Origin of the sequence: Proteiniphilum propionicum (genome assembly GCF_022267555.1) — a bacterium.
In the GTDB taxonomy this organism is placed as follows: Bacteria; Bacteroidota; Bacteroidia; order Bacteroidales; family Dysgonomonadaceae; genus Proteiniphilum; species Proteiniphilum propionicum.
Genome location: NZ_CP073586.1, coordinates 980,414 through 1,038,084 on the forward strand (window position 1 = coordinate 980,414; position 57,671 = coordinate 1,038,084).

The 57,671-nt window shown below is 36.0% G+C and carries 58 protein-coding genes and 1 pseudogene (2 of these 59 running past the window's edge); 40 read left to right on the forward strand and 19 right to left on the reverse strand.

Features of this window, described 5'->3' with window-relative positions:
* The 10 genes from KDN43_RS03680 to KDN43_RS03725 form a co-directional block, all read left to right on the forward strand.
* On the forward strand, window positions 1–72 hold the end of the coding sequence (locus tag KDN43_RS03680; RefSeq protein ID WP_238868338.1) for a helix-turn-helix domain-containing protein. Its footprint begins 201 nt before the window's first position; the window shows 72 of its 273 coding nt (coding positions 202–273); its start codon lies beyond the left edge, outside the window; it ends in the stop codon at window positions 70–72.
* Window positions 56–1,603, forward strand: a complete 1,548-nt coding sequence (locus KDN43_RS03685; RefSeq protein WP_238868339.1) for a DNA primase family protein — start codon at window positions 56–58, stop codon at window positions 1,601–1,603. The genes KDN43_RS03680 and KDN43_RS03685 overlap by 17 nt, the downstream gene beginning before the upstream one ends.
* Before the next feature lie 107 nt (window positions 1,604–1,710).
* Window positions 1,711–2,754 (forward strand): DUF6371 domain-containing protein, encoded by a 1,044-nt coding sequence (locus KDN43_RS03690; protein ID WP_238868340.1) that lies wholly within the window; start codon window positions 1,711–1,713, stop codon window positions 2,752–2,754.
* Window positions 2,755–2,826: 72 nt separating this feature from the next.
* Entirely contained in the window at window positions 2,827–3,621 is a 795-nt protein-coding gene (locus KDN43_RS03695; RefSeq protein ID WP_238868341.1) for a hypothetical protein, read from the forward strand.
* Window positions 3,622–3,727: 106 nt separating this feature from the next.
* Window positions 3,728–6,307: a type I restriction-modification system subunit M gene (locus KDN43_RS03700; RefSeq protein WP_238868342.1), complete on the forward strand. Its 2,580-nt coding sequence runs from the start codon at window positions 3,728–3,730 to the stop codon at window positions 6,305–6,307.
* A complete protein-coding gene (locus KDN43_RS03705) occupies window positions 6,300–7,490 on the forward strand; it encodes a restriction endonuclease subunit S (protein ID WP_238868343.1) in 1,191 nt (396 codons plus the stop codon). The genes KDN43_RS03700 and KDN43_RS03705 overlap by 8 nt, the downstream gene beginning before the upstream one ends.
* A gap of 33 nt (window positions 7,491–7,523) precedes the next feature.
* A complete protein-coding gene (locus tag KDN43_RS03710) occupies window positions 7,524–10,661 on the forward strand; it encodes a type I restriction endonuclease subunit R, EcoR124 family (protein ID WP_238868344.1) in 3,138 nt (1,045 codons plus the stop codon).
* Window positions 10,662–10,672: 11 nt separating this feature from the next.
* Complete coding sequence (locus KDN43_RS03715; RefSeq protein ID WP_238868345.1) at window positions 10,673–11,176, forward strand: hypothetical protein; 504 nt, start codon at window positions 10,673–10,675, stop codon at window positions 11,174–11,176.
* A 183-nt stretch (window positions 11,177–11,359) separates the two neighbouring features.
* Window positions 11,360–11,794: a LexA family protein gene (locus tag KDN43_RS03720; RefSeq protein ID WP_238868346.1), complete on the forward strand. Its 435-nt coding sequence runs from the start codon at window positions 11,360–11,362 to the stop codon at window positions 11,792–11,794.
* Window positions 11,795–11,815: 21 nt separating this feature from the next.
* The gene (locus KDN43_RS03725) at window positions 11,816–13,069 is read left to right on the forward strand and encodes a Y-family DNA polymerase (protein WP_238868347.1); all 1,254 of its coding nucleotides are present in this window, start codon (window positions 11,816–11,818) and stop codon (window positions 13,067–13,069) included.
* Window positions 13,070–13,073: 4 nt separating this feature from the next.
* Here KDN43_RS03725 and KDN43_RS03730 read toward each other — a convergent pair whose 3' ends face one another.
* Window positions 13,074–13,274, reverse strand: a complete 201-nt coding sequence (locus KDN43_RS03730; RefSeq protein WP_238868348.1) for a hypothetical protein — start codon at window positions 13,272–13,274, stop codon at window positions 13,074–13,076.
* 2,048 nt (window positions 13,275–15,322) lie between these two features.
* Here KDN43_RS03730 and KDN43_RS03735 point away from each other — a divergent pair.
* From KDN43_RS03735 to KDN43_RS03765, 7 genes are all read left to right on the forward strand, one after another.
* Entirely contained in the window at window positions 15,323–15,850 is a 528-nt protein-coding gene (locus KDN43_RS03735) for a hypothetical protein (protein WP_238868349.1), read from the forward strand.
* A 430-nt stretch (window positions 15,851–16,280) separates the two neighbouring features.
* Window positions 16,281–16,922 carry a DUF6266 family protein gene (locus tag KDN43_RS03740; protein WP_238868350.1) on the forward strand — a complete coding sequence of 214 codons (642 nt, stop codon included), beginning with the start codon at window positions 16,281–16,283 and terminating at the stop codon, window positions 16,920–16,922.
* 85 nt (window positions 16,923–17,007) lie between these two features.
* On the forward strand, window positions 17,008–17,499 hold the full coding sequence (locus KDN43_RS03745) for a hypothetical protein (RefSeq protein ID WP_238868351.1): 492 nt from the start codon (window positions 17,008–17,010) through the stop codon (window positions 17,497–17,499).
* 5 nt (window positions 17,500–17,504) lie between these two features.
* A complete protein-coding gene (locus tag KDN43_RS03750) occupies window positions 17,505–18,095 on the forward strand; it encodes a lysozyme family protein (protein ID WP_238868352.1) in 591 nt (196 codons plus the stop codon).
* A gap of 3 nt (window positions 18,096–18,098) precedes the next feature.
* Window positions 18,099–18,632, forward strand: a complete 534-nt coding sequence (locus KDN43_RS03755) for a hypothetical protein (protein WP_238868353.1) — start codon at window positions 18,099–18,101, stop codon at window positions 18,630–18,632.
* Between the two features lie 184 nt (window positions 18,633–18,816).
* Complete coding sequence (locus KDN43_RS03760) at window positions 18,817–19,293, forward strand: hypothetical protein (protein WP_238868354.1); 477 nt, start codon at window positions 18,817–18,819, stop codon at window positions 19,291–19,293.
* A gap of 4 nt (window positions 19,294–19,297) precedes the next feature.
* The gene (locus KDN43_RS03765; protein WP_238868355.1) at window positions 19,298–19,483 is read left to right on the forward strand and encodes a hypothetical protein; all 186 of its coding nucleotides are present in this window, start codon (window positions 19,298–19,300) and stop codon (window positions 19,481–19,483) included.
* 13 nt (window positions 19,484–19,496) lie between these two features.
* On the opposite strand, the gene KDN43_RS03770 is transcribed toward KDN43_RS03765, so the two are convergent.
* From KDN43_RS03770 to KDN43_RS03830, 13 genes are all read right to left on the reverse strand, one after another.
* Window positions 19,497–20,924 (reverse strand): phage integrase SAM-like domain-containing protein, encoded by a 1,428-nt coding sequence (locus tag KDN43_RS03770; protein WP_238868356.1) that lies wholly within the window; start codon window positions 20,922–20,924, stop codon window positions 19,497–19,499.
* 429 nt (window positions 20,925–21,353) lie between these two features.
* Complete coding sequence (locus tag KDN43_RS03775; RefSeq protein WP_238868357.1) at window positions 21,354–21,833, reverse strand: DUF4468 domain-containing protein; 480 nt, start codon at window positions 21,831–21,833, stop codon at window positions 21,354–21,356.
* Between the two features lie 163 nt (window positions 21,834–21,996).
* Entirely contained in the window at window positions 21,997–22,410 is a 414-nt protein-coding gene (locus KDN43_RS03780; protein WP_238868358.1) for a hypothetical protein, read from the reverse strand.
* Window positions 22,411–22,950: 540 nt separating this feature from the next.
* Window positions 22,951–23,265: a hypothetical protein gene (locus KDN43_RS03785; protein ID WP_238868359.1), complete on the reverse strand. Its 315-nt coding sequence runs from the start codon at window positions 23,263–23,265 to the stop codon at window positions 22,951–22,953.
* Between the two features lie 46 nt (window positions 23,266–23,311).
* A complete protein-coding gene (locus KDN43_RS03790; RefSeq protein ID WP_238868360.1) occupies window positions 23,312–24,556 on the reverse strand; it encodes a DUF6965 family protein in 1,245 nt (414 codons plus the stop codon).
* A gap of 151 nt (window positions 24,557–24,707) precedes the next feature.
* Window positions 24,708–25,868 (reverse strand): AAA family ATPase, encoded by a 1,161-nt coding sequence (locus KDN43_RS03795; RefSeq protein ID WP_238868361.1) that lies wholly within the window; start codon window positions 25,866–25,868, stop codon window positions 24,708–24,710.
* Window positions 25,858–26,250 (reverse strand): hypothetical protein, encoded by a 393-nt coding sequence (locus tag KDN43_RS03800; RefSeq protein WP_238868362.1) that lies wholly within the window; start codon window positions 26,248–26,250, stop codon window positions 25,858–25,860. The genes KDN43_RS03795 and KDN43_RS03800 overlap by 11 nt, the downstream gene beginning before the upstream one ends.
* Before the next feature lie 4 nt (window positions 26,251–26,254).
* Window positions 26,255–26,602 carry a helix-turn-helix transcriptional regulator gene (locus KDN43_RS03805; protein ID WP_238868363.1) on the reverse strand — a complete coding sequence of 116 codons (348 nt, stop codon included), beginning with the start codon at window positions 26,600–26,602 and terminating at the stop codon, window positions 26,255–26,257.
* A gap of 147 nt (window positions 26,603–26,749) precedes the next feature.
* Complete coding sequence (locus KDN43_RS03810; RefSeq protein ID WP_238868364.1) at window positions 26,750–27,703, reverse strand: hypothetical protein; 954 nt, start codon at window positions 27,701–27,703, stop codon at window positions 26,750–26,752.
* An 11-nt stretch (window positions 27,704–27,714) separates the two neighbouring features.
* Complete coding sequence (locus KDN43_RS03815; RefSeq protein ID WP_238868365.1) at window positions 27,715–29,028, reverse strand: tyrosine-type recombinase/integrase; 1,314 nt, start codon at window positions 29,026–29,028, stop codon at window positions 27,715–27,717.
* Between the two features lie 672 nt (window positions 29,029–29,700).
* A complete protein-coding gene (locus KDN43_RS03820) occupies window positions 29,701–30,207 on the reverse strand; it encodes an integrase core domain-containing protein (RefSeq protein WP_238868366.1) in 507 nt (168 codons plus the stop codon).
* Window positions 30,200–30,490, reverse strand: a complete 291-nt coding sequence (locus KDN43_RS03825) for a hypothetical protein (RefSeq protein ID WP_238868367.1) — start codon at window positions 30,488–30,490, stop codon at window positions 30,200–30,202. The genes KDN43_RS03820 and KDN43_RS03825 overlap by 8 nt, the downstream gene beginning before the upstream one ends.
* Before the next feature lie 35 nt (window positions 30,491–30,525).
* Entirely contained in the window at window positions 30,526–30,792 is a 267-nt protein-coding gene (locus tag KDN43_RS03830) for a transposase (protein WP_238865972.1), read from the reverse strand.
* A gap of 54 nt (window positions 30,793–30,846) precedes the next feature.
* On the opposite strand from KDN43_RS03830, the gene KDN43_RS03835 reads away from it, so the two are divergent.
* The 7 genes from KDN43_RS03835 to tnpC (KDN43_RS03865) all read left to right on the forward strand — a co-directional run bounded on the left by KDN43_RS03835 (window position 30,847) and on the right by tnpC (KDN43_RS03865) (window position 36,370).
* Window positions 30,847–31,173, forward strand: coding sequence for a restriction endonuclease subunit S (locus KDN43_RS03835; protein WP_256448728.1), 327 nt, complete (start codon window positions 30,847–30,849; stop codon window positions 31,171–31,173).
* 265 nt (window positions 31,174–31,438) lie between these two features.
* Window positions 31,439–31,714, forward strand: coding sequence for a transposase (locus KDN43_RS03840; RefSeq protein ID WP_238866086.1), 276 nt, complete (start codon window positions 31,439–31,441; stop codon window positions 31,712–31,714).
* Window positions 31,715–31,847: 133 nt separating this feature from the next.
* The gene (locus KDN43_RS03845) at window positions 31,848–32,552 is read left to right on the forward strand and encodes an IS3 family transposase (RefSeq protein ID WP_238868369.1); all 705 of its coding nucleotides are present in this window, start codon (window positions 31,848–31,850) and stop codon (window positions 32,550–32,552) included.
* A gap of 245 nt (window positions 32,553–32,797) precedes the next feature.
* Window positions 32,798–33,172 (forward strand): IS66 family insertion sequence element accessory protein TnpA, encoded by a 375-nt coding sequence (tnpA, locus tag KDN43_RS03850; protein ID WP_238865819.1) that lies wholly within the window; start codon window positions 32,798–32,800, stop codon window positions 33,170–33,172.
* A 4-nt stretch (window positions 33,173–33,176) separates the two neighbouring features.
* Entirely contained in the window at window positions 33,177–33,485 is a 309-nt protein-coding gene (gene tnpB / locus KDN43_RS03855; RefSeq protein WP_238868370.1) for an IS66 family insertion sequence element accessory protein TnpB, read from the forward strand.
* 233 nt (window positions 33,486–33,718) lie between these two features.
* On the forward strand, window positions 33,719–34,669 hold the full coding sequence (locus KDN43_RS03860; protein WP_238866016.1) for an IS30 family transposase: 951 nt from the start codon (window positions 33,719–33,721) through the stop codon (window positions 34,667–34,669).
* Window positions 34,670–34,771: 102 nt separating this feature from the next.
* Window positions 34,772–36,370 (forward strand): IS66 family transposase, encoded by a 1,599-nt coding sequence (tnpC, locus tag KDN43_RS03865; RefSeq protein ID WP_238868371.1) that lies wholly within the window; start codon window positions 34,772–34,774, stop codon window positions 36,368–36,370.
* Window positions 36,371–36,468: 98 nt separating this feature from the next.
* On the opposite strand, the gene KDN43_RS03870 is transcribed toward tnpC (KDN43_RS03865), so the two are convergent.
* A complete protein-coding gene (locus tag KDN43_RS03870; protein ID WP_238868372.1) occupies window positions 36,469–36,657 on the reverse strand; it encodes a hypothetical protein in 189 nt (62 codons plus the stop codon).
* Window positions 36,658–36,893: 236 nt separating this feature from the next.
* Between KDN43_RS03870 and KDN43_RS03875 the strand changes: the two genes are divergently transcribed.
* The 4 genes from KDN43_RS03875 to KDN43_RS03890 all read left to right on the forward strand — a co-directional run bounded on the left by KDN43_RS03875 (window position 36,894) and on the right by KDN43_RS03890 (window position 41,719).
* Window positions 36,894–40,079 (forward strand): DEAD/DEAH box helicase, encoded by a 3,186-nt coding sequence (locus KDN43_RS03875; RefSeq protein ID WP_238868373.1) that lies wholly within the window; start codon window positions 36,894–36,896, stop codon window positions 40,077–40,079.
* Window positions 40,080–40,279: 200 nt separating this feature from the next.
* Window positions 40,280–40,576: a hypothetical protein gene (locus KDN43_RS03880; protein ID WP_238868374.1), complete on the forward strand. Its 297-nt coding sequence runs from the start codon at window positions 40,280–40,282 to the stop codon at window positions 40,574–40,576.
* A 52-nt stretch (window positions 40,577–40,628) separates the two neighbouring features.
* Window positions 40,629–40,895 carry a transposase gene (locus tag KDN43_RS03885; protein WP_238841705.1) on the forward strand — a complete coding sequence of 89 codons (267 nt, stop codon included), beginning with the start codon at window positions 40,629–40,631 and terminating at the stop codon, window positions 40,893–40,895.
* Between the two features lie 20 nt (window positions 40,896–40,915).
* Complete coding sequence (locus tag KDN43_RS03890; protein WP_238868375.1) at window positions 40,916–41,719, forward strand: IS3 family transposase; 804 nt, start codon at window positions 40,916–40,918, stop codon at window positions 41,717–41,719.
* A 561-nt stretch (window positions 41,720–42,280) separates the two neighbouring features.
* Here the strand turns inward: KDN43_RS03890 and KDN43_RS03895 are convergent.
* From KDN43_RS03895 to KDN43_RS03910, 4 genes are read right to left on the reverse strand one after another with little or no spacing between them, the layout of a single operon-like run.
* Entirely contained in the window at window positions 42,281–42,871 is a 591-nt protein-coding gene (locus tag KDN43_RS03895) for an IS3 family transposase (protein WP_327065906.1), read from the reverse strand.
* Window positions 42,796–43,104 (reverse strand): IS3 family transposase, encoded by a 309-nt coding sequence (locus KDN43_RS03900; RefSeq protein ID WP_238868376.1) that lies wholly within the window; start codon window positions 43,102–43,104, stop codon window positions 42,796–42,798. The genes KDN43_RS03895 and KDN43_RS03900 overlap by 76 nt, the downstream gene beginning before the upstream one ends.
* Window positions 43,105–43,118: 14 nt before the next feature.
* Window positions 43,119–43,394 carry a transposase gene (locus KDN43_RS03905; protein ID WP_238866086.1) on the reverse strand — a complete coding sequence of 92 codons (276 nt, stop codon included), beginning with the start codon at window positions 43,392–43,394 and terminating at the stop codon, window positions 43,119–43,121.
* A gap of 40 nt (window positions 43,395–43,434) precedes the next feature.
* Window positions 43,435–43,800 (reverse strand): cell division protein ZapB, encoded by a 366-nt coding sequence (locus tag KDN43_RS03910; RefSeq protein WP_238868377.1) that lies wholly within the window; start codon window positions 43,798–43,800, stop codon window positions 43,435–43,437.
* Between the two features lie 82 nt (window positions 43,801–43,882).
* Between KDN43_RS03910 and tnpA (KDN43_RS03915) the strand changes: the two genes are divergently transcribed.
* From tnpA (KDN43_RS03915) to KDN43_RS03970, 12 genes and pseudogenes are all read left to right on the forward strand, one after another.
* Window positions 43,883–44,257: an IS66 family insertion sequence element accessory protein TnpA gene (gene tnpA, locus KDN43_RS03915; protein ID WP_238865819.1), complete on the forward strand. Its 375-nt coding sequence runs from the start codon at window positions 43,883–43,885 to the stop codon at window positions 44,255–44,257.
* Between the two features lie 4 nt (window positions 44,258–44,261).
* Window positions 44,262–44,603, forward strand: a complete 342-nt coding sequence (gene tnpB / locus KDN43_RS03920) for an IS66 family insertion sequence element accessory protein TnpB (RefSeq protein WP_238866539.1) — start codon at window positions 44,262–44,264, stop codon at window positions 44,601–44,603.
* A 91-nt stretch (window positions 44,604–44,694) separates the two neighbouring features.
* Window positions 44,695–46,294: pseudogene (gene tnpC / locus KDN43_RS03925) on the forward strand (IS66 family transposase).
* A gap of 141 nt (window positions 46,295–46,435) precedes the next feature.
* Entirely contained in the window at window positions 46,436–46,702 is a 267-nt protein-coding gene (locus KDN43_RS03930) for a transposase (protein ID WP_238865972.1), read from the forward strand.
* A gap of 35 nt (window positions 46,703–46,737) precedes the next feature.
* Window positions 46,738–47,526: an IS3 family transposase gene (locus tag KDN43_RS03935; protein WP_238868378.1), complete on the forward strand. Its 789-nt coding sequence runs from the start codon at window positions 46,738–46,740 to the stop codon at window positions 47,524–47,526.
* Between the two features lie 279 nt (window positions 47,527–47,805).
* Window positions 47,806–48,921 (forward strand): hypothetical protein, encoded by a 1,116-nt coding sequence (locus KDN43_RS03940; protein WP_238868379.1) that lies wholly within the window; start codon window positions 47,806–47,808, stop codon window positions 48,919–48,921.
* A 126-nt stretch (window positions 48,922–49,047) separates the two neighbouring features.
* On the forward strand, window positions 49,048–50,850 hold the full coding sequence (locus tag KDN43_RS03945) for a type I restriction-modification system subunit M (protein WP_238868380.1): 1,803 nt from the start codon (window positions 49,048–49,050) through the stop codon (window positions 50,848–50,850).
* A gap of 105 nt (window positions 50,851–50,955) precedes the next feature.
* The gene (locus tag KDN43_RS03950) at window positions 50,956–51,960 is read left to right on the forward strand and encodes a virulence RhuM family protein (RefSeq protein WP_238868381.1); all 1,005 of its coding nucleotides are present in this window, start codon (window positions 50,956–50,958) and stop codon (window positions 51,958–51,960) included.
* Window positions 51,957–53,255 carry a restriction endonuclease subunit S gene (locus KDN43_RS03955; RefSeq protein ID WP_238868382.1) on the forward strand — a complete coding sequence of 433 codons (1,299 nt, stop codon included), beginning with the start codon at window positions 51,957–51,959 and terminating at the stop codon, window positions 53,253–53,255. Before KDN43_RS03950 ends, KDN43_RS03955 begins: the two co-directional genes overlap by 4 nt.
* Before the next feature lie 12 nt (window positions 53,256–53,267).
* Window positions 53,268–56,255, forward strand: coding sequence for a type I restriction endonuclease subunit R (locus tag KDN43_RS03960; protein WP_238868383.1), 2,988 nt, complete (start codon window positions 53,268–53,270; stop codon window positions 56,253–56,255).
* Between the two features lie 6 nt (window positions 56,256–56,261).
* Window positions 56,262–56,462, forward strand: coding sequence for a hypothetical protein (locus tag KDN43_RS03965; protein ID WP_238868384.1), 201 nt, complete (start codon window positions 56,262–56,264; stop codon window positions 56,460–56,462).
* 309 nt (window positions 56,463–56,771) lie between these two features.
* Window positions 56,772–57,671: the 5' portion of an FKBP-type peptidyl-prolyl cis-trans isomerase gene (locus KDN43_RS03970; protein WP_238868385.1), read on the forward strand. 264 nt of this gene lie beyond the right edge of the window; only the first 900 of its 1,164 coding nucleotides appear in the window; it begins with the start codon at window positions 56,772–56,774; the stop codon falls past the right edge of the window.

Here is a 57,671-nt window from a genome sequence, read left to right on the forward strand (position 1 = left end):
GGTGACTTAAGAAGAGGTGATTACGAGAGTGAAGATGATGGGAAAGGAGGTATGAATGCTAGTGAAATGTGAAGTTAATGGAAGAGTAACTGAAGTAAATAATGTAGTTAGTGTTTCTGATAAACAAAATTTTATTGATTTACTCGATCTTGATTTAAGTGAATTTGAAAAACAGTTCGATATAATTGAAAGTGAATCGGTTAAAGATCATTCTCAAATTCTGTTTTCTCTTTATGAGCAAATCGATGAGGTGGATTTCAGAAATGAGGCTGGTTTCCAAAATGATGATCAGAAATTACTGCAGAAGCATTTCCTTGTTACGTGTGTTGAGAAAATTCTTGAAACGGCCGATAAGAATAATTGGGGGGTTTGCAGGAATCATAATTTCATTTATTTGTACAATGGTGAGTATTGGAGTTGTGTGGAGTCTCAGGATTTCCAAATATTCCTTGGTAAGGCTGCCGAAAAAATGGGTGTTTATAAATTCGATGCCAGGCTTTATACTTTTCGCCGACAATTGTTGCAACAATTTCTGTCTGTTTCCAGACTTCCAAAGCCTCAACAAACTGATAATTCTGTTTTGATAAATCTTAAGAACGGTACCTTTGAGATCGATGGTAGTAAAATGCATCTGAGAAAGCCTGACAGGAATGATTTTCTTACTTATCAGCTTCCTTTTCCTTATGATGAAAAGGCTGTGTGTCCTATCTTTGATGATTACCTAAACACTGTTTTGCCTGATGTGAACAGACAAAAAATACTGGCTGAGTACCTCGGTTATCTTTTTATTAAGACTTCTGTTTTAAAACTCGAGAAGTCTCTTGTTTTATATGGGACTGGTGCCAACGGTAAGTCTGTGTTCTTCGAGATCGTTAATGCTCTCCTGGGTGGTACTGAAAACGTGAGTAATTTTTCTCTTCAGAACCTTACAAATGAAAATGGTTATTTTCGTTCTATGTTGGCCAATAAGCTTGTTAACTATGCAAGTGAGATTAATGGTAAGCTTGAAACATCTATTTTCAAACAGTTGGTGTCTGGTGAGCCTGTTGAGGCGCGGTTGCCTTATGGTGAGCCTTTCACGCTTACCAATTACGCTAAATTGATATTTAACTGCAATGAGCTTCCAAAGGATGTTGAGGTGAATAATGCATTCTTTCGCAGGTTTCTTATTATTCCTTTTGATGTTACAATTCCGGAGAATAAACAGGATAAACAGTTAGCACATAAAATAATTAATAATGAATTATCAGGAGTTTTCAACTGGGTCCTGGACGGACTGAAAAGATTACTACAACAGAAGAACTTCACTCAGTGTGATGCGGTGGATAATATTCTAAATAAATATAAAAGGGAATCTAATACAGTTGCTCTCTTCATTGAAGAGAGGTACAGCACTAATACTGATAAGTTTATTCCATTGAGTAAATTGTACAGTGATTTTAAATCTTTCTGTAAGGATGATAATTATATCCCTGTAACTAAGAGAAATTTTAGTGATCGAATCCGGAACCTGGGAATTCTTATTGAACGGAAAAATTATGGTATGGCTGTAAATGTTGAGAGAATAATATTCTCAACCTCGGACAATAATACAGTAAGTTAAGGGTAAATTAAATAACTGTTCTATATTCTGCACTTATTTCACTTTCTACACTATTTCAAGATATTTAGACTGAAAAAGGCGCATTCTACACATAAAAAGTGTAGAATGTGCAGAAAGTGAACTTCCTACAACACATTAATAATCTCATGTCTTTGTATAAACAACCGTTTCTCGAACCTTATAAGGGTAGGGGAACACGTCATACTTGCCCAAATTGTAAAGTAAAGCAAACCTTTACTTTATATTTGGATGGTAACACCTGCCAGCCAATTCACCCTACCGTCGGGAAGTGTAACAGAGAGATTAAATGTGGATACCACTATCCTCCCAGGGAGTATTTTGCAGATCATCCGGAATTGTGGAAGAATGGATCCAGAGAGTATAAACCTCAATCTAATAATATTCCAATAAGACGGCAGAGCGCAAATAGACGTCCTGGTAAGCATTATAATACAAAGCTTCATTCCTCTTTAGCTGTTCCTCCCAAAATGGATTTAATCCCCCGTAAATACGTTAAAGAGTCCGTTTCAGCTAATTCTAACTTTGTCCGCTTTCTGTGTAAACATTTCCCTCGTGAGAACGTGAAAAAGGCAATAGAAAACTATGCTCTTGGAGCAACCAAAAATGGTAGTGTGATATTCTGGCAAATAGATATAAAAGGTAACGTGCGTACTGGTAAAATAATGCAATACAATCCCGATACCGGAAAGCGAATCAAACACAAATCAGGTGCTATAAACTGGGTACATAATATTTTAAAAAGAAGGGTCCCCAATTACACCAACTACAACCTCAACCAATGCTATTTCGGTGAACACCTCCTCAAATTCTACCCTAACAAACCAATCGCAATTGTTGAAGCTGAAAAAACAGCAGTAATCGCAAGTATGATCTACTCCAACTACAACTGGCTTGCAGCCGGAAACCTCAACGGCCTCAACACTGAGAAATCCAAAGTCCTCCGCGATAAACATGTAATCTTATTCCCTGATGCCGGCTGTTATGAAAAATGGAGTAGAAAGGCAGTCCAACTCAAAAGCGTAATGAAGCAACAAATTAAGGTTTCAGATCTGGTAGAAAAGCACGCAATTTTTGAACAGAGAGAAAATGGTTATGATATTGCTGATTATATAATTGAAGAAATTCGTTGATGAATTAACTAATGATTTTTATTGTTATCTTTGGTTGTTAGTTGTATAAAATGATTAATGTATGTATTTGTCATGTTTAAAATAAAAGATTGTCATAAAAATATTTATATAGATGGTAATTTGGTTGTTGAAAGTAACAAACCAGTTTCTTATGTAGATATGGTTCCATACTCAGAGGACAAAAAAGGATTATATGAATATATAGATCTAAAAAAAAATTATAATGAAAAAGGGGAGTCCATTTTTTACATTGATAATGATTTTGTTTGGGAGGACAATGCAATTTACCACGCAAAAAAAGAGATTTCTTTTAATAATATAAATGTCCATGTAAGGAATCCCTATAATTGTATTTATTCATACAAAAATAATCTTGCTCAAGTATACGATATATTTGAACTTCATGTCGATGGACTAAAAAGAAGGACATTAAACAGAATGTTATATTTGACAATAATGTCAATTTATGAATTGTTTATGGCCGATCTGGCTGTTACTTGTTATCTGAGATTTGATGAGTTAAAAAATTATCATATAAAAAATATACAACATTTAGGGAAGGATTTGGAAGAAAAAGATATTCCAGAAAAAATTAAAAAAAAGCATTTTAGTAAGTTTACAAGCAAAAATAATGAATGGTCTGTTCAAAAACACTTTAAGGAGTATTTTAATATAGATATTCCTGTTTTCGATTTATTAAATGATGCTTTTAGTAAAAGAGATGATATAGCACATCGATTTCATCAAACAATAGATAATGATTACATAATTGTAGAGGATAAGGAGATTTATGAGCTGGTTGATATAATTAATACTTTTGTATATGAACTTTTCGTAAAAGTAAAAAATTCAGTTTATAAATATTAGCTAATTACTCCATTTTAATTGTTTCTTTATTATTGACCTTTTAAGGCTATTTTTAGTAATTAGCTATAATGCCAATATCTATACATAAAACGATAAATATTAAAATATGAACAAACAACAACTAGCTGCTAAGATATGGCAGTCTGCAAATCAGATGCGCTCTAAAATTGAGGCTAATGAATACAAGGATTATATATTAGGATTTATATTTTATAAATATCTGTCTGATAGTCAAATACAGTATGCAAAAAAGAATTATTTTACTGATGAGGGTATCAAAAATCTTTCCGAAGATGATGTTGAAACAGTAGAGTTTTTCAGAAGTACAACAGGTTATTTCATATCACATAAAAACCTGTTTTCAACATGGATTGAAAAGGGGTTAGATTTTGATATTTCTAATGTTAGAGATGCTTTGTCAGCTTTTAATAGTTTAATAAGCCCAAATTATAAAAAGCTGTTTGATGGAATATTTGATACATTACAAACAGGATTAAGCAAACTAGGTGATACTGCTGCTTCTCAAACAAAAGCAGTTAGAGACCTGATACATTTAATAAAAGATATCCCAATGAACGGCAGGCAGAATTATGATATGCTTGGATTCATTTATGAATATCTTATTGGTATGTTTGCAGCTAATGCAGGTAAAAAAGCAGGTGAGTTCTACACACCTCATGAAGTATCACTATTAATGTCTGAGATTATTGCGAATCACCTTAAAGATAAAAGAGAAATACAGATATATGACCCCACAAGTGGCTCTGGTTCACTGTTAATAAATATTGGTAAATCAGTAGCAAAGCATATTGATAACGTTGACAATATAAAATATTATGCACAGGAGCTAAAACAAAACACTTATAATCTTACACGTATGAATCTAATCATGCGTGGAATTATACCTAGTAATATAGAAGTGAGAAATGCCGATACTTTAGAAGATGACTGGCCGTTATTTGATGAAAGTGATCCTATTGGAACATACAAACATCTAAGTGTAGATGCAGTTGTATCAAACCCACCATACTCTCAAAAATGGGATCCCACAAATAAAGAATATGACCCTCGCTATTCTGGTTACGGACTTGCTCCAAAAGGTAAAGCGGATTATGCTTTCTTGCTACATGATTTATATCACGTTTTAGATGATGGTATAATGACGATAGTATTGCCCCATGGTGTATTATTTAGAGGTGGTGAAGAGGGAACAATAAGGAAGAATTTAATTGAAAAAAACAATATTGATGCAATTATTGGCTTGCCTCCTAACATCTTTTTTGGTACAGGTATACCAACCATTATTATGGTTCTTAGAAAGAAAAGAGACAGGGACAATGTTTTAATTATTGATGCATCGAAAGGATTTGTAAAGGAGGGTAAGAATAATAAACTTCGTGCATGTGATATAAAGCGTATTGCCGATACAGTTATCAATAGAGAATCAATTCCAAATTATTCTAGGGTTGTTGAGAAAGATGAGATAAGAGAAAATGAATATAATCTTAATATTCCACGCTATGTAGACTCGTCAGATAAAACTGAAAGCTGGGATATCTACTCCACCATGTTTGGAGGTATTCCGGTAAATGAAATAGATGAACTCAATAAATATTGGGATGCATTGCCAGGCTTAAAAGAAGAAATATTTGCTAAGACCTCAGGTAATTATGCTGAACTTAAATCGGAAGACATAAAACAAATAATATCTCAGAGCAAAACAGTAAAAGAGTTTGAAGAAAGCTTTAAAGAGTCGTTTGCAGATTTCGGCGATTTTATGAAAGATAAACTATTGACAGATCCATCTGCAATTAATATTACTATGCAAGAACCTGTTTTTAGTGGAGAAATATTCGATAGGCTTAAGACAATTCCATTAATAGATAAATATGATGCTTACCAACTTTTAAGTAATCAGTGGGAAGTTATTTCTGTGGATTTAGAAGTTATACAGACCGAAGGATTTAATGCAACCAAAAAGGTTGAACCTAATATGGTATTTAAAAAGGTAAAAGGAAAAGATCAGGAAGTGCAGGAAGGATGGATGGGCAGAGTGATACCTTTTGAGCTAGTGCAGGAAACCCTGCTAAATGAAGAATTGCAGGAGTTGAAGCAAAAAGAGAGTCGTCTTGCCCAGATTACTGCTGAAACTGAAGAACTGTTTGATACCCTTTCTGAAGAAGATAAAGAGGGCGATACTGTAAACGAAGCAAAAGATAGCTTTGTTAACGCTGCAGTAACCAAAGAAGCCAAACAACTAAATGCTGAAGCAAAGAAAGTTGGCATTTATGATGAAGATTCTTATGAAGCAATAATAATTAAAGTTGACAAGCTTATTACCGAGCAGAAACAACTCAATAAAGAGATTAAAGCACAATCGGCTGCACTTCACATGAAAACCAAGTCGACTATTGAACAACTTACAGACGAGCAAGTAAATAAATTACTTGAGCTTAAATGGATAACCCCATTAGTCGACTCACTACACAAACTTCCAAAAACTACTTTGCAACAGTTGACAGACAAAGTGCAGGCACTAGCAGAAAAGTACTCAACTACATTTGCCGATATAACTAATGAAATAAAAGAAGTTAGTAGTTTATTGTCACAACAAATTGATGAACTCACCGGCAATGATTTTGATATGAAAGGTTTGGAGGAGTTTAAAACTATTTTGAATGGGTGATATTATGGAAGAGAAAAAGAATATCCCTGAGATTAGATTTGAGGGGTTTGTGGGGGAGTGGGAAGAAAGTTTTTTGGATAGAGTTGCGGATGTAAGAGACGGCACACATGCCTCACCTAAATATCTTTTACAAGGACATCCTTTTATCACATCAAAAAACTTAAAAAATGGTGACATCAGTTATGAAGATATTAATTATATAAGTGATATAGATTTTAATGAAATTAATAAACGATCTAAAGTAGATATAAATGACATATTAATGGGAATGATAGGGACAATTGGAAACATTGCTCTTATAAAGAAAAGTCCAGATTTTGCAATTAAAAATGTTGCACTAATTAAAGATACAGGGAAAGTTTATTATTTATATTTATATTATTATTTCCATATTAATTTTTTAACGAAACAGTTAATAAATGGCATGGATGGAGGAACGCAAAAGTTTATAGCATTGAATAAAATTAGAAAGTTATCTGTTCTATTACCTTCCAAAACAGAACAATCCCAAATCGGCACCTTCTTCCAAAACCTCGACAAGCAAATCACCCTTGAACAACAAAAGCACGATAAGTTAGTAACACTCAAAAAAGCAATGCTTGAAAAGATGTTCCCAAAAGAGGGTGCAAGTGTTCCGGAAATTAGGTTTGATGGGTTTGAGGGGGAGTGGATAGCAATAATATTAAAAGAGATTTCTAATATTACGATTGGTGAGTTTGTAATTAGAACAAAACAAAATCCCAACTCCTTATATCCTGTGTACAACGGTGGAAAATCCTATACAGGTTTTTATGACGAATATAATAACGAAGGTGACAAGGTACTTATAAGTGCAAGAGGAGCTAATGCCGGTTTTGTTAATATTGTAACAAGCCGATATTGGGCAGGAAATAGTTGCTACTCCGTGGATTTGATTGATAAGAACTTATTTAATACTGACTTTATTTATCAGTTTATGAAAAATAATCAAAATAGGCTGATTGACAATCAACAAGCTGCTAATATTCCTTCGGTGTCTAAATCTGAAGTAGAAAAATTTGTTATTTTATCTCCTATATTTGAAGAGCAAAATCAAATAGCTACTTATTTCCAGAATCTCGATAAGCTTATCTCCCTTCAACAACAAAAAATAGATAAACTCAAAAATATAAAGAAGGCTTGTTTGGATAAGATGTTTGTATAGTTTCTTTGAAATTAATTTTAAATAGATAGTATCATGATCTTTACATCAGAAGCGGAATTTGAAAATGCCTTAATAAGGGAGTTGACAAAAAAAGGGTGGGAAGACAATATATTAAAAAGACCATCTGAAAAAGACTTGCTTGATAACTGGGCAAATATTCTTTTTAATAATAACCAAGAAAGGGATAAACTGAATGGTTGTCCGTTGACTGATGGGGAGATGCAACAGATTATTGAGCAAATAGTAAATTTGAAAACTCCCCTAAAGCTTAATGGATTTATTAACGGTAAAACTGTTTCAATTAAACGAGACAATGAGGATGATAAATTGCATTTTGGGCAGGAGATTAGTTTAAAGATTTATGATCGTCTTGAGATAGCTTCAGGAACTAGTAGGTATCAAATTGTACAACAACCACAGTATAAGTCTGCATCGAGAATAATGCACGATAGGAGAGGCGATTTAATGCTTCTTATTAATGGTATGCCGGTTATTCATATTGAGCTTAAAAAAACTGGTGTGTCTGTTAGCCAGGCATATCATCAAATAGAAAAGTATTCAAAAGAAGGGATTTTTAGCGGAATATTCTCATTGATTCAGATCTTTGTGGCTATGGAGCCCAACGAAACGAAGTATTTTGCTAATCCGGGTCCTGATGGTAGATTTAACAAAGACTATTATTTTAATTGGGCTGATTTTGATAATGAACCTATTAATAATTGGAAAGAGATTGCTTCGACCTTACTTTCCATACCTATGGCGCATCAATTAATTGGCTTCTACACTGTTGCAGACACATCTGATGGTGTATTGAAAGTAATGAGAAGTTATCAATATTATGCTGCAAATGCTATTTCTGATAAAGTTACAAAAACTGATTGGAGTAATAAGAATCTTTTAGGTGGTCATATTTGGCATACAACCGGTTCAGGAAAAACAATGACTAGCTTCAAGTCTGCTCAGTTAATTGCTAATTCTAAAGATGCGGATAAGGTTATATTTATGATGGATAGAATTGAGCTTGGTACTCAATCTCTTACAGAATATCAAGGTTTTGCAGATGACAATGAGGAGGTTCAAGCTACTGAAAATACTGGAGTGTTAGTTACCAAACTAAAAAGTAATGATCCTTCTAATACATTGATTGTAACTTCAATTCAAAAGATGTCGAGGATAAAATTGGAGGAAGGAGGACTTAATGCTCATGATATTGAAATAATGAATTCAAAAAGAATTGTTTTCATTATTGATGAGGTACATAGGTCCACTTTTGGTGATATGCTTATTACTATTAAAGAGACGTTCCCTTCCGCACTGTTCTTTGGCTTTACAGGCACTCCCATTTTATCTGATAACGCAGAAGATACATATTCAACTGCAAATGTGATTGGAGATGAGCTGCACAGGTATAGCATTGCAGATGGTATAAGGGATAAAAATGTTTTAGGTTTCGACCCTTATAAAGTACTAACTTATAAAGATAGAGATTTAAGAAGAGAAGTTGCTTTAAATGAAGCAAAAGCAACTGATGAGGAAGAAGCTATATCTAACCCTGTTAAAAAAGAGGTGTACTATAATTTTATGAATACCTCTAAAGTTAAGATGGCAGGCTATTTAAATAGTGCCGGTAAATATATAAAAGGGATTGAGGATTATCTTCCAAAATCACAATATCTTACGTCTGAGCATAGGAGTAAAGTGGTTAAAGATATAAAAGATAGTTGGCTGACTTTAAGCCAGAACAGTAAATTTCATGCTCTTTTTGCTACAAATAGTATACCGGAGGCAATTGAATATTATAAGTTGATAAAGAATGAGATCCCGGGCTTGAAAGTTAGTGCATTATTTGATTCTTCAATTGATAATGAAGAAGGTGTTATTTATAAAGAACAGGGTTTAATTGAAATTATTGAAGACTATAATAAGTTATTTAGTATGGATTTTACTCTTGCAACTCATGGTAAGTTCAAGAAGGATATTTCTGTACGTTTGTCGCACAAAGAACCTTATTTAAGAATAGAGCATACTCCAGAAAAACAGTTGGACTTGTTAATTGTAGTTAATCAAATGCTTACAGGATTCGACTCTAAATGGGTTAATACATTGTATCTGGACAAGATTTTAGAGAAAGCAAACTTAATACAAGCATTTTCAAGGACAAACAGACTGTTTGGTCCTGATAAGCCGTTTGGAACAATTAAGTATTATAGAAAGCCTCATACTATGGAGCAAAATATTGAGAAGGCTTTTAAACTTTACTCAGGTGATATACCTTATACATTGTTTGTTCAAAAACTAGATTATAATCTGGAGATGATGAACTCTGTATTTGCTCAAATTGAATATTTATTTATAAATGCAGAAGTAGCAGATTTCCATAATTTACCCGATGATCTCACTGAGAGAGGAAAATTTGCAAGCCTATTTAAAAATTTAGATAGTTATTTGCAAGCTGCCAGAATACAGGGATTTAATTGGGGTGAGCTGACTTATAAATTCGGTAAAGGAGCAGGTAGTAAAACTATAACATTAGATTTTGATGAAAACACTTACCTTATTTTAGCATTAAGATATAAAGAACTTGCAAATGGTGGGGGGAGCGTTAGAACAACAGATGTTCCGTTTGAAATTGTAGGCCATTTAACTGAGATAAATACAGATGTAATAGATACCGAGTATATGAATTCGCGGTTTACCAAGTATTTAAATATTCTCAGAAATGAAGGGGCAGATCAAGCTCAAATACAACACAGTTTAGATGAATTGCACAGATCATTTGCTTCTCTGTCCAAGGAGGAACAGAAGTATGCTAACCTGTTCTTAAATGATGTTCATAGAGGTGCTGTAAAGGTAGATCCGGAAAAGAACTTTAGAGTTTATATAACAGAATATATGTCTAAAGGAAAAGATGACCAGATAAAGAGTATTGTTGATGCTCTTGGAGTTGATGAAGTGTTATTACGTGAAATGATGAATACCAGAATCACAAAGGATAATATAAATGAGTACGGTAGGTTAGATCATCTCAAAAACACTTTAAATATGGACAAGGCTAAATCTTATTTTGAAAAAATTGAGAAGACGTCCTTACCTATTTTCAGAGTGAATATAAAAGCTCATCATTTATTAGAAAAGTTTATAACTGAGGGTGGTTTTGAATTAAATGATTAATATTATTTTATATGTCAGACATTTTTTATAATAGTTCATCTCCTTTTATAAGTGTTTTAGCGTCGTTACTTGGGGTTCTATTAGGATTTTTTTTGAATAATTTATCTAGAAGAGGGAGGATTAAAATTTTCCAAAATGATATTAGCATTTATTTTTTAGAAAGTGATGAATATGGTGGATATATTCCCAAGAAAGAAATCACAGATAAGACTGTGTCTGTGTCAGTAAAAATGAATTTAGATCTTTATAATACATCAAGCTACTCACGAAAAATAGCTAGAGACATTAAAATGAAATTCAAAGGGGAGCACGGAACCTCCTTTTCTAATTTAAATAATTTAAATAACATAAACTTACTCCCGAACGAACTAATGAATTTAAGCATATCATTTGGGGTGAATGTGAATTTAGATGAAATTAAAAATTCACCTTGGGAATTTGTATATTACAATGAGAAAAACAAATTAGTAAAAGTGAAAATAAACAAGGAGCAATTATTTGCAGAAAACAAATAATAGTGTTTTGGGAATAAATTTTTTTTAAAAACATAATATCGATTGTTGTATTAAATTAAATGTCTTTATATTTTTTCAGTTGAAATACCCACTTAAAAAGCAATATACAATACTTCCTTTCATTAAATCTTAAATTACCCATATTTGTAACCTTTGAATCGAAAATAGACTAATTTTGTTCTTATGAAAAAGGAGCTAAACACCCAAAAAATAGAACTTATTCAACCTGAGAGTTCTGAACAGAAGTACCCGTACATAGGTAATGTACAGGCTGGCTTCCCTTCTCCTGCGGATGACTTCTTTCATGACTATATAAGTCTGGATGAACTCCTGGTAGATCATAAGGAAACTACATTCTTTGCAAGGGTATCTGGCAGTTCTATGGGAAATGATTTTAGTGATGGGGATCTTCTGATTATTGATAAAAGCCTTGAGTGGGAAGAAAATAAAATCGCTCTCTGTTTTATCGATGGTGAATTTACATTGAAGCGTATTAAAATGAATGATGGTAAATGTTACCTGGTACCTTCTAATAAGGACTTCCCATTATTCGAGGTGAACTATGAACAGGGTGTGACTATATGGGGAGTGGTAAAGTATTCCATACGAAAACACTGAAATATTAAACAGTAAATTTAAATGTACGCACTTATAGACTGTAATAACTTTTACGCTTCCTGTGAAAGAGTATTCAATCCTACTCTAATCGGAATACCAGTTGTTGTTCTTAGTAACAATGATGGTTGTGTTATTGCACGGTCTAATGAAGCTAAAGCAATTGGCATACCTATGGGAGCACCTGCGTTCGAGTATGAGCATCGATTCCGAAGATACAAGGTTAAAGTGTTCTCGGCCAACTTCCCTCTCTATGGTGATATGAGCAGACGTGTTATGAGTCTGTTATCAAATTACAGTCCTCATCAGGAGATCTATTCTATTGATGAATGTTTCCTGAATCTGGAGGGAATTAATGTGGACCTGCAGAAGTATGGACTTGAAATGAAAGCAAGGATTGAAAAAGGTACCGGTATACCAATAAGTATTGGAACTGCTCCTACTAAAGCCCTGGCTAAACTGGCCAACAGGATTGCAAAGAAGTTTCCAAATGAGACTGGTGGTAGTTATGTCATTGATACGGAAGAGAAGCGCATTAAAGCTCTGAAATGGCTTAAGGTTGAGGATATATGGGGTGTAGGCAGAAAAAATGCTAAGAAGCTTTATGCTATTGGTGCTTATAAAGCTATTGACTTTGTGAATCTCTCTGAAGCCTGGGTAAGAAAGAATATGACCATTACCGGGTTGAACTTGCAAAAGGATCTGAAAGGTATTCCGACTATCGAAATGTTGGAGCCTGAAAAAAAGAAATCTATTGGTACTTCTAGAACATTCGAAACTGATCTTCGTTCTTTTGACGAAGTACGTGAACGTATAACCACTTTTACTTCTATGAGTGCCGAGAAATTACGAGAACAGAATTCTTTCTGTAAACGATTGATTGTTTTCATTGGTACCAATCCTTTTAAGGAGCATGAAACGCAGTATTACCCCTCTATACAGATTAAATTGCCTTTCCCGACTAACTCTACCCTTGAACTGGTGAAGTTTGCTCATGAAGGCTTAAAACAGATATTCAAAAATAACCTGTATTATAAACGGGGTGGGGTATTGCTGACTGATTTTGTTGATGCGAGTGTTTACCAGCCCTCACTTTTCTTTAATTCTGATCCAAAACACAAAAAACTGATGGAGGTAATCGATAAACTTAATGACAAGTATCATCGTGATGTTGTAAGGCTGGCTTCACAGGACGAGCGGAAGCATAAGATGAAACAGGCTCATCTCTCTCAACATTATACTACTGATATCAACGAAATACTTACAGTTGAGGTGTAGTTGATTAATAACTAATCTTAAGCTTAGAAATTGGTGTAAGATTTATTGTAGTTGTATCATTGTCTTCTTCCCAATCTTGGTATTCAATTCCAATGCCGTTTTCCTTCTCATCTTCGGTTGATTCTGGTTCTAATATTTCCGATGATCCACATGATGGGATAATAAATAGAATTATTGATAATAATATTGCTCTTGAGTTTTTCATATTATTACAAAATTAAACATTTATCCTTAATTGTCAATTTATACAGGCTAATTTTTAATTTATCCTTTAACCGTTGTGTCACACTTTTTGTAGATATACCATCCCGGATATTAAGTGTAGTCCATCTTTTCCAACCTCGCTTTGCAGTGTTCTTTCCGCTCATTCGCTGGACACCTTGCGGTGTCCGGCGTCAATCACTCCTCTCACACCGCATCGCTATTCCCAATAGTCACCTCCGCTCCATTGCAGTGTGCATTTGGTCGCTGTCGCTTACGCTAACGCTTCCGTCATCCACACCGCACCGCTACCGACCTGTTCCTACCACCGCTCTTGCCCTGTGAGTTCTGGTCGCAAGCTCCCTCCACCCACACCGCAATCGCTCCATTCCGCTCATTCCATAATCCCTTAGAGCGACGCTTCGCGTCACTACTCCCGGGATTATTCCATTCGCTACCGTAGCATTTGCTGTGTGAATTAAACGCTTCAGTGCATTTTTGTCCGCTTCGCTTCCAAAACAGCCCTTACGCTATCACACAGCCTTGGGGTGTTTAGACCTATCGTGGTAAACAAAAAATCCGCCACAACTAACATTGTAGGATAGTTAACAGTCTATGTGTTTAATCTATTTACAGGTATGATTGCTTTCAACATTCATAATGTTGAAATATAGATTATCATTAACGTTTCTATATATAGTAAGCCATAATTTGTACCTGTATGTTTCTATCTATTAATTTATTGTCTTACACAATTATCAAGTTTAGTTTAGCATTCTTTCGTGCGGTTTCTATATTTACCCGGATGTTAATCAATGTAATTCAATAATTTGTAGCAAAACATTCAGGCTTTCAAGTTACTTTTCCTGGATATTGTAAAGGTGTACCAATTAAACAAAAACAGGTTATAAGGTGTTCCTCCGTCGTTCACTTAATGCAATAAAACATATGTGCAAGGGCAAGCCCTGGCGGGTGTTAGAGAAAATCTCCACCCTTCGGGTAGTATTTTCTCTAACACCCTTGCACATACCACATCCACAGTCACTCTTGCGCTCCAGTAGGTGCTCATCGTGTCGCGTCTGTTTGTTTTATTGCATGACGCTCACTCGGTCGTCACTCGTGGCTCTCTCTGCCCCCCTTGAATCCCCTTTAAGGTATTCGCTTCGCTCATACATTTTTTATAAAGGGGTGCAGACGCCACTCAGTGTTTGTGCTCGCCTGCGGGTCGCTCGGGCTGCCCGGCTTGTCACACTTTTTGTAGATACACCATCCCTTATTTATTACCTTTCTGGTAGTTTGTTATTATCATATATTTCGTCTCTCTCTGCCAATCTTGATTCTTGCCTTTTGTACCTTAGTCGCTTTCTGTGATTATTCCATTCTCTCCGTCATAATTTGGCTCATGCTTCGCTTCAAATTACTCCTTCGTTCATTTCATAGTCACAGCCTGGTAATTTAACGTCAAAGGTTTCATTCAGAGAGTCAGTCGTTCCTCCTTTCTCTCTGAATGTCCTTTTCCTCCCTGCAGGATTAAACAAAAAGTCCGCCAAGCCTGCTGATCACAGTAGTAGTCAGGCGCGCTCGTATCCTCGCGCTTCTTCCTGCCCACACCCTCGCTCCACTCGCGTCGGCTCGCGCCTCTCACTACGCAAAAGAATAAATTCTTTCGCTTCGTTCGGATAACCTGTTTTTTTCCATTGCAGTTAAGCATTCTTGGAATAAATTTTTTGTGTCCGATAGTTATAGTTTTTTTATTGCAGTTTTAAATCCTTTTTGTTTAATATTCAGCACCTGTTTTGTTCGTTTGGCCGTATCAGTATTTTACGTCTCTGCGCTTCGCTTGCGAGGCTTATGTGTGTCTTTGTATTCTTAAATTTCTTTGTTGTTTTTTCTTTTCTTTTGATTTAACTTGTCTATCTCAATTATTAGTTTTGCTTCGCAAATCTAATGCACCTTAACAGGTGCTTGATTTATTTAAGTCTGTATACATACCCTTATTCCTTCTATTATTGTTGAGGAAATTGTAACTTTGAGGAAGTAATTACAACTATTATGTTAAATAAATCATGCCATTTCAATAAAGTCACTTTATCACGTGATATAATGATTCAACGATTTGCTAAAGGTTTGTTGAGGTTTTCTTTTAATCTCTACTCTCTAAAGAATCCTTTGTGGATTCATATCGGTACTTCTTTTGAAGCAGGTGATTATTTAAAACATTTGCTCAGCACTACAGATTTGACTGTTCCTATTTATTCTTTAATGAATATGGTACTTGAAGCGGGTTTCAAATTCCCATTGGATAGAGTGATAAATATTGAGGATTCAGATTGTAGTGAATCCTTCTTTGAGTGTATTGATAGTTATCTTTGGAACCGAAAACCTGATTTTAATGAAGAGGATCTGTATTTAACTTACCAGATTACGTATGATGTTAAAGAGAGGTATGATAAATATATTAAGGAAAACCCCAGCCCGGATCTATATGATGAAATGTTCACTATTCTTACAGATTCAGACATCACTTATTATAACGTTGTAAATGGTTCTTTTTCAGAAGAAAGAATTAACAATTGCTAGTCCTGTATATGTTTTAAAAAATACATTCAAGTTACTACCTTCCGGATAAATGAAATCATAGCAAAGGTAGGTTGTCTTTTATATTACGTCAAGGTCAGGCACTTCGTGTTTTCAAGAAAATCTCCAATTATGCTGGCGCATAAATAGTATTTTCCTGAAAAACCTTGCCTAATATAACGACGCCATAATGCTATACGCTATGATTGCAATTTATCCTTTCCCTTTCATTGACCTTACACCTGTTAAGGCAAATTGACGCAAATCGAAGTAAAATTGAACAAATCAAAGCAAAATTAACCGATATTTTTAGCTCTCATATTTAATCATTTTAATTGCTTGAAGGAGTTGGTACTTATCCATATAAGTCCGTACCATGGCCGTACCATGTTCGTACCAAGTCCAATTAGTTTAACATTTTAAAAGTTTAATTATGGGTACTATTAAAAAAGGTATTCTCGGAGGGTTCTCCGGAAAAGTGGGCACCGTAGTTGGTGCAAGTTGGAAAGGAATTGACTATATCAGAAGTCTTCCTGCAAGTGTAAGAAATCCAAGAACACCGGGTCAGGTGAATCAACGGAACAAGTTTGCAACAGTTATTAAATTCTTATCAAAAATCAATCCTGTGATAAAGGTTGGGTTTAAGGATTATACCGCAAAACAAACGGCTACCAATGCTGCAATGTCTTACAACATGCTGAACGCTGTAACAGGTGATGCCGGTGTTTATCAGTTGGATTTTCCGAAGGTGATGGTTTCAAGAGGTACGCTTTACAATCCATCCACAGCTGATGTGATGGTTTCTGACGGTGATGTAACTGCAGCATGGAACGTGGATATTGCCGGTAACGGGGCGATGGACGACATGTCTAATGTACTGGTTTACAACAGCACAAAAGATGAGGCTGCTATTTCTGCTGAAGCAAGTGACAGAGCCGAAGGATTTGCTGCAGTGCCATATCTTGATCACTGGAAAGGCGATCAGGTGGAAGTGTTCCTGGCATTTACTTCTGCAGACGGGAAACTTGTTTCTGACAGTATGTATCTGGGACAGCATGAAATTCCTGTGATATGATCTGACAAACATTAATTCCATTTTTTAATGCTCAGAACCGCTCCCTTTTAAATCCGGGGGGCGGTTCGTTTTAAACTTAAATGCGATGATTGACTTGCTTAAAATTAATTACGAGCTGCTTGGAACATTAAGCACTATTGCCGGTGGCGGAGCGTTGGGTGGATTTATCTCTACTATGATCAACAGGAAAGAGATAAGGCGAATAAAGAAAAGCGAGGCCATACAATCTGAAGCAACTGCCAAAAGAGAAGATGCTTCGGCTGCAACCGAGATGATGAATCTGCTTGATCGAACCGTTGCTCACATGGAGAGGATGAATTCTTATAACGAGACTAATTCCGAAAGCTTGCTCAAGATGGTTAGAGAAAAGGATAGCATCAACGATCGCATGAAGAAAGATATGGAGCTCTTGCAGCTTCAGAGAACTGAGGATCACAGACGGATTACAGGTCTTGAAAAGGTTGTTAAGAGAGAGCTGGAATGGCGTAAAGACAGCGATTATCATTATTGCTCTGTAATTGATTGCGAGGTCAGGAAACCTCCATTTGGAACTTTTAAACGTGATGTGAAAAAATAATCTTTATGGATAAAGGTTTGTTTTTTAAGGTAATCTCAAAAACTCTCTTTTTTGGCAGGCTTACGCCTCATCAAAAAAGAGGTGTAGAAACTAAACTAACAGCTTTTGATATTTATGATATTGTTGATGATCGATGGAGAGCTTATATGCTTGCCACTGTATTACACGAAACAGGAGGTGAAATGCAGCCGGTTGAGGAAGTCGGAAAAGGTGCCGGCAGACCTTATGGAAAAAAAATTAAACATGATCGCACGGTATACACTTTCCCGGATAGGCTTTATTATGGTCGTGGTGATGTACAACTCACATGGTACGAGAACTACGAGTTGATGGGTAAACTTTTGAATTACCCATTATTGAAATATCCTGAATTAGCACTGGAACCTGAAATTTCTGCGAGAATTATGATTGAAGGTATGACTCGCGGTATTTCTAATCGTGGCGACTTCACCGGTGTTTCTCTTGAAAACTATTTCAATAATCATAAGGAGGATCCTATTAATGCCAGGAGAATTGTTAACGGATTGGACCGGGCAAGCCTCATCGCAAAATATTACAGATTGTTTTTAAATGCAATAAGAATTTCAAAAAAATAGGGTATGATACCACTAAAATATAAAATACTGTTTATTGCTTCTCTTCTATTAATTTCCTGTAAACCAAAACAGGTTATAACAGAGAAGATCTCTACCAAGTCTGACAGTTCTGCTGTCGTTCTATTGGAGGATGAAATCTCAAAAAAAGAAACTCAAATAGCTTCTTTACAAAGCGAATTAAAACGGTTTAAAGAAGAAAACTTCATCCTTAGGAATGAAGTTTCAACACATGAAATTAATTACGACACGACCCTGCCAATCAATCCACAAACCCAAAAACCTCCTATGTCATCAGAAATAATTACCAACAGTAACACCCAGCATGAAAAAAACCTAAATCAATATGAGATCCTCTTTCAGAAAGCATCTATTGAAAATGAAAAACACACTAATGAACTAATGAAATTGAAACTAACTAATGATTTTTTAAATAAAGAAAACATCAATTTAAAAAATGAAACTAGTGATAAAAACTATTTGAAAATTCTTATTATATTTATTTTATTAATCTTTATCATTTCGTTAATACGTAAGTAGTATTGTTTATCTGATGTTTAATAAGTAACATTATGTGTTAAGACAAGTATCAATCGATAAATATCCACAATTATTTAAAGATATTTACATAAAAATTAGTATGTTTGCTTGTTAAATAACGGATATATTATTTATTTCTCGTTTCTGAGGATGATATATTTTTCAACTACTTATTGAGATTACGATGAACACTAATATTGATGATAATAAAAACCGATATATAGAGAAACTTGAAAAACATATATCAGAGGCTAAACTCTCTTCAAAATACTCAACTGACCGTTTTGATATACTAATAATTACATTGTCTTCCAGTTCAATAATATTATCAATTAATTTTCTTGATAGTGTTGTTATTAATGAAGAATTGCAGTGCTTATGTCTTTTAATTATTTCTTGGTGTTTATTTGGATCAACTATCATTTTTAATTTATTTTCCCAATTGACAGCATACAATGCGCATAAATGGGATATTGAAACAACCAAGACAATAATAAAAAATGAAAAAGGTAAAGAGCTGTACGAGATACAAGAGAAGCAACAGAAGAAGTGTGATAGATGGAACTCCGGAACATTAATTTTAAATTGGTTTAGTGTTACTTCATTTGTTATAGGACTAATACTATTGATCATTTTCTTATCAATAAATATTCAAATTTAAAATTATGAGCAACGATAAAGATTATTTTAAAAAGCTAGAAGAACAGCAGAGGCAAAGAGAGGAACAAGCTAGACGAATTCGTGAGGAGGAGCTAAGAAGAATTCAAGATAACGAAGAGCGTCAAAGGAGGATTGATGAAAGTGTTAAAAAAGGCCGGCCAATAGATACAAGACCAGGTAAAGACGATTAAATAGGGTGCTTTTTCACCCTACATCTGCAGCATCAACTGTATTGTATGTCCTTTTTGGATTCACCAATTTCATATTTATCTCCCTCCTCTTCTTTGGAGTCAATTTCACGTAACCTGCAGTAACATCTTTCTTGGTGCTATGACCAACCATCTTTCTAACAACAATTGGATTTATAAATAACTCACTTGTAAGGTGTGTTATATAGCTATTTCTTGTATACGATGTCGATAAACTTGGATCCAGATCAAGTTCATTTGCTATATATTTAAGTGAAGAGTTTATTGGTTCCAGTTTCAGTCTGGTCTCTCTTTTTATTAAATTTTCATTATTTTCTGTAGGCTCAATACCATTTAAAAATGGGAAAATATATCCCTCTTGTGAATCATTGCCTTGTCTATTTATGATCTCAATCATTGGAGGTAAAATAGGAACATAAATATAAGTTGGTTCCTCTCCTTTTCTTAATGTCTTTTTTCGTTCAAAAATTATCTCATTTCTTGGTGCATCAATATTCTTATAAGTTAGTCGGCAAAGGTCTCCAAAATTAAGACCATTGCAGTAAAACATAAATACAAATATATCACGTGCTGTTGCCAGGGCTGCATTATCTGTCTCAAAATTCTCAATTTTCCATATATCTTCTATTGGCATTGCAATCTCTTTTCTGCCTCCTGCTGGTATTTCGTACTTCCCGTTATTTACTCCAAATGGATATTTGCTACCCTCAATATATGGTTTATCCCCATCTTTATTGTTGATTATTGCCCTTAACGTTCTCATATATATTCCCATGGTTGCATAAGAAACTTCTGTTTTCTCCCAGAATTTCTCGCATTCATTTAAAAATTTAGGTGTTATCTCATCAAAGGATATTTCTTCTTCAACAGTTAGTACATTACTTCCGATAGTTATATGCTTTTGTTCAATACAGGTTTTAATGAATTGTATTTTATCAGCCTTTTTCTTTTTTAGAGAATAGTGCTTGAATCTCATCAAAGCTTTTAAGGTTGTTCTATATATAGATGCATTTCCAACTTTATATTCGTTTTCTAACGCTGTTATCTTGTTTTGAAAAGCTTCATTTACTGTTTCTGATAAAGGCTTTTTTAAGATATTATCTAATGCCTCAAATGAAAACTCATTTATTTCAGCTAATGCGTTAATTGCGGGTTTTAATGATAGAGCTAAATAATTGCTTAGAGTTTGTTTTGTAAGTTTATGTTTTTTCAAGTCTCTATTAATGAATTCATCCCATTCTTTTATCTCAAATTCAAAACCTGAATAATAGTATTTATGTCTTCTTTCGTATGTTACTCGCCAAAAAATTGGTGCTTCAACGTCATCTTTATTTCTGTATTTTCTCGTTAAACACACCGATATATTTCTGTTCTTGTACTTTAAAGCACTTGTTTTTTTAGGTACTTTGTTTAGATTTGCCATAGTCGTAATTCATTATTTAGTAAGTATGGGAAAACAATGGGAAAACAAATGTACCTATACAACGATAAATAACCAAATATATCAAGCGTTATGTTTTATGAGTATTTTGTAATATGCAAATAATCAGACATATAAAATACAACAATAAATATCGAAAAATATTAGGTTTAGCCTTCTAAGCTGTGGGTCGTGGGTTCGAATCCCGCTCGGATCACATTGAAAATAAGGCACTTACAACAAATATTTGTAGGTGCTTTTTTTTATTGCACACGTTTTTCACACACAAACAACAAAAAAACTACCTACTTAAACAAAAAAACCACCTCAATAAATTGAAGTGGCTTAATTAAAATACTCCTACAAAAAATTTAGGCAAATATCATCATCTTAAAGATGATCTACATTAAAACTATTTTCACATGCATTGTTTTAGAATTGAATTTTATCTGCTTTAATAGCATTGTAGAAACTCAACATTATTCTATCCATATCTTCATAAAACTTCTCTTTGCTGTAATCAAAAATGGTTAAACCGCTTTCATCATATCTCCATGGACTAAGTGGTTCTATGCTTATTCTTGCTCTATCATCTCTTACACGTATATCAATTTTAGCATAAACTCTTGAGTCAATTGAGGAACCATAAAACGATGAGATAGTTCTTGTTTCTCCATTCATTAGATATTTCCCAATTAATATACCCTCTTCTTTGTCGCTAAACTGAATTACACTACTTGCATCAACAAACATACCAATCATCCAATCATTCGCTTTAACAAATAATTCATCTTTACTATCTGTCAAATCTGTATAAACCTTGATTACTGGCTCTTCAATTTGAACCATATTTAGAGTTCCACAAGCATTAAATACAAACAAAATTGAAATTAGATATACATTTTTTTTCATATTGAAGTGTTTTATAATTAGATTAATTTATTTATTAATACAAATATATGTATAAATAATTAATACTAAAAACAAATATTACTGCATCAGATCATCAGTATGTAAAAAACACAAAAAAACCACCTCAATAAATGAAGTGGCTTCAATGAAATAAAAAACTTTTCTATTTAATACCCAAATATTTTTTAACATGGTCGGGGTAATCTTCTGCTTCATAATTCCTCTTGGCAAAAGATAGGTCATTTCTGCACTCCCTTAGCCATTTGATATACTCCAGCTGTTCGGGTGTTGTAGGTCTGCTTAGTGGCTCAATAAACTTCCTATCAAAGGAATCAGACAAAGGGGTTAACAGTTGACAATCATTTTTATTAAAGTCATCATATAAGATTGCTCCAAACTCCAGCTTTAAATCTGCTATGTTGGTTTTACGAACGCCCATGTGACAAAATACAACCAGCCAGCTACTCCCCAAAACTTCACGTAATAACTTTGATTTGTCCTCTTCTGTCATGCTCTCAAAGTATTCATCTACAAAAGTGAATAACTCCATCGGTGTTTTAATCTCAATTTGCTTCATATTTTTATTATATTATTGTTATATTTATTTATCCTGTTTGTAAATTATTTTAGTGCCATTTACGCCATTCACCTCCCCGTAAACTCGCCGTTTTTACTCGCCCTAATCTCGCCCAACCATTACCCTAAACTTACCCTAAACTTACCCTTTTGTTGGTTGTTTTGTAGATTAAAAAAATCTCCCTGTCGCTCTGAAAATGACGATTAAATAATTCTCTTAGTAGATTGAAAAACGATTAAATTTAGATACTCCCATTTTTCCCATTTGAGTAGTTCAGAATGTTTGCCAAAAGTTGCCGAAAGTTGCCATTTTTTTACTCTTGCTGTAATCATTAAAAAAGTAGCATTACTTTTCTTTTATGTATTTCGATTAGCAAGTTTAATTTTCTCTAAATCTTTTCTAATTGTCTCGTTAAATTCATTAATCATGCTTTTATACGCTTTTCGTGCCCTGTGAACCCTTATCTCTTTTTTTATTAGTGAGACTACTCTACAAATAAATATGAGCCCAAAAGCCCAGCAAATGGCTGTCTGAATGAAATTAAATACTGTTGCTGTCATTACTTCCATTTTTTAAATTAATAGTCAATACATTAAATCCCTGTGCCTCCTGCTCTCTCAAATCGTCAATACTAATTGATTGAAGTTGAGGCAAAATAAACTTAGCCATATCAAGCATGAATTTAATCCTGTCTTTTGGCTCCAATGAATCTAAATCTTTCTGCATCTTTGGTAAGTTGTTCTCAACTAATAGTTGGAACGCTCTCCTTACTTCATTAGTACTCTTGTTTGGCACGCCCTCTCTGGTGCTAATCCTGCCAGCCATTGAGGCTAATTCTCTGTTTCTAAATCCCATAATAAATAATATTTATATTGTTAATAATCTTATATGTTATTTACTGTTAGTTTAACATCGTTTCCCTTAGCTGTTGCAATCGCTCAAGGAATGCCCCTGTATTATATTTTCCGCTTCGAATCGCTCGTATTGCACCCTTTACGTACCTGTCAGGCTCGCAAATGGTGTAGGAGGGTGTAATGTCTATCGGTTCATCAGGTAGCTTTATACTTGCAAAAAATCGTTCAAGCTCATCTGCTGTATTATTAATGTCTTGCTGTGGTGGCTGTTGAAATACTTTCACTTGGTCGGGTACCTGCTTCATCTGTTTTATAAGATAGTCTGCAATATCTAAACCGTTTCTCTTCTCCTCATCAGTTGCGTTCTTTTCCAGAATATCAGAAACAACGATCTTACAACCGTATCTCTGCCTTATTTCATTTGCTCTTTTTGTCCAGATCTCAAAGGCTTGTTCCTCCTTTGGTAGTTCAGATTTACTTAAATCAGGGTATAATATAACAGAACGATCTTTTAATACTTTTGATTTTTCAACCGTCAAGCCGGCAACACCTCCAGCCCCTAACCAAATTAGTTGGGGATATAGAACACTTCCTATAACTGCCGTTTTTTCTGCCTCTGTAATTGCTACAATTTTATCGGGCTGTTCATTGAGTAGGTGTTCACCAAAATAACACTGCTTTAAATTATAATCATCTGGCAGTTTATCAGCTCTTTTAAGCGTGTTATGTATCCAATCAATGGCACCGCTCGCATTGTGCACTCTCTTGCCTGTGGTGGGGTTGTATTGCATTATCTTGCCAGTTCTTACATTGCCGTTAATATCAATTTGCCAGAATATCACTCTCTTATCTTTAGTCGCTCCCAGTTTGTAGGTTCTGCAAAGTTCCTCAATGGAAATACTATTGTCGAGGCTCTTAAATAATCCAGTGAGGAAATACACAAAATTACTATCAGTGCTTTGTGTTCTATCCAGGTACTCAACCGGAATTAATCCCATCGGTTTTGGTGGCTGTGGTGGCTGTGGTCGCTGTATTACTCTTGTTGGTCTTGGTTCAAAACCTCCTCTTTGTGGATTATCAATAAAATATTGTTTTGGTGGGTAGTGATAGCCGCAACTATTAGCATGGTTACAAATTCCAACTATGGGGCTTATCGGTTGCCCAGTGTTTCCATCTAAATACAAAGTAAATGAATTACTTTTTTTACATTGAGGGCAAACAGTTCTGCTCTCTTTCCCTGTGTAGGGTCTCAAATATGGCTGTTTGTACATTTTCATCATCTTTTTATTCATTATCAAAAGTTAAACATGGCTCCTGCAAAGGGTTTGCGTTTGGTGCAGGTTGGTGCGCCCCATAGAAAAGAACCTAACCCAAAGGTATGGTGCAGGTTAGGGCACCCCCCTATATAAAGGGGTGCACTGAACCATACTGTTGCCCCATTGATTAAACCATTGAGTATATTGTAGCATTTCCCTTTTTTTTCCATTTGACTAAACCCTCGCTTTTAAAGTGTGCAACAAAATTTTTTGCTCTCTTCTCTACAATATCATAAGCATTTTCAACCGCCAGAACAAAATCACCGTATTTCATTTGAGGCTCCTTTGTGAACATCCGTTCAAGTATGCCTGCGTGCTGTTCGTTATCCCAATCGGTCGGCTGTTTAGCTTTTTCCCTGCCTGTCTCTGTTTTAAGTGCATCAGCATCATTATCAGATAAAATGTAAGGCAATCCCTCCTCATCAATGCCAAAAACAATAGGTTTAAACTCCCTGTCTCTGGTAGCTATTGGCTCAATTGTTGAATAATCCTCATTCTTTTCTAATTTATTCACCCCTAAAACCGTCAAACTCTTATTCATTAATTCAGTGCCTACGTGTCCACGTGCATTATTGTCACCCTTGTTCATGTGAAGGATGCAATTAATATGTATCATTCTTTCAGTGCTCCATTTAAGTAGCTTACTGGTTATCATGGTGGCTTGCTCCTCATCATTTATTGAGGTTATTAAGTCGCGAATCCCATCAATAACCACAAATCCCAAATTTGGGGTATTGTAAATCAGATATTCAATTATCTGAAGTCTTTCTTGTGGTGTAAATGGTCTTAGTGAGTAAACATGAAAGTTTGGTAATGTGTCATGATAATAATTTTTATCCAGTAGTCCATAAATACGCCTTGCACTCCTTTGAGCATAGTAACTGCTTTGTTCAGTATCAAATAGGATAACCGTTCGTTTATCCTCTGGCAATCCTCCTCTTATTCTGCCCTGTATGTCCGTATTACCTACAAGTGAGGCTACAAGTAAACCTGTCGCAAAGGTTTTACGGCTCTTTGCTTTACCTATTGTGGTGGAAGAGTCTCCTAATCCAAAAACTGGCTGTTCATCAATCCATAAACAGTGAGGTGGTTTTTCCGCATCAGTTTTTAAATCCAGCTTTGAGGCTTTTGCAATTTCCTGTATCTGCTCATCAGATAGCCCCTTATTGTATCCAAAATCAGCCCCATTATACGGCTGTGGTGGCATTATTGGCTGTTCTTTGAGTAGCTGTTCATTCTTAGCAATATCAGCCCCCAAAAGCTCTACAAAGTTGTTATTATCTTGCATGGCTATTTGATTTAAGGGGTGTATATTTCAGCTCACTGTCTCGTACGTACAGATACCATGCTTTATGCCCTGTTACCTCGCAATAGTTAGTACCCCAGTAGCCAATAAAGCGTCTTTCAACCAGTCTTAATATTGAGCTTCTTACCTCATTATAAGTGTACCTGTTATTTAGTTTATCCACTACCATGTTTGTAGTTGAGCTTTCTTTTAGGAATACATCGTAAACCAGCTTATCCAGATGATCGCTTGCTTTGACTGCGAGTTTTTGCCTCTTATGCCTTTTATTGTAAAGATTTTGAGTATCTTTGTTCTGCATTCCAGCGTTCAAATTTACGCCCTGTATCGGTTCGCTCTGATCGGGGCGTTTTCTTATTATAGCCATATAATTACCCCCTTTCCTTTCTGCGTGCCGAATCAGCCACGCTTTTAGTGATCTCGCTTACTTTGTCCTCTTTTCCTGATAACTGTTTGCTTATCCATTGATCCAGTTCATCACGTAAAAACACAATCTTTTTACCGCCCCATCTTTGGAATGGAATCTCTCTGTCAGCTGTCTTCTTATAAAGAGTGCTTTTCGAAATAGTTAAACCCCTTTCATTGATATAAGATAAACCCTCATCTAAAGAGAAATAATCTTTTTGCTCATCAATTGGATCAGCTACATTTGTTACCGGGATCATCTCTTTGAGTAATTCCCTTAAATCGTTCTTATTGACTAAAATTAAACTTTGCATAATTAAAATAGTTTTAGTTATTAATTTATGTAAAGTTACCCCCAGTCAAGCCCTAAAATTTCCGCTTTTTATAGGTTATTTCCACAAAAAGAAAAAAGGTTATCACGTTAAGTAACAACCTTTTAAGTGTTTTCTGTATTTTGTAAATTAGTTTAAGTTTGGGTTAAATTGTTTTAGTTTCTTTTCTATATCATTTTTCAGAGACAAATCGATTTTTTCGAAATCCATCTTTATATTTTTATACGCTTTAATTACTTCGTTTAAATCACCTAAAAAATAGATATTGTGGTTATATCCTGAACAATCGCCTTTTACAATATTTATGCTATCAACTGAATCAGAATACCAATCTTCATTCATAATACCGTTAATAACTAAACTATGTATCAGCGTTCTGATTTTACCCTTATTGCTTTTTGTTGTTATATTCCCTGAAAAATCAGCTCTTGCAACCCTATCAAAGAAATCAATTTCGTCAATATTGAACACGGGCTTTTTGCCCTGACAATAATTGTATATCAATTTAAAAAGTGAATAATCAACTTTATACTTTCGCCGTATATCAACTGACTTCGGGGCGGGTTCCGCATCATTTAAAAGATTGTTAATATCATCAATCAATAGATCAATAAATCCCCTTTTGTTAGAATACTCATCAATTAAGTTTGTGAGAAAATAACTTGAAAAATCCCCATTTTCGGGTATATTGCAAATAAAATTGCTGTTTAAAAATAGCCTGAATTCTAATTCATCTGTGGGGTGCTGTTTGCCTTCATACACTTTTACAAAGAATTCGCCTATCTTTTTAAATATGTACTTATAATTGTATGAAAGTAAGATTTTACGTGCGTTAATTAGTTGATCCTTTGATAACGAAATCAGTTCAGTTTTTGCACTATTATAAAGCCTTTTTAAATCAGCTTCATTTGTTTTGTTTATAGTGAGAAACATTTTAGATTTGAATTCTTTTAACGACTCTTTATCAATTCCCTGATCAATACGATCAGTTTCTGAAATTGTCACCAGTCCGACAAAATAATAATTTTCAGATATTACATTAATTGAATTCACTTCATTTAAAAGATCAGTAATATATTTCATAGCTGTATGTATTAAATCACGTTCATATATTTTACTTTTGAATCACCGTCAAGCTTCAGCAACAAAGAGTTATATTCAAATCGTGCGTCCCTGTCGTATGCACCAAAATAACCCTGCGTAACTGTCTGCGTGCTGTGTCCCAGTTGTTGCGATATAAAGCTTTCAGGAACACGAAGTTTATTTAATATCGTTGCGTAAGAATGGCGGGCCGTGTAGTTGTTTACTGAATCATAGTCGGGTATCATAAGAGTTCCGTCATCATGCTTCAATTCCCTGCAAATAGCTTTAATACGCTTATTGCTTTCGTGTGTGATGTTGAAAATCTTCTTTCTCCTATCCTGCTCATTAGTACAATCATTCAATAATGGAAAAATATAACCGCCCTTCGAAGTGTTACCGTGCTTTTTGATTATCTTTTTCATTGGTTCCAGTATCGGGACGTTTAGATAGGTTTCATCATTACGGGTATTACGTGTTTTATACCTGACAAAATTAAGTTCGCCCAGTACAATATCAGTGTATTTCAAACGGAATATATCAGTGAAGTTTATCCCTGAACCATAAAAACTGAATAGCCATAAATCACGGCAAAACTCTGTTAGTTGATCCCCACAATCTAAACTCTCAATCGCATGTATCTGTCTTAAGGTTAAAGCAATCTTTTCACCCCCTTTTGAGGTCTTTATAAGGTACTTCCCACGCCCAAAGGGGTAGGCATCATCTTTCAAATAAGGCTTGCCATCGTTGTTTATAATAGCCCTAAGCGTGCGTATGTATAGACTTATTGTTGCAGTCTTAACTCCTTCAGCTGTCAGGTGTGCTTCATAATTATTTAAAAATGATACTGTGATTGAATTGAAAGAAATATTCTTTCCCTTGTAATTTTCAAGTGAGTTCCTGACAGTTTTATAAATTGTGCTGTTTCCAATCCTGTTACTCTTAATAAGTGCATCAATCTTTGAGTTAAAAGCATCATTGACAGTTTTAATATCAGACTTCCCCAACTCAATATTAAGTGCATCAAATGAAAAGTTATCGGAAAGACTTTTTACTTTTGGCTCCAGAATTTTATTAAAATAATTAGATAGATCTTCAAACAATGGTTTCAGATGGTTTGCATTTTTTTTGTTAAACTCCTTCGGTTCTGATTTCTCGAACAATTCCCAGTCATCTGCATTCAATGATTTGCCAGTTGAGTAGTAAATTCTTTTTCTGTTAAATGTTATGCACCATCTCAATGGGCAATCGCCTGACTTATCCCTTCGTCTAATATCTCTAAATAACCTTACATTTAAACCTTCACCGTTCGAATAATAATACTTCATAGCAACATGATTTTTGCCTGTGGGCTGTTAATGTTAATGCACACGTTTTGCACACACAAATATAATAAATAATTGTGAAATAAAGAAATATAATGAAAGAAATATATTTATAAATGTATTGTAAATAAGGCTGTTGTATTAGTATCAGAAAAATCAGGAAAACATAAGAAATGTAAATAAATACGCCTTCTAAGCTGTGGGTCGTGGGTTCGAATCCCGCCCGGATCACTCTAAAAATAAGGCAGTTACAAGTAAAAATGTAGCTGCTTTCTTTTTTGTTATGACATGTTTATGACATTAAATTTGTAAACATGATGTATGTTATCTTTTTTACATGCAATCAAAACCTTCATTTCTTAAATTTAGCTCTTCTGAAAAATCTTCCAATTTCATATATTGGGGTCTTTAAGGGCTATCAAATACATCAATTCTAATTTGTACTTTTATAAAGGTTTCAAGTTCAAAACAATGTAAGCTACCCCTTTTTAGGACAGTCTTTGATTAGACTGCTAAATTAGTTGTTTATGTATACAATGTTATGATGTCGGACAGATTTTTGATAAGCCACTCCCAATACGAGGCGATACAGCGGGCAAGACTGCCCGTAAGGGCACTCGTCTTGGCCTTGACCGCTGTAGCGGCTCGTGTTACCTTTGCTTGTCAAAACATCTGTCATACTGCTTCCTTTCTTTTTATCAGTTCTTCCCTATATTCAAAGGGCGTCATGTTGTCCAACGACTCATGGGGCCGTTCTTCGTTGTAGTCTTTCCGCCAGGCTTCGGTCAGTTCCCTGACTTCAGATATGTTGCGGAAAATATATCTATCAAGAACAGCTCTTCTGTAGCTTCCGTTGAAGCGTTCAATGTAACCGTTCTGAGTGGGTTTGCCAGGCTGAATATAAATGATGTTAATCTCATTGCCTTTGCACCAATCTTTGAACACCTGAGCGATAAACTCAGGGCCATTGTCGCAGCGTATGTTCTTTGGTTTGCCATTCAGCCATATGACCTTTTCCAGAACTTTAATGACCCGTTTTGCCGGCATGGACATCGATATCTCCTGCGCCACGGCAATCTTGCAGGCATCATCTATGATGTTAAGAACACGGAACTGTCTTCCGCACTCAATCCTGTCACTGATAAAATCAATAGACCAGGTAATATTGGGCTCTTCAGGCATAACCAGAGGGTTTTTTAACCCTTGCAGGCAGACGTTTCTTCAATCGGCTTCGTTTCTCATAGTGCATTGCCTTGTACACCCTGTAAACCTTCTTGTGGTCCCATCCCTTACCCTCACGTCTCAGTCTTGAATAAATCTTCCAGAAGCCATCACCGAACTCGGCGGCAGCACGGATTGCTTCTTCTACTTCGGTATCATCTTTCTTCTCTGTATAGTAGAAGTAGGAGCGATGGATCTCCATCAGCTTGCACGCCCGAGAGATGCTTATACCATATTCTTCCACTATCTCTCCTGCCAGTTCTTTCTTTACCTCGGGCTCTAGAGTTTTTTTTCGATAACCTCCTTCAGTATCTTGTTGTCAAGAGCAAGGTCAGCATACATCTGCTTCAACTTGCGGTTCTCATCTTCAAGCTCTTTGAGGCGTTTGACCTGACTCACCTCCATCCCACTGTACTTGGACTTCCAATTATAAAGGGTCGCCCTGGATATGTTGTAGTCACGCGCTACAACTGAGGCATCCACTCCACTTTCAAGCTGATGGACTGCCTTTACCTTCTCTGACTCGCTGTGTACTGTCTTTTTCATTGTTGTTCCTATGCCTAACAAAGTTAATATTTTTGTCTAACTTGGAACTGTCCTATAAAAAGGGAAGGTTACACAAATAGGGAAGGTTACACATTTTATCCAACTGACCATTGTGGAGTGATTAGATTGAAAAACACTTCAATCAGTTTATATTATTTAGCTATGGAATTAAATGAGATTGGTAAAAGAAATAAATTTTCTAGAACATTCAGAGCATCAACAGGAAGAATTAAACAGTTAAGAATTGAAATTCCAAATGAAGCTACTCGGGTCGATTTTGACAAATATGTAGTTAATATAAATAATGAAATAAAAAAACTTAAAGAGGAGCTTTTAAAGACTGAATTAAAAATAAATGAAGTTATAAGAGGAAATCTTTAATTATATTTAAATAATTTACTTATAACATAGCCGATTCTCTATTGCTAAAACAACTTTACGCAATCAATCCTTGTGTAAAGTTGTTTTATTTTTAACCCAAATTCACTATCTTTACTCCTGTAATTCAGTAACATCAGGTATTGGAGAAAATAATATTGACACAAAAAAACGATGAAATGGAATGCCTCAGAATTCATCGTTAATATAATTACCCCCGAATCTTAGACAACAAGAATCATTAAAAAATAATATTAATTTTGTTGTCATGAAGAAAAGGAAAACTTACAGTGCCGGCTTTAAAACAAAGATTGTTTTAGAAGCACTTCAAGAAAGAGAAACAGTCCAGGAGATCGCCAGGAAGTATGAACTTCACCCGGGTCAGATCTCGACGTGGAAGACTCAATTTTTATCTCAGGCGGACCAGGTGTTCGAGAGAGGCGGCTCTAAAACAGAGGATGACAAGGAGAAAGACGCCCTGTTCAAGAAGGTCGGACAGCTTCAGCTGGAGGTTGATTTCTTAAAAAAAGTATTGGGGAAATAGCCAAAAATGAACGGATGAGCAAAATCGACAAGACCCACTCTTTAAGCGTTTCACGCCAGTGTGATTTGTTGGATGTGCCCCGTAGCAGCTTCTACTATTCGCCCCGTGAAGATGGTTCTATAATGAGGAACTGATGAAGCAGATAGACAAACAGTACATGATTACCCCGTTCTACGGTGTACCCCGGATGACACATCACCTTCGTGGCATTGGCTACGAGGTCAATCCCAAGCGTGTGCGCCGTTTATATCGGAAAATGGATTTATATGCGACCGGCCCCCGTCCGAACACGAGCAAGCCCCATAAGGGAGCAAGCCATGTGATTTATCCCTACCTGCTGCGTGGGTTAAAGGTAACGCGCCCCAATCAGGTCTGGGCGATGGATATCACCTATATCCCGTTAGCTGGCAGCCATCTGTACCTGGTTGGCATCATTGACGTTTACAGCCGCTATATCGTTGGCTGGTCACTGTCCAACACGATGACCGCCCATTGGTGCCGCGAGTGCCTTGAAGAGGCTATAAAGCACCATGGTGCTCCGGAGATAATCAATACGGATCAGGGGAGTCAGTTCTCCAGCCCGGAGTTTTCAGCTTATTTTTCTTCATACGAGGGTTTAAAGTTCAGCATGGACGGGAAGGGACGGGCTATTGACAATATCTTCATTGAAAGATTTTGGCGGAACATCAAATACGAGAAGCTTTATCTCGAACCATCAGACAATGGTTTGGAGTTATATCACAAAATAAAGGATTATATGAAGTATTATAACCAGGAAAGGCCCCATCAGGGATTGGAATATAAAAGGCCGATGGATGTGTACCGGGAGGCCGCTTAGTTTCCTGGGATCGCCCTGCAGGGCGATCCCAGGAAACTAACTTATCTGTGAATAGAAACTGTCTAAGGAAGGGGAGAAGTTTATAATTACTGCCATAATTTCAGAACAGTCAATCAAATACATTCTAGACACCCTAATTTTTTATTAATATTTAATATCATGTTTGTGTAGCGTAAGCACCCGATAAAGTCCCCGTTTTAGTTTACATTTTAAGTTTTGATCTTTGCCGGCAAACATAATTAAATATGACGCCAATAAGCAAAGAAGAATTTATGGTTATATTAAAACGCCAGCAAGAAAGCGGTTTAAGTGTCAAAGATTTTTGTGAAAATCAATCTTACACGGCTTCCAGTTTTTATTACTGGAAAAGTAAGTTTGGGCTGACTCGTCCATATAACAATCATGCACATGAAACTGCAGTGGATAAACTGGCTCCCATCAGTTTTAATCTATCTGAAAATAAGCCTGCACTTAAAACTGTTCCATCAGTTAATATTAAAGGAGAAATAAAAATAAAGTTGCCCGGTGGTATCCAGGTAAGTTTTATAGGCAGCACTCAAACTGAGGCTGCTATTAAATTACTTGCTCAAATATGTTCTGCACATGTTTTGCCTAAATGATACAATGCGCTATTTTCTCTGTCCGGGAAAGACAGATATGCGTAAAGGGATGAACTCACTCTGTGGAGTTGTGCAGAACCATATGGGATATGATGTTAGAATGGGTGATTGTTTCATTTTCATAAACAGAACTCGTACCACAATGAAAATACTTCATGCAGAAGACGGAGGTTTAGTTTTGTATATGAAAAGGCTCGAAGAGGGTACCTTTCGTTTGCCTGCTTATGATAAAGACAGCCGGTCATACCCTATGAACTGGTCCAGTTTAGTAATGATGGTTGAAGGTATACAGATGACCCAAACACTAGGTTGAAGCGACTAAAAGCGTTTAGAAACCACCAATAAAAAACTCAAATAAAAGTACTAAGTTCAAGATAGAAGTGCAAAAGATTTGATTACATTACACTTCTTATCTTAATTGTTTTTTTCCAAAATCCCCTTTCAAAAGTGCTTAAGGGGTTTTGAAAAAAACAATTAGTCAATCAGCAACATAAAAAAATAAAAAAGGAGACCGAAGTCTCCCTAAAATTAACTATTATGTTGCTTATGAAAAAATACAAACAGTTAACTTCAGAACAAAGATATGCTATTTATTTAGGCTTACAAAACGGAACAAGCAAGTCTGAAATAGCCAAGCAGATAAAGGTAAATATTTCTACGGTTTATAGGGAATTAAGCCGTAACAAAAACAAAACTGGAGGCTACTCATGGCGTTTGGCACAAGAGATGGCCCAAGAGCGCAAAGAACGTTTACCGGGCAATAGATCGACATCGGAGTGGATTAAACAGAAAATAATCCGTCTCATTCGCAAAGATTGGTCGCCCAAACAAATCAGCGGATATCTCGCAAAATATGATCAAATATCTATCTCTCACGAGACTATTTATCAATGGATCAGGCAAGATAAGAAATCGGGAGGAAACCTTTACAAGCACTGCCGCCACAAGCTCAAATACAGAAAAAGACCCGTAGGTTCTGCCACTAACATACCCAACAGAAAAAGTATTCGCCAAAGGCCAAAAGAGGCCGACGGAAGCCGGTTTGGAGATTTTGAAATGGACACCATAATAGGAAACGGACAAAAGGAAATAATACTGACAATGACAGAAAGAAATACAAACTTTATAATGATGAGAAAACTGCCTATGGGCAAAGACTCTAAGCAGGTTTGCAAGGAAGTCATTGCTATGTTGCTGCCTTATAAGGACAAACTGAAAACCATTACAACAGATAACGGATCCGAGTTTGCAGCACACGAACTGATAACAAAAAAGTTGAAAGTACCGGTATATTTCACTGATCCTTATTCATCGTGGCAAAAAGGAGCTGTTGAAAATGCCAATAAATTAATCCGGCAATACATCCCAAAAGGAGCAACATTTAAAGATTATTCTGATGAGAAAGTAAAAGAAATACAGCATAAACTAAACAGAAGACCAAGAGAAAAATTAGACTTTAGCAATCCTAAAATAGAGTTTTACAAAAATTATTACTAAATTGCACTTGCTGGTTGACTCTAGGAGTGTAAAATATTGCTCTGAAAGCTTGTCTGGCTCACGGTTTTTTAGTATTTTTATAGCTAAATACAAACCCATACAATGGACCAGTCGCAAGCATTAGAACTCTTAATAAAATCGCAAGCGGAACAAATCCGTCTACTTACTGAGGCTAATGCTAAACAGGCAGAGCAGATGACCGGTCTGCAGCAAAAGATTGATAAGCTCCTATCACAAATAGCCTGGTTTACCCGTCAGTTTTATGGACGTAAAAGTGAGAAGCTATCCAGGCTTGACCCCAATCAGCTCAACTTATTTGAAACATTAGAAGATGAAAAGAAACATCTTGAGGAAATAGAGGCAGAGCGCATCGAAGCAGAAAAGCAGATTGAAGAAAATATATCCTCCAGAAAGAAGACTCGTTCCAACAGAAAGCTGCTTGAAGGACTTCCCGTTATAGAAGTAATTATTGAGCCGGAAGATGTTGATAAAGATAAATACAAGCGCATAGGAGAAGAACGTACCCGTACACTTGAGTTTGAACCGGGTAAATTATATGTAAAAGAGATCGTACGTCCTAAATACGGATTAAAAGACAATCTCACACCTGCAACCAAAGAAGCACCTGCAGTGCTTATAGCACCGCTTCCTTTGTTGCCCATCTACAAAGGACTTCCCGGAGCCAGCCTCCTTTCGGAAATTATGCTTGGAAAGTATGAATATCACCTGCCTTTTTACCGTCAGGTAAAACAGTTTCATCACTTGGGAGTAAAGATACCATCAAATACCTTGAGTGGATGGTTTAAACCCACATGTGAGCTGCTAACTCCATTATACAAGATCCTGAAGGAGGAGGTTTTAAACACGGACTACATACAGGTTGATGAAACCACCTTACCTGTTATAAACAAAGAGAGCCACTATGCAAAGAAAGAATATCTGTGGATGATAAGATCTGTCATGAAGAAACTGGTCTTTTTCCATTATGATGATGGTTCAAGATCGGGAGATACAGCCTACTCTTTATTAAAATCATTTGATGGTTACCTTCAGAGTGATGGTTATGGAGCATACAATGTTTTTAAAGAAAACGACCAGATTTGTCTTGTTGCCTGCATGGCCCATATACGACGTCGCTATGAAATAGCTTTGGACGAGAACAAATCCCTTGCAGAGTATGCATTAAAGCAGATACAGCATCTTTACCAAATAGAAAGAATGGCAGATGAACAGAATCTGTCGTATGAGCAACGCTACAAAAAAAGGAATGAGCTTGCACGTCCCATAATGTTATCTTTTGAAAAGTGGATGGAGGAAACATATCCTACAGTACTACCCAAAAACCGCATGGGCGAGGCTATAAGTTACTCCTACTCTTTATGGCCACGAATGAAGAATTATTTAAAAGACGGCAGATTAAAAATAGATAATAATCTGGCAGAAAATGCCCTCAGACCGATTGCTTTGTCAAGAAAAAACTTAATGTTCTGTGGTAACCACGAAGCAGCTCAAAATACAGCAGTAATCTGCTCATTGCTTGCCTCGTGCAAAGAGTCCGGTATAAATCCAAGAGAATGGCTAAATGATGTAATAGCTAAAATGCCATACTACCAGAATCCGGGAAATGAAGATAACCTAAGAGCACTCTTGCCAAACAATTGGAAACAACAGGAGTCTAATAAAACTCTAATAATAGTCTAAAGAAACTCTAATAATTATCTGAGGGCCTAATTGCCAAAAGCAATTAGGAGAAAATCAAGGGGTAGTTGCTAGGGTGCTTACAGTGTTTTTAATAGAACTTATTTAACAGGAAACTTGTTTGAAGCCTCAAGAATTAGTTCACTCCAACGACCTGTAGAGATAGGTTTTTGTTCTTTCTTCATCATTTCTAATGCATAGCTTTCAGCCTCCTTAGTTATCCCAATTTTTGCAATTATTGGGTTCTCTTCACTGCCTAAATATATTGTTATATCAATTAATTCATCCATATATATTTAATTTCTGTTCTTTTATTACTTTGTTTTAATTTGTAGAAACTGTAGTTATTAACTTTGCTAAGACATAAAGTAAAAATAGGAAAAAGTTTGTCTCAATTAAATCTTATTATTACTGTCATAAACTTCCTCCTTATATAAAAAATATGCTAAAGTATATAAAAATCAACAAAATATAGTATATTTGCGATTATACCTAAAGTAATTAAACTTCAATAAATCAATGCGTCATGACTTTTTCAGATCTTTACACAAAAAATATCAATAAAATAATTGACTATGAAAAATCTAATATCGATAAACCTGTTTTTGTAATTCTTGGTCAAACAGAATTATATAAACCACAAAAACATGAAGACTATTTAACAGATAAAGAAACATTTACTTTAGATGGGAATGAAAATCTCTTTAATAATGATTGGTTTACAAGAGTATTTTTATCTTTAAATTCCGATAAACATTTTCATATAATTTCATATGCCCAGTTTTCCTATTTGACATTTCATTTAAACAGTTCATTTTTTAAAGATCGAATAGTAATTCTGAAAGATAATATTAGGCAGTTATTTCCTATTAGAAAAGAAGATTTTATTGAAGAAAGTGAAAATGAAAGTATAGAAAGAAGACCAGCAGGAATTCCCTTATATCAAGCAGAGCAATTACAAATAAATGGATCTTATTTTTATTCTGTAAAAACACCGGCAGAAGATTTTAAAACAATTAATGTTTTTGCTGAAAAGAAAGAACTGACAGATACTGAATCTGATAATTTTTATAATATTGATATTCACTCTGGCCCTTATGCATTGGACTATTTTATCAACAGTTGCATACAAAACAACAACCTTAATAGTGTTGCAACAATAACGAGATATCCAAAGCAAATTATTCCTGATTACTTAAATGACATAATTACATCGTTAAACTATATTTTAAATCAGTTTAATGGAAGCCTGTATTACGAATATAAAGAGGTTGTAAGAGAAGAGTACGAACCAAAAGATAAGACAAAAGAACTTTTAAGGCAATATTGGGGTGAGAAAGCAAATTTTAGAACATTAAGTGTATATACAGATCCTGATGAGGGAAATCAAATTACAGAGATTTCACAAGCTCTTATTGTTGAAAAAATTATAGAAGAATATGAAAAGACGAAAAAGGGTGAAAAAGCCAAAGATCTTTTCTTAACTGCACCCACAGGTTCCGGAAAATCACTTTTGTTTCAATTACCGGCTTTTCATATATCACAAAATAAAGATATTACTATTGTGGTATCACCTCTTATTGCTTTAATGAAGGATCAGGTAGATGCAATTATCAATGATCGAGATTTTCATAAAGTAGCATATTTGAACAGCGAATTAAACCTTATTGATAGGGACACAATTATTGAAAATTGCCAAAATGGCAATATTGATGTACTCTACTTATCCCCTGAGTTATTATTGTCATATAATATAAAGCATTTTATTGGTGAGCGAAATATAGGTTTAATTGTCATAGATGAGGCACATCTTATTACAACTTGGGGTAGAGATTTTAGAGTGGATTATTGGTTCTTAGGCAATCATATAAACAAAATAAGGAAATACAATGAAATGAATTTCCCTTTAGTCGCAGTAACTGCCACAGCTATTTACGGAGGCTTAAACGACATGGTCTTTGATAGTATTGATAGTCTAAATATGGATAACCCTCATATTTTTATTGGACAAGTTAAAAGAGAAGATATAACTTTCCTTGTCAACAATCATGATAAATTTGAGAAAAGCTATGAGAAAAGTAAACTAATACAGACAGTAAACTTTATAAAAGAAATCAACTCATTAAACATAAAAACTTTAGTTTATACACCTTACACAAAGCACATAAGAGAAATTATTCAAAAATTAAATAGTGAAGATCTCGATATTGCTGTTGGATATTATGGAAGTTTACCTGCCGATCAGAAAGAACTCTCATACAGAAAATTTAAGAGTGGTGAGAAAATGATAATGGTTTCCACTAAAGCATTCGGAATGGGTGTAGACATTTCAGATATTGAATTGATATATCATCATGCACCATCAGGTCTTCTTCCTGATTATGTTCAAGAAGTAGGTAGGGCTGCAAGAGATCCTGAAGTTAAAGGTTATGCTTCTTTAAATTATGCAACTCAGGATCAGAGATTCACGAAAGTTTTACATGGGATGTCTTCCATTAAACAATATCAAATACGTGAAGTCTTAAAAAAAATATATAGAGTTTATGTAAAAAATGAAGAAAGACGAAATCTGCTTTTGTCTGTTGATGATTTTGGTCACATATTTGAGAACTCAATAGATTTAGATCAAAAAGTTCTAACATCGTTAATGATGATAGAAAAAGATTATTTAGCAAAGTACCGTTTCAACGTCTTGGTAGCACGTCCTAAAAAACTGTTTGTGAAGGTGTTTGCAAGGATTTCAGACACACACTATTCAATTTTAAATATAAAATATCATGAATGCTATAGTGTTATTCCTTATTACTTAAAAGGATATAAATATATAGAACTTGATTTAGATAAATTATGGTACAAATTTTTTAAAGATATAAGTTTTCCATCCATTAAATATGAATATTATCAAGGAAAACTTTTAAGTAGTGAAGGCATTGAATTAGTTCCTCAATTAAAAATGTCATTCGAAATATTCTTTATGGTAAATAAAATCTACAATGATTTAAAGAGTTTACTTAGTATTATTGAATCAGTTTTTGTAGAATCAGATGGCTCATTCTTTACTCAAGAGGAATTTCATGAAAAACTCAACTATTCATTAAATGATGATAAAAAATCAGAGAAACTCTCCAAATTTATATTATCGACATATTCTGGCAGAGTACTGGGACCCGGTCATATCGAGAGTGGTGCGTTTTTAGCAAGGAAAAAATACAAAGATGTTTATACTTACAGAATATTCAATAATAAATATCTTCATAATTTTTCTTCATTACTTAGACTATTAAACAATCTTTTTAGTGGGACAGACAAGTTGATGGTAGAGAGATTTGCAACTAATACAGGGACTAATACTGAGAACTATGTACGTTTGGGATATTTTCTGGAAATTTTAGAATTAGGTGTTTTTGAAGTAAAAGGAGGAGAGAATCCTATGGTATTTATTCGTTTAAATGATCCTGATAGAATAAAGAGAGATTCTCATGATCAAAATTATAATAACACGCTTCTTACAAAAACTTTAGAAAGGCACTATATTAGCAATAGAATATTTGATCATTTCTTCTTGAATAATTTCTCAAACGAAGATAGGTGGAATTTTATCGAAGATTATTTTTTAGGTGCTGATATAGATACTCTTATAAATGAATACCCTGTTGGAGATAAAAATAACTTGAATATTATCGAGCATTTAAAAAAAAAAGGGAAAAAATAAAACCTGTTGAAATAAAACAACAATATAAATCTAAGATAAGCAGTGTTCATATATTTAAAGGGAAGCCCAACTCTTTTTATCCTTCAGATAAATTATTAACTATTGAAGATGACAAAGGAGTTCGAACAAAAAAAGTATCTAAGTGGATAACAACTGAACCTGTAGCATTTGACATAGAGAGAAAGAAACTGAATATTCAAATGGATAAAAACTCTTATAAGGTGCTTATGTCAAGATTGAGAAATCATCATTATGATTATTTCAAGAAATCACTTGGCCTAAATTTATTAATAACCTTTGATGGGTACGACACTCCAGTAAATGCAAGTATACCTTATAAAAACAATCCAATTGAATTTTATAAATGGATATGTGATAATCCAGATGAAGTAATACTTAGCTTCAGAGAAAAAGTAGAACTTGTGAATAAAGTATATTTGTTAAAACCAAGTGCCTTAAAAAGCATACATAGGAAGTGTAACCTTCCCTTTTTATAGGACAGTTCCAAGTTAGACAAAAATATTAACTTTGTTTGGCATAGGAAATAAAATGAAAAAAAAAGTACACAGTGAGTCAGAGAAGGTAAAGGCAGTCCATCAACTTGAAAGTGGGGTGGATGCCGCAGTTGTAGCTCGTGACTACAATATATCCAGGGCTACCCTTTATAATTGGAAGTCCAAGTATAGTGGAATGGAGATCAGTCAGGTTAAACGTCTCAAAGAGCTTGAAGATGAGAACCGCACGTTGAAACAGATGTATGCTGACCTTGCACTTGACAACAAGATACTGAAGGAGGTCATCGAAAAAAAACTCTAGAGCCCGAGGTAAAGAAGGAATTGGCAGGAGATATAGTGGAAGAATATGGTGTAAGCATCTCTCGGGCGTGCAAGCTGATGGACATCCATCGCTCCTACTTCTATTATACTGACAAGAAAGATGACACTGAAGTTGAAGACGCAATCCGTGCTGCCGCCAACTTCGGTGATGGCTTCTGGAAGATTTATTCAAGGCTGAGACGTGAGGGTAAGACATGGAACCACAAGAAGGTTTACAGGGTTTACAAGGCAATGCACTATGAGAAGCGAAGCCGTTTGAAGAAACGTCTGCCTGCAAGGGTGAAGAATCCTCTGGTTATGCCTAAAGAGCCCAATGTTACCTGGTCCATTGACTTTGTCAGTGACAGGATTGAGTGCGGAAGACAATTCCGTGTTCTTAATATCATAGATGATGCCTGCAAGATTGCCGTGACACAGGAGATATCGATGTCCATGCCGGCAAAGCGTGTCATTAAAGTTCTGGAAAAGGTCATATGGCTGAATGGCAAACCAAAGAACATACGCTGCGACAATGGCCCTGAGTTTATCGCTCAGGTGTTCAAAGATTGGTGCAAAGGCAATGAGATAAACATTATGTATACTCAGCCTGGCAAACCCACTCAGAACGGTTACATTGAACGCTTCAACGGAAGCTACAGAAGGGCTGTTCTTGATAGATATATTTTCCGCAACTTGTCTGAAGTCAGGGAACTGACCGAAGCCTGGCGGAAAGACTACAACGAAGAACGGCCCCATGAGTCGTTGGACAACATGACGCCCTTTGAATATAGGGAAGAACTGATAAAAAGAAAGGAAGCAGTATGACAGATGTTTTGACAAGCAAAGGTAACACGAGCCGCTACAGCGGTCAAGGCCAAGACGAGTGCCCTGGCGGGCAGTCTTGCCCGCTGTATCGTCTAGTATTGGGAGTGGCTTATCAAAAATCTGTCCGACATCATAACATTGTATACATAAATAACTAATTTAGCAGTCTAATCAAAGACTGTCCTAAAAAGGGGTAGCTTACAGAAGAAGATTGAGAAAACAAACTAAAATGCCATACTTTAGGGGTGAAATAAACATTATGGATATTCAGGTGTTTGGAATCCCTGAAATGTTTTTGTAAATTCGTTACGTAAATTGATAATCAAGTAATTATTCGTATAGCTTTCTATTACATAATAATTTAATAATACAGTTAAATAAGTTGATTAATAAGCATTTGTATAGCCCTGATTAATCTTGATAACTATAGAAATTACAGATACTAAACTCAATTTATAAATATGTGAATACTAAAGTGTAAACTTCTCCCCTTCCTTAGACAGTTTCTATTCACAGATAAGTTAGTTTCCTGGGATCGCCCTGCAGGGCGATCCCAGGAAACTAAGCGGCCTCCCGGTACACATCCATCGGCCTTTTATATTCCAATCCCTGATGGGGCCTTTCCTGGTTATAATACTTCATATAATCCTTTATTTTGTGATATAACTCCAAACCATTGTCTGATGGTTCGAGATAAAGCTTCTCGTATTTGATGTTCCGCCAAAATCTTTCAATGAAGATATTGTCAATAGCCCGTCCCTTCCCGTCCATGCTGAACTTTAAACCCTCGTATGAAGAAAAATAAGCTGAAAACTCCGGGCTGGAGAACTGACTCCCCTGATCCGTATTGATTATCTCCGGAGCACCATGGTGCTTTATAGCCTCTTCAAGGCACTCGCGGCACCAATGGGCGGTCATCGTGTTGGACAGTGACCAGCCAACGATATAGCGGCTGTAAACGTCAATGATGCCAACCAGGTACAGATGGCTGCCAGCTAACGGGATATAGGTGATATCCATCGCCCAGACCTGATTGGGGCGCGTTACCTTTAACCCACGCAGCAGGTAGGGATAAATCACATGGCTTGCTCCCTTATGGGGCTTGCTCGTGTTCGGACGGGGCCGGTCGCATATAAATCCATTTTCCGATATAAACGGCGCACACGCTTGGGATTGACCTCGTAGCCAATGCCACGAAGGTGATGTGTCATCCGGGGTACACCGTAGAACGGGGTAATCATGTACTGTTTGTCTATCTGCTTCATCAGTTCCTCATTATAGGAACCATCTTCACGGGGCGAATAGTAGAAGCTGCTACGGGGCACATCCAACAAATCACACTGGCGTGAAACGCTTAAAGAGTGGGTCTTGTCGATTTTGCTCATCCGTTCATTTTTGGCTATTTCCCCAATACTTTTTTTAAGAAATCAACCTCCAGCTGAAGCTGTCCGACCTTCTTGAACAGGGCGTCTTTCTCCTTGTCATCCTCTGTTTTAGAGCCGCCTCTCTCGAACACCTGGTCCGCCTGAGATAAAAATTGAGTCTTCCACGTCGAGATCTGACCCGGGTGAAGTTCATACTTCCTGGCGATCTCCTGGACTGTTTCTCTTTCTTGAAGTGCTTCTAAAACAATCTTTGTTTTAAAGCCGGCACTGTAAGTTTTCCTTTTCTTCATGACAACAAAATTAATATTATTTTTTAATGATTCTTGTTGTCTAAGATTCGGGGGTAATTATAAAAAGGTCGTAAATTTTTCGGAGTTCCGAACGGAGTTTATCCGTTATTTTTTCGTGTTCTTTCTGGGCGGTTTGCAACTCGGTTTTGAGCAAACGGTTTTCATCTTTCAAAGAATTATTTTCCGATTGTAGTTCTTCGATTTCGGCTTGTTGCTGTTTTACTTTTGAGCCACCGAAAAGAGAGTTTACGCCATCCATCAAATTTGCGCCCATTGCGGCTTTGGCGTTTTTGAATTTTTCTTTGCTTACTTCGGATTTGACTTTTGAGAGTTCCTTTTCGGTGTTTTTCTGTTTTTTGTGTATTTCGGTCTGATAGTGCCACTCTTTTCGGTCAAACCGTGCCACTATAATTCAGTAAGCACCCGATAAAGTCCCCGTTTTAGTTTACATTTTAAGTTTTGATCTTTGCCGGCAAACATAATTAAATATGACGCCAATAAGCAAAGAAGAATTTATGGTTATATTAAAACGCCAGCAAGAAAGCGGTTTAAGTGTCAAAGATTTTTGTGAAAATCAATCTTACACGGCTTCCAGTTTTTATTACTGGAAAAGTAAGTTTGGGCTGACTCGTCCATATAACAATCATGCACATGAAACTGCAGTGGATAAACTGGCTCCCATCAGTTTTAATCTATCTGAAAATAAGCCTGCACTTAAAACTGTTCCATCAGTTAATATTAAAGGAGAAATAAAAATAAAGTTGCCCGGTGGTATCCAGGTAAGTTTTATAGGCAGCACTCAAACTGAGGCTGCTATTAAATTACTTGCTCAAATATGTTCTGCACATGTTTTGCCTAAATGATACAATGCGCTATTTTCTCTGTCCGGGAAAGACAGATATGCGTAAAGGGATGAACTCACTCTGTGGAGTTGTGCAGAGCCATATGGGATATGATGTTAGAATGGGTGATTGTTTCATTTTCATAAACAGAACTCGTACCACAATGAAAATACTTCATGCAGAAGACGGAGGTTTAGTTTTGTATATGAAAAGGCTCGAAGAGGGTACCTTTCGTTTGCCTGCTTATGATAAAGACAGCCGGTCATACCCTATGAACTGGTCCAGTTTAGTAATGATGGTTGAAGGTATACAGGATGACCCAAACACTAGGTTGAAGCGACTAAAAGCGTTTAGAAACCACCAATAAAAAACTCAAATAAAAGTGTAAAATATTGCTCTGAAAACTTGTCTGGCTCACGGTTTTTTAGTATTTTTATAGCTAAATACAAACCCATACAATGGACCAGTCGCAAGCATTAGAACTCTTAATAAAATCGCAAGCGGAACAAATCCGTCTACTTACTGAGGCTAATGCTAAACAGGCAGAGCAGATGACCGGTCTGCAGCAAAATATTGATAAGCTCCTATCACAAATAGCCTGGTTTACCCGTCAGTTTTATGGACGTAAAAGTGAGAAGCTATCCAGGCTTGACCCCAATCAGCTCAACTTATTTGAAACATTAGAAGATGAAAAGAAACATCTTGAGGAAATAGAGGCAGAGCGCATCGAAGCAGAAAAGCAGATTGAAGAAAATATATCCTCCAGAAAGAAGACTCGTTCCAACAGAAAGCTGCTTGAAGGACTTCCCGTTATAGAAGTAATTATTGAGCCGGAAGATGTTGATAAAGATAAATACAAGCGCATAGGAGAAGAACGTACCCGTACACTTGAGTTTGAACCGGGTAAATTATATGTAAAAGAGATCGTACGTCCTAAATACGGATTAAAAGACAATCTCACACCTGCAACCAAAGAAGCACCTGCAGTGCTTATAGCACCGCTTCCTTTGTTGCCCATCTACAAAGGACTTCCCGGAGCCAGCCTCCTTTCGGAAATTATGCTTGGAAAGTATGAATATCACCTGCCTTTTTTACCGTCAGGTAAAACAGTTTCATCACTTGGGAGTAAAGATACCATCAAATACCTTGAGTGGATGGTTTAAACCCACATGTGAGCTGCTAACTCCATTATACAAGATCCTGAAGGAGGAGGTTTTAAACACGGACTACATACAGGTTGATGAAACCACCTTACCTGTTATAAACAAAGAGAGCCACTATGCAAAGAAAGAATATCTGTGGATGATAAGATCTGTCATGAAGAAACTGGTCTTTTTCCATTATGATGATGGTTCAAGATCGGGAGATACAGCCTACTCTTTATTAAAATCATTTGATGGTTACCTTCAGAGTGATGGTTATGGAGCATACAATGTTTTTAAAGAAAACGGCCAGATTTGTCTTGTTGCCTGCATGGCCCATATACGACGTCGCTATGAAATAGCTTTGGACGAGAACAAATCCCTTGCAGAGTATGCATTAAAGCAGATACAGCATCTTTACCAAATAGAAAGAATGGCAGATGAACAGAATCTGTCGTATGAGCAACGCTACAAAAAAAGGAATGAGCTTGCACGTCCCATAATGTTATCTTTTGAAAAGTGGATGGAGAAAACATATCCTACAGTACTACCCAAAAACCGCATGGGCGAGGCTATAAGTTACTCCTACTCTTTATGGCCACGAATGAAGAATTATTTAAAAGACGGCAGATTAAAAATAGATAATAATCTGGCAGAAAATGCCCTCAGACCGATTGCTTTGTCAAGAAAAAACTTAATGTTCTGTGGTAACCACGAAGCAGCTCAAAATACAGCAGTAATCTGCTCATTGCTTGCCTCGTGCAAAGAGTCCGGTATAAATCCAAGAGAATGGCTAAATGATGTAATAGCTAAAATGCCATACTACCAGAATCCGGGAAATGAAGATAACCTAAGAGCACTCTTGCCAAACAATTGGAAACAACAGGAGTCTAATAAAACTCTAATAATAGTCTAAAGAAACTCTAATAATTATCTGAGGGCCTAATTGCCAAAAGCAATTAGGAGAAAATCAAGGGGTAGTTGTGTAACCTTCCCTTTTTATAGGACAGTTCCAAGTTAGACAAAAATATTAACTTTGTTAGGCATAGGAACAACAATGAAAAAGACAGTACACAGCGAGTCAGAGAAGGTAAAGGCAGTCCATCAGCTTGAAAGTGGAGTGGATGCCTCAGTTGTAGCGCGTGACTACAACATATCCAGGGCGACCCTTTATAATTGGAAGTCCAAGTACAGTGGGATGGAGGTGAGTCAGGTCAAACGCCTCAAAGAGCTTGAAGATGAGAACCGCAAGTTGAAGCAGATGTATGCTGACCTTGCTCTTGACAACAAGATACTGAAGGAGGTTATCGAAAAAAAACTCTAGAGCCCGAGGTAAAGAAAGAACTGGCAGGAGAGATAGTGGAAGAATATGGTATAAGCATCTCTCGGGCGTGCAAGCTGATGGAGATCCATCGCTCCTACTTCTACTATACAGAGAAGAAAGATGATACCGAAGTAGAAGAAGCAATCCGTGCTGCCGCCGAGTTCGGTGATGGCTTCTGGAAGATTTATTCAAGACTGAGACGTGAGGGTAAGGGATGGAACCACAAGAAGGTTTACAGGGTGTACAAGGCAATGCACTATGAGAAACGAAGCCGATTGAAGAAACGTCTGCCTGCAAGGGTTAAAAACCCTCTGGTTATGCCTGAAGAGCCCAATATTACCTGGTCTATTGATTTTATCAGTGACAGGATTGAGTGCGGAAGACAGTTCCGTGTTCTTAACATCATAGATGATGCCTGCAAGATTGCCGTGGCGCAGGAGATATCGATGTCCATGCCGGCAAAACGGGTCATTAAAGTTCTGGAAAAGGTCATATGGCTGAATGGCAAACCAAAGAACATACGCTGCGACAATGGCCCTGAGTTTATCGCTCAGGTGTTCAAAGATTGGTGCAAAGGCAATGAGATTAACATCATTTATATTCAGCCTGGCAAACCCACTCAGAACGGTTACATTGAACGCTTCAACGGAAGCTACAGAAGAGCTGTTCTTGATAGATATATTTTCCGCAACATATCTGAAGTCAGGGAACTGACCGAAGCCTGGCGGAAAGACTACAACGAAGAACGGCCCCATGAGTCGTTGGACAACATGACGCCCTTTGAATATAGGGAAGAACTGATAAAAAGAAAGGAAGCAGTATGACAGATGTTTTGACAAGCAAAGGTAACACGAGCCGCTACAGCGGTCAAGGCCAAGACGAGTGCCCTTACGGGCAGTCTTGCCCGCTGTATCGCCTCGTATTGGGAGTGGCTTATCAAAAATCTGTCCGACATCATAACATTGTATACATAAACAACTAATTTAGCAGTCTAATCAAAGACTGTCCTAAAAAGGGGTAGCTTACAGTTGCTAGGGTGCTTACATTACTTCAATGATAATATACATAACGCAAATGACTTCACCGTTAAAGACTGTATTCAGGTGATTAATGACTTCATTGAAATGTTTGTTATTGACAAACCAGAACAATTTAGAATAATAAATTTAGAGTTCGGGGTTAATGTAATATCAGATATACCGGTTCAGGATTTAATAACACGTGCAGAATATCACGGTAAAAATCGTTTCTTGAGTGATTCAGGCTTAAAGTATTCAAAGAAAAGCTATACAGCTAACAAGTACGGTCAAGCTAATAACTATAAAACGATTAAGTTCTACGCAAAAGGCTTACAATTTCCAGAGTATGCAGATAAGAACCTTTTTCGTTTTGAAGTCAAAAGCAAAAAAAGTCAATACATAAACACGTTAGGTATATCAGATTTATCAGATTTACTTAAATACGATGTTTATTCGAGGTTAACTGCAGCCATTTTAAGCGAATTTAGGGAAGTATTGATATTGTACAGCAAAAGTGCTAACGGATTAAGCAGGGGTCAAGCAAACAGCCTTGAAAAGTATTTAAATACATATACTTGGTTCGAAGTATTACAGAAGCACCGTAACCAGTTCTACAGGATGAAAAAAAGGTTTCTTAATCTGTTAGACCAAACCGGATACAATATTCACAAAGTAACATACAAAGCCATAGAAGGTAAACTTGATTATCTTAATTCTCAACAGAAAGAAATTAAATACAACAGGGGTGCATTTTTACCACCTATCTCGAAAACCAAAAGGGTGCAGATTTACATATATATATACTATCAAACTGCACCTTTATGCCTAACTCGAATTTGTCCTGTCACTGGACTTAATTTAAACAGTGAAGAAGCCGGTTCAAAATATGCAAAATCCAAAACATTAAAGGAACTTCAAAGAAAAGACCCGATGTTATTTAACATAATCAGATATGACCTGCTTAAAGATTGTCTAAAAAGGCCACAAGATGCACCAACAGAAATTGATCATTTAACAAAGCAGATAAGAAACAGACATTATAAACTCAATCGGCCCAAGAATATGTTTTATTGGACGCACTATAAAGCAAACGATATTACAAACAGTTGTAAATTGACAAAAAAAGCCAAAATGATAGAAAAGAAGAGAATCATATCAAACCGTAATATATTTCAATATTCATTAGATTTTTGTTACTAAACATAAATCTGACCAATCTTAAATATATCTATTCTAAAACATTTTCATTAACTTCGCATCTAAGTTAAAATTTAACATCAATTGATACCGGTATCGTTTTTGATACTACCAGAATATAAATAACAAATGAACAATTTTAAAGAAAAAGCCGATCTGATATGGCGGGTGGCTGATCTCCTCAGAGGCGACTATAAGCAGTCGGACTATGGAAAAGTAATACTTCCAATGACCGTAATCAGGCGACTGGATTGTGTCCTTGAACCTACAAAACAGAAAGTATTAGATTATCTTCCTAAAGTACAAACACTTAATGAAGTAATTATAGAGAAGACACTGAACAAAGTTGCAGGCTTCAACTTCCATAACAGAAGTCCTTTTAATTTTGACAAGCTGATAGCCGATCCAAATAATATTTCTTTAAATTTAAGAGCATATATAAATGGCTTTTCTGAAAGCGCGCGTGAAATACTCGAGTATTTCAACTTTGATGTTCAGATAGACCTAATGGATGATCCAAGCACAGATCTTCTCTTCAGAGTCGTTAAATCCTTTCAGGAGATCGATCTTTCTGATATGGAGTCAATGGAAATGGGTTACGTGTTTGAAGACCTGATAAGAAGATTCTCCGAGCAATCTAATGAAACAGCCGGAGAACACTTTACACCGAGAGAGGTGATAAGATTGATGGTTAATATCCTATTTATCGAGGACAGAGACATCTTAACACAGGATGGAATTGTAAGAACTCTTTACGATCCGGCATGTGGTACAGGAGGAATGCTTTCAGTTGGAGAACAGTACGTGAAAGAGCTAAACCCTGATGCTGATCTAAAAGTATTCGGACAGGAGATAAACTCTGAGTCTTTTGCTATCTGTAAATCTGATATGCTTATCAAAGGTCAGAACCCAAGCAATATTAAGTTTGGAAACACTTTTACTGTAGATGGTCTGAAAGAAGAAGAGTTTGATTACATGTTATCAAACCCACCATTTGGAGTAGACTGGAAAAAAGCTGAAAAAATAATTAAGTCTGAAGCAAACAGCAAAGGATTTGATGGCAGATTTGGTGCAGGACTACCCAGAATAAACGATGGTGCATTACTATTCCTGCAACACATGATCTCCAAGATGAAAAAAGAGGGTAGTAGAATAGCTATAGTATTCAACGGATCACCTCTTTTCACCGGTGCAGCAGAAAGTGGAGAAAGCAATATTCGCAGATGGATAATCGAGAACGACTGGCTGGAAGCTATCATTGCCCTACCCGATCAGTTGTTTTACAATACAGGTATCAGCACCTATATTTGGATAGTTACCAACAAAAAGAGCAAAGAACGTAAAGGGTATATCCAGCTAATTAATGCAACCGGCACCAAGGACGAAGAACTATTAAAAGAAGGCAAAATTGAATTCAACCGTTTTTGGCAGAAGATGGACAGGAGCCTTGGTAATAAGCGCAAGAAGATAGCCGAAAACGGTAATGAAAAAGGCATTGGATTTATTACTGATCTTTATGGTAATTTCGAAGAGAATGAGTTTGTGAAAATCCTGCCAAATGAATACTTCGGATATTGGCGAGTAACTGTTGAACGGCCTTTGAAGGATGAAAAAGGAAAAGTAATCAAAACTAAGGGTAAGCCAAAACCAGATACATCACTCAGAGATTACGAAAATATACCATTCCTGAAAAAGGAAGCTAACGGCAAACTTGTTCCTCAAACTATAGAAGAGTATTTTGAAGCAGAAGTAAAGCCTCATCTGCCAGAAGCATGGATTGACGAAAGTAAAACCAAAACAGGTTACGAAATCAATTTCACAAAGTATTTCTATGAGTTCAAGCCATTAAGATCTCTATCAGAGATAAAAGCTGATATTCTGGAATTAGAAGAAAGAACGTTTGGCAGGGCGCATAAGGTATTGGAGATATGAGATTACCATGCAAGTTACCATGCAAGTTACCATGCAAGTTACCATGCAAGTCACCATGCATGTTACCCCGCATGTTTTAGATACAATTAAAAATGTAAAAGAACTATGATTGAAAGCAAAGGTGATATAATAATTTATAAAACTGTAGATGGTAAAGCATCTATAGCACTGTATGCAGTGGATGGTACTGTATGGATGAATCAAAGTCAGCTGGCTGAACTTTTTGACACCTCAAAACAAAACATAAGCCAGCACATTATAAACATTTTGTCAGACAGAGAGTTGCCTGAAGTTTCAGTTGTAAAGAATTACTTTACAACTGCCTCAGATGGTAAGCAATACGAAGTAACATTCTATTCACTTGAGATGATTTTGTCCATTGGATTCAGAGTACGTAGTAAACGTGGAATACAATTCCGACAGTGGGCAAACAGAAATCTTAAAGAGTATATGGTCAAAGGGTTTGTAATGGATGATGAACGATTAAAAAACCCTGATGGAAGACCAGACTATTTTGATGAGTTACTGAAAAGAATCAGAGATATACGAGCTTCTGAAAAAAGATTCTACCAAAAAGTTCGAGATCTTTTTGCACTTAGTAGCGATTATGATGGTACAGATAAATCAACCCAAATGTTTTTTGCGGAAACACAAAATAAGCTGCTCTATGCAGTAACCGGTAAAACAGCTGCAGAAATAATTATTTCACGGGCAGATCACACACAACCCAATATGAATCTAACCTCATGGAAAGGGCAGATTGTAAGAAAACAAGACATTTACACTGCCAAAAACTACCTTAATCACGATGAGATTGATACTCTCAATCGGTTAGTAGTACTTTTTCTTGAAAGTGCTGAACTAAGGGCTAAAAATCGACAAGATCTCACAATCCAATTCTGGAGAGACAATATTGATAAGATTCTCGATTTTCAGGATAAAAAAGTTTTAAACCATGCCGGAAGTATATCTAATGCAGATATGGAGAAACAGGTAAACAGAATCTATGAACTGTTTGATCAGCGCAGAAAGATTGAATCAGCTCAAAAAGCAGATGATGAAGACTTGGAAGAGCTCAAAAGACTGGAAGAAAAGATAAAGAAGAAATGAAAAAATACGATTCATATAAAGATTCAGGTATTGAATGGATTGGTGAGATTCCGAGTCATTGGGCGGTTAATAAAGTGAAGCATAACTTCTCCTTTAAAACTGGATTTACACCACCCAGTGGCAAATCAGAATATTATGAGGATGGTACCCATGTGTGGATTAATATTAGTGATTTACAAGAAAAAGAGATAAGCGACTCAGTGAATAAGATAACTGATAAAGCAATTGAAGACTTCAAGCCTGAAATTGTACAGAAAGGATCTTTACTCTATAGTTTTAAGTTATCTGTAGGACGTGTTGGATTCAACACTATGGATTGTTACACTAATGAAGCTATATTTTCAATAAATCCAGATAGCTCTACAAATCTAAATTTCTTTTATTATTCTCTTCCTGATCAAATATTAAAGAATGCAAACGAAAATATTTATGGTGCTAAAATACTGAATCAAGAGCTAATAAAAAATGCATACTTAGTTATACCGCCAACAACTGAACAAACCTCCATCGCCAACTTCCTCGACCTCAAAACCTCTGAAATTGATGAGCTGATTGCCGACAAAAAACGTTTGTTAGAACTTTATGAAGAAGAAAAAACTGCTATCATTAACCAAGCTGTTACAAAAGGTCTCGATCCTAATGTACCTATGAAAGATTCAGGTATTGAGTGGTTGGGTGAAATTCCGGAGCATTGGGAGGTGAAGAAGTTGAAATATGTTGCGGATATCATACTTGGTAAAATGTTGACTCCAGAAGACAAAGGAAATTATAAATTGAAACCATACTTAAGGGCAGCTAATTTATGTTGGCATCATGTCAATGTAGAAGATGTAAAAGAAATGTGGTTTTCTGAAAAGGAATTAGAAAAATACCTTGTCACCAAAAATGATCTATTAGTGAGCGAAGGTGGAGAAGTGGGGAGAACATGTATTTGGAATGAAGAACTTAATGAGTGCTATATACAAAATTCGGTTCATAAAGTTACTGTGAATAATAAATGTGATCCAAGCTATTTTTTACAACTATTCTATCTGTATGGAGTAAAAGGAGCTTTTGACTTAGTTGTAAACAAGATAAGTATCGCTCATTTGACACGTGAAAAGTTAAAAGAGGTTGAATTCACACTACCTCCTCTATCTGAACAAAAAGTTATAGTCCACCACATCGAATCCGAGTGCTCAAAAATTGACTTTAAAAAAGCCCGCACAGAAGAGCTAATCGAACTACTAACAGAATATCGCACAGCTTTAATAAGTGAAGCAGTAACAGGAAAAATAAAGGTAATTGAAGATTAAGAATCATAAACTATGAATATCACAACCGAAAACACATTTGAAACTGCATTGGTGCAGTCGCTGACAGAAAAAGGTGGGTACACTCAGGGCAATGCTCAGGATTATAGCCATGAGCTTGGACTGTTCAAATATGAGGTGTTGAAATTTCTTCAGGAGACACAGCCAAAACGATGGGAAAGGGTGTCTTCTATACATGGTGATAATGTTGATGAAAGAATAATACAAAGGCTTTATCGTGAACTGGATCTGCGTGGAAGCCTTGATGTTCTTCGTAATGGTTTTGTGGATAATGGTGTTCGGTTTCAGATGGCATATTACAAACCTGCTTCAACGCTTAACCCTGAAGCTACGGAGCTATATAATCAGAATAGCTTAAAGGTCTACAGGCAGGTCTATTATAGCTCTAAGAACATGAATTCGGTTGATGTGCTTTTATCTCTTAACGGAATACCTTTAGCTACTCTTGAACTTAAGAACCAGTTCACTGGACAGGATGTCGGTAATGCTCTAAAGCAATATGGCACTTCAAGAGATAACAGAGAACTGCTGTTTGCGTTCAAAAAGCGTACTCTTGTGCATTTTGCTGTTGATCAGGATGAGGTTTATATGACAACCAAGCTTGATGGCAGTAAAACATTCTGGCTTCCGTTTAATAAAGGCTATAACCATGGAAAGGGGAATCCACTAAATCCCGATGGTTATAAAACTGCTTACTTATGGGAGAATATTCTGCAAAAAGATAGCTGGTTGGAGATTATACAGAGTTTTGCACATCTTGAAAAGGAAGAATTCACCACAGGTACCAGTACTTATATCAAAGAGAAACTGATATTTCCAAGGTATCATCAACTAGATACTGTAAGGGAGATAACTGAAGATGTTTTAGATAAAGGTTGCGGCAAGAACTATCTTGTTCAGCACTCTGCAGGTTCTGGAAAGAGTAACACAATCGCATGGCTGTCATACAGGCTGTCCAGCTTGCACAACTCACTTGATGAAAGAGTATTTGATTCTGTTATTGTTATTACAGATAGAAGAGTACTCGACAAACAACTACAGGATACTATCTATCAGTTCGAACATAAAACAGGTGTTGTTCAAAAGATAGATAAGGATAGTGAACAATTGGCTATAGCACTTACTTATGGAACAAATATTATTATTACCACATTGCAAAAATTCCCGTATGTTATTGACAAAGTAAAAGACCTGCCGGAACGCAAGTATGCTGTAATTATAGATGAAGCTCATAGTTCACAGGGTGGTGAAGCAAGTAAAAAGCTTAAAGAGGTATTATCATCCAAATCATCGGATGAAGCTGTAGCAGATGATCAGGAAGATGATTATACTGAAGAAGATTATATCAGGGAACAAATCGAGAAATCAGCTATTTCGAGAGGTAAACAGAATAACATATCTTTCTTTGCATTTACAGCAACTCCAAAATACAAGACTCTGCAGGTATTCGGAGAAAAGGATGAGAATGGCAAACCTGCACCTTTTCATCTTTACTCAATGCGACAAGCTATTGAAGAAGGTTTTATAAAGGATGTTCTGCTTAATTACACAACCTATGAGCTCTACTATAAGTTATCTAAAGCTATTGAAGATGATCCTAAGCTAAACAAGGGTAAAGCATCAAAAGCTATTGGTAAATACGTGTCATTGCACCCACATAATCTGGCACAGAAGACTGAAATCATTATTGAGCATTTCAGGCAGGTGGTATCCAAGAAAATAGGAGGTAAGGCTAAAGCTATGGTAGTTTGTAGCTCAAGACTTCATGCTAAACGATATTTTGAGGAGTTTGAGCGATATATCAAAGCAATGGGTTATGGAAATGATATCAAGATATTAGTAGCTTTCTCCGGCAAAGTGATAGATGACAATGCACCTGACGGTGTGTCTGAACCGCAAATGACAGGTTACAGCGAAAAAGAACTACCCAATGTATTTGTAAAAAATGAATATAAGATTCTGATTGTTGCCGATAAATATCAGACGGGATTTGATCAGCCTCTTCTGCATACAATGTATGTGGATAAGAAACTGTCAGGAGTTAAGGCTGTACAAACTCTCTCACGTCTTAACAGAAATCATCCCGGTAAGGAAGATCCATTTGTATTGGATTTTGTTAATGACAGGGAAACAATCTTAGCTTCTTTCCAGCCATATTATGAGGTAACGACCGTAAAAGAAGAGACTGATGTAAATCATTTGTATGATCTTAAAGGTAAGCTCGATGAATTTCAGGTCTATTGGGTGCAGGAGATTGATGACTTTGCCAATATCTATTTTGATCCTGAAGCAAAACAAAATAGTGCTGTACATCAAAAACGTCTTTATGCTATCACTGATAAAGCTGTTGAGAGATACAAAGCAATAGAAAAGGAAGAAAAACAGGATGAGTTTAAAAAAGGATTACGTACATGGACAAATCTGTATGCTTTCTTAGCGCAGATTATGCCTTTCACGGATACGGAATTCGAGAAGTTCTATGCTTATGCCAAGCTATTGCAAACAAGATTACCGAGAAGAAATCTCTCCGATACTGTACATTTAGATGATGAACTGGCACTTGAGTATTATCGCCTTCAAAAGATAAAAGAGGGTGCAATTGTTCTTGAAAAAGGAGAAGAAGGTGAATTGAGCGGAACTTCGGAAGCTGGACTAAAAAGATCTAAGAAAGAAGAAGCACACTTATCAGAAATAATTGATGTACTTAATGAACGATTTGGAACCGAATTTGATGAAGCAGACCGACTTTTCTTTGATCAGATAGAAGCTGAGCTCATGGAGGATGAAACCCTGCAGAAACAGGCAAAAGTAAACAGATTAGACACTTTCAAATTTGCATTTGATGATAACTTCATTGATGTACTAATTAGCAGGGTAGAACAGAACAGCGAGATCGTAGATAAGATACTTACCAATAAAGCATTTGGTGATTGGGTGAAGGATTTTTATATGAAAAGAACATACTCAAGGCTAAATCAGTAATAAGTTATGGAAGATTTAGTAACCATATCAGCCAATTTAGGGACTAAAGAAGAACCATTAATCGTACGAATGGGTATTACCACTCAAGCGCATTCACTAATGAAAGAAATGTTGGAGAATGAACCAAAGCCAGTAAGCAACGAACGGTGGAATAAGATAATGTTTGAAGCATCTAAGAGGTATCCACCAGAGAAAAATAAAAGATGACGGAATGTTTATGTTTATAATGGTAACTGAATTAGTGCATTACTGCAATCCCAATATTGGGTAATTAATTAATGGTCTATTTTATGTAGCCTAAAACTAACAAGTTTAGTAATTATTTCAACTGATTGTCAGCAAGTTGACATTTTGAGAAATCGATGCGAATTACCGTTCTCTAAAACCCTGTATAAACCCTATTTATTTAAAGAAATTGCATAAATGAATCAGTAGATTCTATTTGAGATATTTATTCTATCCTTAGAGTATCATTAAAAAACGTTATATTTGCTTTTCAGCTCAAAACAATATATCATGACAACAACTAAAAAAATCTACTTCTATGTATTAATCCTCATAGGATCAATTCTGTTATTTTTAAACAGCTGCGAAAAGGGTGATATTGATGACAACGGTGGTAATAATGAAAAAGGAGATGTGCCCGTTTTGTCTACAACAGAGATAACAGATATTACTAATACAACTGCCACATCAGGTGGTATAATAACCGACGATAAAGGATTTACAGTTACATCAAGGGGAGTATGCTGGAGTACAAATGAAAACCCATCCATCAGAGACAATAAAACAGAAAATGGTGCGGGAGGTGGAAGTTTTATAAGTAGTATAAATGACTTAAAGCCCGGCACAAGATACTATGTTAGGTCGTATGCTACAAATAGCAAAGGTACTGGATATGGTATGGCAATGTCGTTTACAACCAATTATGACCCCATTCTTACTACAAAGGAAATAACCGAAATAACCCATACTACTGCCACGTCTGGTGGGAATATTACTGATGATGGAGGAGGATATATAACTGCAAGGGGGGTTGTCTGGAGTAAAAGTGAAAAGCCATCCATCAGCGATAGTAAAACAGATGATGGTGAGGGTATGGGTAGTTTTACAAGCAAAATTGTTGACTTGGATCCAAACTCTACTTATTATGTTAGAGCATATGCTACTAATAGCGTAGGAACAGTATATGGAAATCAATTTGTTTTTAAAACTCTTGAAGTACCTTGGAGAGAATCTAATGAAATACAATTTACCAAAATCGCTTCCAGTCCGCAATACACAAAACTTAGCTCGTTGTCAGGAAAAGGTCATGTAATGTATAAGGTAAACAAGATTGGAGAAGGTGGAAGTTCTCCTTATTTCCTCGATAAAGTGAAAGTTAAATATACCGGTTGGTATAAAAATAACTGGGAA

Bases quoted from the DNA above. Each gene is read 5' to 3' on its own strand.
- KDN43_RS03870 (WP_238868372.1), bottom strand. From the start codon at position 36,657: ATGGATGAATTAATTGATATAACAATATATTTAGGCAGTGAAGAGAAC.
- KDN43_RS03840 (WP_238866086.1), top strand. From the start codon at position 31,439: ATGAAGAAAAGGAAAACTTACAGTGCCGGCTTTAAAACAAAGATTGTT.
- KDN43_RS03905 (WP_238866086.1), bottom strand. From the start codon at position 43,394: ATGAAGAAAAGGAAAACTTACAGTGCCGGCTTTAAAACAAAGATTGTT.
- KDN43_RS03945 (WP_238868380.1), top strand. From the start codon at position 49,048: ATGAACAATTTTAAAGAAAAAGCCGATCTGATATGGCGGGTGGCTGAT.
- KDN43_RS03750 (WP_238868352.1), top strand. From the start codon at position 17,505: ATGGATAAAGGTTTGTTTTTTAAGGTAATCTCAAAAACTCTCTTTTTT.
- KDN43_RS03770 (WP_238868356.1), bottom strand. From the start codon at position 20,924: ATGGCAAATCTAAACAAAGTACCTAAAAAAACAAGTGCTTTAAAGTAC.
- KDN43_RS03965 (WP_238868384.1), top strand. From the start codon at position 56,262: ATGGAAGATTTAGTAACCATATCAGCCAATTTAGGGACTAAAGAAGAA.
- KDN43_RS03720 (WP_238868346.1), top strand. From the start codon at position 11,360: ATGAAAAAGGAGCTAAACACCCAAAAAATAGAACTTATTCAACCTGAG.
- tnpA (WP_238865819.1), top strand. From the start codon at position 43,883: ATGACGCCAATAAGCAAAGAAGAATTTATGGTTATATTAAAACGCCAG.
- tnpB (WP_238868370.1), top strand. From the start codon at position 33,177: ATGCGCTATTTTCTCTGTCCGGGAAAGACAGATATGCGTAAAGGGATG.
- KDN43_RS03755 (WP_238868353.1), top strand. From the start codon at position 18,099: ATGATACCACTAAAATATAAAATACTGTTTATTGCTTCTCTTCTATTA.
- KDN43_RS03805 (WP_238868363.1), bottom strand. From the start codon at position 26,602: ATGCAAAGTTTAATTTTAGTCAATAAGAACGATTTAAGGGAATTACTC.
- tnpC (WP_238868371.1), top strand. From the start codon at position 34,772: ATGGACCAGTCGCAAGCATTAGAACTCTTAATAAAATCGCAAGCGGAA.
- KDN43_RS03845 (WP_238868369.1), top strand. From the start codon at position 31,848: ATGAAGCAGATAGACAAACAGTACATGATTACCCCGTTCTACGGTGTA.
- KDN43_RS03815 (WP_238868365.1), bottom strand. From the start codon at position 29,028: ATGAAGTATTATTATTCGAACGGTGAAGGTTTAAATGTAAGGTTATTT.
- KDN43_RS03775 (WP_238868357.1), bottom strand. From the start codon at position 21,833: ATGAAAAAAAATGTATATCTAATTTCAATTTTGTTTGTATTTAATGCT.
- KDN43_RS03950 (WP_238868381.1), top strand. From the start codon at position 50,956: ATGATTGAAAGCAAAGGTGATATAATAATTTATAAAACTGTAGATGGT.
- KDN43_RS03745 (WP_238868351.1), top strand. From the start codon at position 17,008: ATGATTGACTTGCTTAAAATTAATTACGAGCTGCTTGGAACATTAAGC.
- KDN43_RS03885 (WP_238841705.1), top strand. From the start codon at position 40,629: ATGAAAAAAAAAGTACACAGTGAGTCAGAGAAGGTAAAGGCAGTCCAT.
- KDN43_RS03810 (WP_238868364.1), bottom strand. From the start codon at position 27,703: ATGAAATATATTACTGATCTTTTAAATGAAGTGAATTCAATTAATGTA.
- KDN43_RS03740 (WP_238868350.1), top strand. From the start codon at position 16,281: ATGGGTACTATTAAAAAAGGTATTCTCGGAGGGTTCTCCGGAAAAGTG.
- KDN43_RS03700 (WP_238868342.1), top strand. From the start codon at position 3,728: ATGAACAAACAACAACTAGCTGCTAAGATATGGCAGTCTGCAAATCAG.
- KDN43_RS03780 (WP_238868358.1), bottom strand. From the start codon at position 22,410: ATGAAGCAAATTGAGATTAAAACACCGATGGAGTTATTCACTTTTGTA.
- KDN43_RS03795 (WP_238868361.1), bottom strand. From the start codon at position 25,868: ATGCAAGATAATAACAACTTTGTAGAGCTTTTGGGGGCTGATATTGCT.
- KDN43_RS03875 (WP_238868373.1), top strand. From the start codon at position 36,894: ATGACTTTTTCAGATCTTTACACAAAAAATATCAATAAAATAATTGAC.
- KDN43_RS03695 (WP_238868341.1), top strand. From the start codon at position 2,827: ATGTTTAAAATAAAAGATTGTCATAAAAATATTTATATAGATGGTAAT.
- KDN43_RS03730 (WP_238868348.1), bottom strand. From the start codon at position 13,274: ATGAAAAACTCAAGAGCAATATTATTATCAATAATTCTATTTATTATC.
- KDN43_RS03685 (WP_238868339.1), top strand. From the start codon at position 56: ATGCTAGTGAAATGTGAAGTTAATGGAAGAGTAACTGAAGTAAATAAT.
- tnpB (WP_238866539.1), top strand. From the start codon at position 44,262: ATGCGCTATTTTCTCTGTCCGGGAAAGACAGATATGCGTAAAGGGATG.
- KDN43_RS03735 (WP_238868349.1), top strand. From the start codon at position 15,323: ATGTTAAATAAATCATGCCATTTCAATAAAGTCACTTTATCACGTGAT.
- KDN43_RS03725 (WP_238868347.1), top strand. From the start codon at position 11,816: ATGTACGCACTTATAGACTGTAATAACTTTTACGCTTCCTGTGAAAGA.
- KDN43_RS03760 (WP_238868354.1), top strand. From the start codon at position 18,817: ATGAACACTAATATTGATGATAATAAAAACCGATATATAGAGAAACTT.
- KDN43_RS03790 (WP_238868360.1), bottom strand. From the start codon at position 24,556: ATGAATAAAAAGATGATGAAAATGTACAAACAGCCATATTTGAGACCC.
- KDN43_RS03930 (WP_238865972.1), top strand. From the start codon at position 46,436: ATGAAAAAGACAGTACACAGCGAGTCAGAGAAGGTAAAGGCAGTCCAT.
- KDN43_RS03785 (WP_238868359.1), bottom strand. From the start codon at position 23,265: ATGGGATTTAGAAACAGAGAATTAGCCTCAATGGCTGGCAGGATTAGC.
- KDN43_RS03955 (WP_238868382.1), top strand. From the start codon at position 51,957: ATGAAAAAATACGATTCATATAAAGATTCAGGTATTGAATGGATTGGT.
- KDN43_RS03880 (WP_238868374.1), top strand. From the start codon at position 40,280: ATGGATAAAAACTCTTATAAGGTGCTTATGTCAAGATTGAGAAATCAT.
- KDN43_RS03800 (WP_238868362.1), bottom strand. From the start codon at position 26,250: ATGGCTATAATAAGAAAACGCCCCGATCAGAGCGAACCGATACAGGGC.
- KDN43_RS03830 (WP_238865972.1), bottom strand. From the start codon at position 30,792: ATGAAAAAGACAGTACACAGCGAGTCAGAGAAGGTAAAGGCAGTCCAT.
- KDN43_RS03765 (WP_238868355.1), top strand. From the start codon at position 19,298: ATGAGCAACGATAAAGATTATTTTAAAAAGCTAGAAGAACAGCAGAGG.
- tnpA (WP_238865819.1), top strand. From the start codon at position 32,798: ATGACGCCAATAAGCAAAGAAGAATTTATGGTTATATTAAAACGCCAG.
- KDN43_RS03900 (WP_238868376.1), bottom strand. From the start codon at position 43,104: ATGAGCAAAATCGACAAGACCCACTCTTTAAGCGTTTCACGCCAGTGT.
- KDN43_RS03820 (WP_238868366.1), bottom strand. From the start codon at position 30,207: ATGCCTGAAGAGCCCAATATTACCTGGTCTATTGATTTTATCAGTGAC.
- KDN43_RS03960 (WP_238868383.1), top strand. From the start codon at position 53,268: ATGAATATCACAACCGAAAACACATTTGAAACTGCATTGGTGCAGTCG.
- KDN43_RS03705 (WP_238868343.1), top strand. From the start codon at position 6,300: ATGGGTGATATTATGGAAGAGAAAAAGAATATCCCTGAGATTAGATTT.
- KDN43_RS03710 (WP_238868344.1), top strand. From the start codon at position 7,524: ATGATCTTTACATCAGAAGCGGAATTTGAAAATGCCTTAATAAGGGAG.
- KDN43_RS03860 (WP_238866016.1), top strand. From the start codon at position 33,719: ATGAAAAAATACAAACAGTTAACTTCAGAACAAAGATATGCTATTTAT.
- KDN43_RS03715 (WP_238868345.1), top strand. From the start codon at position 10,673: ATGTCAGACATTTTTTATAATAGTTCATCTCCTTTTATAAGTGTTTTA.